Source organism: Rhodococcus sp. MS16, from assembly GCF_013277795.1.
Taxonomy (GTDB): Bacteria; Actinomycetota; Actinomycetes; order Mycobacteriales; family Mycobacteriaceae; genus Rhodococcus_F; species Rhodococcus_F globerula.
On sequence record NZ_VBTM01000012.1, the window covers coordinates 1 to 51,400 of the forward strand.

A 51,400-nucleotide genomic window follows, 5' to 3' on the forward strand; every position below is an offset into this window, starting at 1 on the left:
TCGACACCTGGTGGCAGACCGAGACCGGCGCCATCATGATCTCCCCGCTGCCCGGTATCACCGCCACCAAGCCCGGATCCGCGATGGCGCCGCTACCGGGTATTTCCGCGAAGATCGTCGACGACGACGCCAAGCCCCTCGGCCCCGGCGGCAACGGCTACCTCGTCCTCGACGAGCCGTGGCCGGCGATGCTCCGCGGCATCTGGGGCGACATGGAGCGTTACCGCGACACCTACTGGTCCCGCTACGCCGAAGAAGGCTGGTACTTCGCCGGTGACGGCGCCAAGTACGACGAGGACGGCGCTCTCTGGGTCCTCGGCCGCGTCGACGACGTCATGAACGTCTCCGGTCACCGCATCTCCACCTCCGAAGTGGAATCGGCACTGGTCAACCATCACGGCGTCGCCGAAGCCGCCGTCGTCGGCGCCGCCGACGAGACCACCGGACAGGGCATCGTCGCGTTCGTCATCCTGCGCGAAGGCGTCGAGAACACCGGCGACATCCTGATCGCCGAGCTGAAGGCTCAGGTCTCCACCGACATCAGCCCCATCGCCAAACCCCGTCAGATCACCATCGTGCCGGAACTGCCGAAAACCCGATCCGGCAAGATCATGCGCCGCCTCCTACGCGACGTCGCCGAAGGCCGCGACCTCGGAGACACCTCAACCCTGGTCGACCCCAAGGTATTCGACGTGCTCGGAATTGCATTCCCGACGTAACTACTCAATGCCCACCCGGCGTAGCAGCAAATCGGGTCGAATAACGAGGGCACGCGCCGCCAATGTCCCGTCCTCGGCCGGAGGAGACGAGGCGACGCATGGCGAGTCCGCGGGGAAGGATGGAAATCTTAGTAACTGGCAAGAAGGAACACAGGATACTCCGCACACCGGTGAATTTGTCCCTGTAGCGAAATATCTGAATCATTCAGGACGGTACGAGCAATGAACGCAACGATCGCCTGGCATCAGAGTTTATCGACCGACTCTCCTGCAAAAAGCTTGACCCTACTCAAACTGACGAGACTTACCCCGCCACAACGACACCACACGAAAGGAATAAGCGGCGATGCCCCTGCGACTAACCGTCTTCGAGCTGGCTCAATTGGGAGCACATGACCTTGGTACCACTGAATGGCTATCGATCCGCCAGGGCCGCGTCACAACTTTTGCCGACGCAACCGATGACCACCAATGGATCCACGTAGACCCCGAACGCGCCGCGTCAGGTCCATTCGGGACCACGATTGCTCACGGATATCTCACTTTATCCTTGCTTCCCCGCATGCTTGACAAATTGCTGGAGGTGACCGACCAAGTGAGGGGAACGAACTACGGTCTCGATCGAGTTAGATTCACTAATCCAGTACCGGTTGACTCGGAAATACGTCTCGCAGCCGAACTCATGGAAACGCGCCGGCGCGAAGACGGAGGTGTGCGATACACAGTCTCGTTTCGGGTGGAACTCAACGGCCAGGACAGGCCGGCGATGATCGGCCAATCCATTTACCTTACATACGCAGAGTGACTGCGCCGAAGAAAATACAACACGCAGCCCTCAGATATCTCGGGAGTGAGAAAATGCAAGCTTTCCAATTGCGCGACTACACCGGACCGGACGGGCTGTCACGGGTAGATGTCGAATTGCCTCTAGCCGCCCACGGCGAAATCATCCTTCGGGTCCATGCGATTGGTGTCAACTTTCCCGATCTACTCATGATCAAAGGTCAATATCAGCACAAACCTGAACTTCCGACGATTCCCGGTTGCGAAGTTGCCGGCACTGTCATCAACGCCCCGGCGGGGTCTGGATGGAAGAGTGGCGATAGAGCAGCCGCTTTCGTTTGGCAGGGAGGCTACGCAGAGCAAGTCGCGGTTCCACTCAACTCCATTGTCCATGTGCCTGATTCCGTTGAATTCGCCGCTGCAGCAGCGATGGTCGTCAACTATCACACGGTTCTTTTCGCGTTATCCCACCGCGGCGCAGTCAAACCCGGAGAGACGGTACTCGTCATGGGTGCCGCGGGCGGAATAGGTACTGCCGCTGTCCAAGTCGCCAAGGGCCTCGGCGCACGTGTCATCGCGGGTGTCACCGACTCAGGACAAGCCGAAACTGCCACCGTCGCAGGCGCAACCGAAACCATACTTCTCCGACCAGGCTTCTCCAACGAAATCCGGAAGATGACAAATGACCGTGGTGTCAACGCAGTACTCGATCCGTTAGGAGATTGGTTGTCTGGTGAAGCGATCCGTGGTCTTGCCACCGAAGGGCGGTTGCTCGTGATCGGATTCGCGGCCGGGCAGATACCCGAAATCAAGCTCAACCGCCTGCTGCTTCGCAATGTCAGCGTCACCGGAGTGGCATTCGGCGCCTTCCTCGTGGGCGACCACCAGCTGATAGGACGACAAGCGGAGGCACTCGACAAGATGGTGGCCTCCGGCACGGTGGCGCCGCACATCGGTAATAGATTTCGATTCGACGAACTACCCACCGCTCTACACGCTCTAGATCGAGGCGAGGTAAAGGGCAAGGCAGTCGTAATCGTCGTCCCAGACCCATAAATTTGTCATGCCTTCGCTAGTAGGAATGCGGGCCATGTCGGCTTGGTCGTAGGAACGAGGGACAGGCTACGAATCCTTGCCTCACGATCACGATGGGCTGTTCGAGCGCGCCGAATCCAACCTGGAGCGCGGATCTCTGAAACTTACCTATGCGTTCTTCGGCTGAATCACCCACATATCCCGGCTCGTTCTGCCTCCAGACGCCGGATATTTATGTAGGCTTCCTAATTGTAATGACTCTTACACATATCGTGTCTACACAGTTAGGTAGGAAACCAACATGCCGTGGACGCCTGCAATAATACGAAAACGGTGCTGTTCCCTCACTTCACGTGCGGGCCAACGGGCCGAATGAGCACAACATTTCGTGCCCTCGCCAACCCGAACTACCGGCTCTACTCGGCAGGTGGAATCGTCTCCAATGTCGGGATCTGGATGCAGCGGGTCGCCCAAGACTGGCTCGTCTTACAGCTCACGGACAACAGCAGCATCGCAATCGGCATCACCATTGGTCTTCAGTTCCTGCCGACCTTGCTCTTCGGGCCGTATGCAGGTGTGGTCATCGACCGCTTCCGAAAACTCCGCGTCCTCCAATTGGCGAATCTTTTACTCGCGCTGGTGTCCGCAGTCACGGGAACCTTGGCGGTCACAGGGATGGCAGAGCCCTGGCACGTCTACGTACTGGTTTTCACGTTCGGCATCGTCGCCGCCGTCGAAGGACCGGCACGGCAATCGTTCATTCCTGAGCTTGTCGATCCAGACGAACTCGTCAATGCCGTAGGACTCAACTCGGTTTCGTTCAATATCGCGAGACTGCTCGGCCCGGCTCTGGCTGGACTTTTGATCGCGGCCCTTGGATCGGGCGTCGCTGCCGCCGGTTGGGTCATAATTGTGAACGCTTTCACCTACGCTGCCGTCATCATTGCGCTCTTCAGGTTGAACGCCAACGCCATCACCGCACCCCCACCCACGCCACGGCAACCAAAAATGCTTCGCGACGGCGTACGCTACGTCCGCGATCGCTCCGATATTATGGTCGTGCTTGTGGTGGTTTGGTTCTGCGGCGCCTTTGGTCTGAACTTCCAACTGTCGGCCGCGTTGATGGCTACCCAGGTCTACGGCAGAGGGGCTGGCGCGTTCGGCCTTCTCGGGTCCTGCCTGGCGGTCGGATCCCTCACCGGCGCCCTGCTGGCCGCACGTCGCGAACACGTCACCAGCCGATTCGTGGTCAAGGCTGCGTACGGGTTCGCCCTAGCCCTAGTCATCGCAGGCCTTTTGCCGACTTACCTGAGCTTCGCTCTCTGGGCGCCGATCCTCGGCGTCTTGGCGCTGACGGTCCTGACGGCCGCTAATGTCACGGTGCAGATGGCGACCGACCCCCAGTACAGAGGCAGGGTCATGGCGCTCTATATGGCTGTACTGCTGGGCGGGGCTCCGTTTGGGTCGCCTCTGCTGGGTGCTGCCGGCGAGTATTTTGGAGCGCGCTGGGTCTTGATCGGAGGGGGTTGCATGGTCTTCGTCGGGGCCAGCTTGGCACTCACGATCTTTGGAACCCGCTCTGGTACCGCGTCACTTGATACTGCTGTCCCGAAACGGCACTGAGGCAGTCAGAGTCAGGCGCGCTGTTCATCCGCCCCTTCTCGCGTGCGCCTAGTTGTTCCGGATATGCATCTCATCAGAGGAATTGCTGGACCCGCGCGGACCTCTGATGCGCGGTGCCAGAAATCAGCACGCGGAGTGTTCGTTCCCGACGATGCACCTAATGAAATCTGTCTTCGCTCAACAGTTTTAGGATCGATTCGCCGCGACATGATAGCCGCAACGTCGATGGCAATATTGATTCGATGTTGCGCGAGACCCGCTCGAAGTCCGAAACTGATGCATTTGACTACCACCACCACGTCGGGATGGGTCCGCCTCTTGGTTGGCGAAGGCTGAGCAATACTCGAACCTGGTCATCTAAGCCTGAATGCACCGATGCGCTGATTCTGAATTCTCTTGTGCAACATGGGAAGTGGACGGGAATAGTTGATCAGCCGACCTCAGATGTCGCGACGGTACTGGGCATTCGCATTGCCGACGGGCAATAGTCGGATCAGTCAGGCGGTGATCGGCACATTCCGACGGAACATGCCCTCGAACAACGTCATCCACGGTTTCTCCCACGGCCAGCCGGTCGGGAAATGCAGCGTCAGCTTGCGAGCGGAGCCAGCAATCCGTGTGGCAACCGAAATCAACTTGTTTCGGGTGGGCGGCGGTCGATTTCACCAGTGTAGGGTCACCGGTCAGTGTCGCTGCAGCGCAGGAGAGTGAATGCCATGACAGCGCAGACCAGCCAGGCAGCGTGGGCGCAAAAATGCGCTGATGGCATGCGCACGAGGGCAGAGTTCTTCAGATCCGCATGCACTTGCCCAATGACTGTGTGCCTGCGATGAGCAAGGATCCCGTCTTCCCGTCTCGGCGATAAGTTTGGTCAGCAGCAACAGTGTCGAACCCGGCCGGGGCTTGGTAGTGAAAACGCATGGAACCGCCACACGTCGAACAGTTGACGTTATCCCTGGTCGTTCTTCGCCGATAGATCCAGGATGCGTTGGATAATCAACCGACCGTGAATGTGGTGGGCTTTCTTCTGCGAGGCGAACGCAATGAACAGGATTCGGCGACTTCAGCGACCGAGATCCACCGCTGCGTTTCTTCGTCGAAGACAGCGTGGGTGTATTCGATCGGTGCCGCGGTATCGTCTGCGATGGCGCCGATCGCGGATCTCATCACCGAGTTCAGTCCAGCGGTGACCGAAACGTCCGAGTCGCCGCGAACTACCGCGCCGATGGTGGGATACTCGATGAACGCCAAATCTGCGCGTAACAGGGGTTTCGGTACTAATTGCGACTCAGCGTCATTGCCTGATGTAGCGCAGGGATGGCTGCTGTTGCGCGCATGTGGCCGACGGCGGTGAGTGTATCGGCGATAATCCAGGTTACTCCGCGGGAGTAGTCGCAGCTACCTTTCCGCAGTCGTTGTCCGACGATCACGGGTGCGGTGGCAACTGGTGGACAGGAGGGTGATCAGGGAGTTCAAGCCTCTGACACCGGAAGCCGTAACCGGATCCCTGTTGGCCGTGCCGGTGAACTTCGATGATCGAATCGTCGATGTCGATCATCACCCGGCCGTCAACTTCAGCGACGATCGGAGCGGCTTCTGCGAGCCCGCAGAAAAACCGTGACACCACGGCGTCAAGTTGGCGCAGGTGACCGAAGGCGTATTCACGCAGGAACGAACCCAAGGTCGAAGGTGCGTAGGGGCGATCGAAAACGGCGCCCATTGCGAGATTCCCTTCGTTGCGACTGAATGTGATCGTCAAGAAATCTCATTCTCTCACTACGACAAGGCATTTCGTGTCTACGACTTGCGGCCGGCCGCTAGTGAATCGGTGCATCCAGGTTAATGTTACGCGTGACAGGACGTAAAGACCCCAGGACGTGATCACGCACCGCCAGCTCGATGGGCACCGAACCCTGATACGGCGGAGTGGTCAATCACCAAGAGCAGCAACACAAACGGGTCTACCAACGGCAGAGTACGCACAGCCACGATTCGCCTGTGGTAGCCAGGTCTGGGACGGGTTGCTCCTCGTCAGCAGGCGCTAATGCACAATGCCCACCAGAACTGACAACCATCCCGGTCCATCGTTGTTGCCTCAGCTGGCGAGAAACCCTCCGCAACCGCTGGCGTTATCGCAATGATCCAGCACTGCGATGCACTTTTCGAGTCCCGACCGGAAATGGGAAACAGTTTCAGCGGCAGGCTCGTTCGACCGCTGCCCGCCAAGCTGTTTTTCGAGCGCACTCGCCGCAAGCACGGCGGAACTGCGCGCTCGATCAGCCGATCACCAACCAATCGCCCTGACACACAGCTGAGGCTGGCGAACCATGGGGAGACGCCGACCGTCAGCTCCGGCGCACCCGGTGAAGCGCACGAACCAGCAGCGGTTCAACCATCTCCCCCATCCCGCTATGACCCTCGCCGACGGTTTGTCCCTGTAGATGCCGGACATGTATCTGCTCGAAGATCACGGCGAGCTTCAGGTCAGCCAGCGAGACGTACCAGTCGATCACGTCCATGTCGTCTAGACCAACGGACTCCGCATAGCGAATAGCCAACTCTGCACGGGATCCGAAGCCTGGCAAGGCAGTCATCCCGGCGCTGAGTGGGTGAAAGGGCTGCCCCTCCTCGTCCCAGTAGCTCAACAACAAGCCAAGATCGGTGAGCGGGTCGCCGAGCGTGGACATCTCCCAGTCCAGCAGCCCCACTACTTGACCCGGATCACTGTGTCCCACCATGAGGTTGTCGATCTTGAAGTCCCCGTGAACCAATCCGGCTCGGGACTGCGTCGGCATGCTCTGAGCAAGCTCTGTAATTAGCGCATCGACCTCGGGTCGGTCCACCGTGTGGGCGGCGTTCCATTGGGTGCGCCAACGCCGGAGCTGACGCTCCAAGAACCCGTCCGCCCGGCCGAACTCCTCGAGCCCGACGTCCGCGGGGTCCACCTTATGCAGGGCCACCATCGTGGATAACACTGCCTCGGTCAGTCGGTGCCGCTCCGCCTCGGACAGCTCTTCGGTTTGCTCACGATTCTGAATGGTGCGGCCGTCGAGCTGTTCCATCAGATAGAACGAAGCTCCGATCACTGAGGGATCCTCGCAGGTCAACACGACTCTTGGAACCGGAACCGCGGTACCGGCCAAGGCCTGGATGACTCGGTACTCGCGCTGCATGCTGTGCGCAGACTCGAGCACCAGTCCGTGGGGCGGACGCCGAAGAATCCATTGGTTGTCACCGTCTGTCACCTGATACGTGGGATTCGAGCGCCCCCCTGCAATCAGTGTCGCGTGCAGTTCTCCGACTTCGGGAATCTGCTGGGCAATGTGCACACGCAAGCCGACGACGTCGAGGCCGAAGTCCGCCGCGACCGCGGCGCTGTGGTCCATGCTTGTCACAATCCCATCTCCCTGCCGATGATCAGTTTCATGATTTCGTTCGATCCCGCGTAGATGCGGCTGGGCCGGGCATCTCGCCACGCCCTCGCGACTCGATACTCGTTCATGTATCCATACCCGCCGTACAACTGGACGCAATTGTCGAGGACCTGGTTCTGCACCTCGGAGGTCCACAGTTTCACTTTGGCTGCATCGACGACAGAGAGTTCCTGCCGGTTGTGCGCCATTACGCAATGATCGACGAAATGCTGGGAGACCTCGACCTTCGTGACAAGATCAGCCAGCAGGAATGCGTTGTGCTGAAAGCTGGAGATCGATTGTCCGAACGCGCGGCGTTCCTTGGTGTAGGCGATCGTCTCCTCTAGGATTTGCGCAACATGAGCCATGTTGATCACTGACACGCTGAGTCTCTCCTGGGGCAGCAGATTCATCATGTGGACAAAGCCCTGCCCCACCTCGCCGACAAGATTCTCGGCGGGGATCCGTACATTCTCGAAGAAGAGTTCGGCGGTGTCCGCTTCTTCCTGCCCGACCTTGTCCAGCTTGCGTCCTCTGGAGAAGCCCTCCATCGAACTCTCCACAGCGAACAGGCTGATCCCCCTCGCGCCCTTACCCGGGCCCGTCCGGGCGGCGACCAGGATCAGGTCGGCAGAATACCCATTGGTGATGAAGGTCTTGGCTCCGTTGAGTATCCAACCTTCTCCGTCGGGCACCGCCGTCGTGCGCAACGCGGCTAAGTCCGAACCGGAGCCCGGTTCCGTCATCCCGATCGCCGTAGTCATCTCCCCAGTCACGAAGCCAGGCAGCCACCGCTCCCGCTGCTCGACTGTCGTCAACTTGACCAGATAAGGGGCCACGATGTCGGCATGGATGCCGATACAACTTGGCAGCGCCATGTTCACCTTGGCCAATTCCTCCATGAGGACCGCATTGAACCGGTAGTCACCGGCCTCTGAGCCACCGAACTTCTCAGGAACCTCCAGTCCGAGCAGCCCCTGACGTCCGGCTGCCAACCAAAGGTCTCGGGGAAAACCCTTGTCGGCTACATGGGAGTCGAGGTTCGGCGTGACTTCACGCTGTACGAAGGCACGAACGGAGTCGCGGAACGCATCGTGGTCCTCCGTGTAAATGTGACGTTTCATGACCGGCTTCCGATCTCAGCACGGGCGATGGCGCGCAGGTGGACCTCGTCCGGTCCATCGAACAGTCGCATCGCGCGATGCCAGCCGTACATTGCAGCGAGCGGGATATCATCGCTGACGCCAGCACCACCGTGAATCTGGATCGCGCGGTCGATGACGTCCAACGCGGCACGCGGAACTGCAACCTTGGCCATCGCGACATAGGGTGCAGCCGCTTGGTTTCCCGCAGTATCGATCACTCGTGCCGCCTGACGACACAAAAGCCGGGCCTGCTCGATAGCGATGCGGGATTCGGCAATCTGTAGCTGAACCATCCCCTGTTCAGCTAGAGGCTTACCGAACGCAATACGGTCCCGCGCGCGGTGCGCCATCAAGTCGAATGCCCGCTCCGCTGCGCCGAGGGCACGCATGCAGTGATGGATCCGTCCGGGACCGAGCCGTGCTTGGGCAATCGCGAATCCGGCTCCCTCCTCACCGATCAGGTTGCTCGCCGGAACCCGCACGTTTTCGTAGTTGATCTCGACATGACCATGCTGGTCATGGCGACCGAACACAGGAATGTCCCGAACCACGGTCACACCCGGAGTATCGATCGGCACGATGATCATCGACTGCTGACGGTGCCGCACCGCAGCAGGATCCGTCTTGCCCATCACGATCAGGAAGCGACAACGCGGGTCGGCTGCGCCGCTGGTCCACCACTTGCGCCCGTTGATCACGTACTCATCGCCATCACGCTGGATGAGCGTCTCGATATTCGTAGCGTCTGAACTCGCCACCGCCGGCTCAGTCATGGAAAATGCCGAACGGAATTTTCCCTCCAACAGCGGACGGAGCCAGGTCGCCTTCTGCTCGTCACTGCCGAACAAGTGAAGCAGCTCCATGTTGCCAGTATCCGGGGCACTGCAGTTCATCGACTCAGGGGCGATGTCCAGGCTCCAGCCACTGAGCTCGGCGAGGCCTGCGTACTCCAGTTGGGTCAAACCGGAGACAGACGGAAGGAACAGGTTCCACAGACCACGCGCACGCGCCTTTACCTTGAGTTCCTCGACCACCTGGGGCACGACATGCTCGTGAGGTCCGCCCCCGTTACGTTGCTCGTGGTACGTCGGTTCGGCTGGAAAGACCTCGTTATGCATGAAGTCAAGAAGGTCGTCAGTGAGCCGCTTGGCACGGTCTGACGGGCTCAGATCTAGATTTTCTGGGTCCAAGGGGGCCGGAATGGAGGTCATGTCAGGTCATCGTCCTTGAAACTTGGGCGCACGCTTCTCGCGGAACGCAGTGAGTGCCTCGGCCATGTCGGCCGTGTGGCTGCTGAGGACCTGGTTGCGGTTCTCCAGCGCCAACGCAGCCTCAAGGCTCGGAGCATCCACGTTCTGCTGGACGACGTGCTTTGTGAGTTCCATGCCGATCGGACTGTTCCCAACCAATACCTCGGCGAGCGCAAGTGCCCTCGGCATCAGGTCCTCTGCTTCCACTACTTCTGTGACCATTCCGATACGTAGCGCTTCATTGGCGTCGACGAACCTTCCGGTCAGGAGAATTTCGTAGGCGCGACCCAGCCCGACCAGGCGCGGAAGCAACCACGAAGTACCTACATCGCCACCGGACAATCCGATCTTGACGAAGGCCGCGTTGAACCGAGCCGCGGGGGATGCGATCCGGATGTCTGCTGCCAAAGCGAGGCCCATGCCCGCCCCAGCTGCAGCACCGTTGACAGCGGCGATGACCGGCTTCTTCATCGTTCGGAAGCCGGCAATAGAGGTGGCCCACTTCTCTTGCTCGGCCAACATGTGCATCGGCACCATACCGGGCAGCAACGCAGCCTCGTCGAGGTCCAACCCGGCGCAGAACGCTCGGCCTTCGCCGGTCAGCACGAGCACCCGTACCTCGGGATCTCCGTCGACCTCCGATTGCAAGGTCACGAACTCGTCGAACATCTCGAACGTAATCGCGTTGAGTCTCGCCGGACGCGCCAGCTCGGCCACCACAACAGTCGGGTTAGGCCGGTGAACTGAGAGGTGCTGATATGAAGGCATTTGATTCCTTTCAGGACGCTGCGGCAAGGACACCGAACCACGAGCGCTGTAGAAACTGGGTGGGATCTATCGGGTCATCTGGCGCGAAGTTCGCGACGAAGCAACTTGCCCGAGGCATTGCGCGGCAGTTCGTCCATGAACTCCACCAGCCGTGGATACTTGTAGGCGGCCATCCGCTCACGACAGAAGGCAATCAGTTCCTCACTGCTGACCTGCACTCCCCCGATCACCGAGACATAGGCCTTCACCGTCTCGCCGCGATACTCGTCGGGAATTCCCACGACGGATACTTCCTTCACCGCGGGGTGTTCTTGGAGGATGTCCTCCACATCACGCGGATAGATCTTGAATCCGCCGGCCACAATGATGTCCTTGAGCCGGTCGACCACGAAGAGCCAACCGTTCTCATCAACGCGACCGAGGTCACCGCTGAAGTGCCAGCCGTCACGAATCGCGTGCGCAGTTTCCTCGGGGAGCTCCCAATAGCCAGGAATGATGCCCGGCCCGCGAATCACGATCTCCCCTAGTTCTCCGACCGACAAATCGCTACCTGAAACGACGTCCACGATCCGGGTCTCGAAGCCAGGGACGGTGACACCAACCGAGAGTGCACCACTCTCGGGGTCAATCGGCACCTCGGCGCCGTCGGGCACCAGGTGGGTCGGCCCATGCGCCTCGGTCATTCCGTAGACACTGTGAAGGTTCCACCCTGTCGCGTCGAAGACTCGTCGGGCTAGGGCGGCTGAGAGCGGTGCGCCTCCGGACAGGGTCTTGGTCAACGAGGAAACGTCGTACGAAGCCCGGTTGTCGCTACTGGAAAGTGCCGAATATGCCGTACTGACTGCGACGACGAAGGTGGCTCGCCAGCGCTCAGTGAGCGCCAGGACAGTCTCGGGGTCCATCCGGTGCATCAGCACCATCGGTGCGCCGGAAACCAAAGTCAAAGCCGCGCCTGCCACTGAACCGGTTATGTGAGTGATCGGAGCAACGCAGAGCACTACGTCCTGTCCCCGACGGATGTCCCACCAATCGATATATACCTGAGCAGCGCCCACCATCGACCGGTGCACGTTGATCGCCCCCTTGGCTGGACCGGTCGTACCCGATGTGTAGGTCAACAGCGCGACCGCCTCAGGGCACTTGCCCGCCGCCTCGACCGACCGGCCAACGTGCGTGGCCATGACATCGCTCCATCTGAGGACCCCGTCGCTGTGCACCGGCGCCGGGATGTTGCGCCCGATCGCCTCTGGGACCGTTGCTCGCGGAGTCATGTCCAACGGATGAGTGGTGACTACCACCCGAGCAGGAATCTTGTCGCGGATAGCGTGAAGTTCACGCGCGTAAAGTGCGTCCTGCGCGACAACCGCAGTGGCTGCCGAGTCCGTGAACAGGTGCAGTAACTCCTTGCCTCGCGCCATCGGATTAACAGCCACGGCTACCAAGCCGATCTTCCAGGCAGCGACGAGGCTAACTAGCCATTGCGGGTCGTTCTGCAAGAAGATCGCCAGACGGTCCCCGGCCTGCACGCCTTCGTCCAGCAAGGCACTGGCAAGCGCATCCGCGGCCCGGTCCAATTCTCCGAATGAGAGTGAGACGTCAAAGTAGTGGATCGCCGAAGCGGTGGGATCGTTCGCCAACTGGCGCCGCCATGCGTCGAGTAGGTCGCTCGGGACCTCCTCGGCATTCATGGACTTCTCTGGCAAGAATTCTTCCGGCGTGACTGAAATATGCATAGGTTCACCTTTCTGTGCGCCGATGTCTGAGCTGGGTCGTGTGAAGGAATGGGCGCACACTCACTCGGTTCAGACGCTGAGCACCACAGCAGAACCGTGGCCGAAGAGTCCCTGATTGGCAGTTACGCCGACGGTGGCACCCTCGACCTGGCGGCCTGTGGCCTGGCCACGCAGCTGCCAGGTCAACTCGCAAACCTGGGCCAGTGCTTGAGCCGGAACGGCTTCGCCGAAGCAGGCAAGACCACCCGACGGATTGATCGGGATGCGACCGCCGATGGTTGTCTCGCCGGCCCTCAACAAAGACTCTGCCTCGCCCTGCTCACAGAGACCGAGGTCCTCCATCCAGTCCAGTTCGAGCGCCGTTGAGAGGTCATAGACCTCGGCCAGGCTGACATCCTCGGGCCCGATGCCCGCCTGGTTGTACGCCGCCCGCAGAAGGTTCTGCTTAAACGTATGTTCTGGGCCGATCCCACCTGTCCCACCGATCGCGGAATCGGTGGACAGGTTCGGCATGTCCAGCACGACATCCGGGTATGTAGGGGTCACGGTGGCGACCGACCGCACCTTGACCTGGGTCTTGAGACCGATCTTGCGCGCATATGAGGCACTGACCAAGACCACGGCCGCGGCCCCGTCCGAGGTCGCGCAGATGTCCAGCAAGTGCAGCGGGTCACAAACGATTGCGGACGCCATCACCTCGTCGACCTCAACCACCTTGCGGTAGCGAGCATTGGGGTTACTGATGCCGTGCCGAGAGTTTTTGGCCTTCACCGCAGCGAAGTCCTCGCTCGCGGCTCCGTACAGGTCCATTCGGCGTCTGGCGTACATGCCGAAGTACGCGGGGTTGGTCATCCCGAAAAGCCGGAACCGGAGCCAATCCGGGTCGTTCCACCGCTCACCCGCATTGGGAGCCAGGAAGCCCTTGGGCGTTGTATCTGCACCGACCACCAGGGCGACGTCGGAAAGACCTGCCATGATTCTGGCCCTGGCAGTGTCGAGCGCCTGGGCCCCAGTGGCGCAAGCTGCGTAGGAGGTGGCGATCGTGGCGCCGTTCCAGCCCAGCGCCGAAGCGAATGTGGAACCGGCCACGTAACCCGCGTAGCCGTTGCGCACCGTCTCCCCGCCGACCACGAGGTCGACCTCCGGCCACGGGACACCTGCGTCCGTCAGAGCTGCACGCGCAGCGTGTACGCCGTACTCGACGAAGTTACGGCCCCACTTGCCCCAGGGGTGCATGCCGACGCCTGCTACGACAACTTGATCCCCGGCGATGCTCATGCGTTCACCTGCGAGCCCGTCAGCGCAACCGGTACCGGTTTCCACCGCCAGATCACGAGATCATCGGAGTCCACTCGGTTCAGCGTTTCGACGATCAACTCCACTTCGGTGCCGACGGTGACATCGTCCACGCCGTACCCGTCGGCGAGTTGACCGAGGACCACAAGCCCCTCGGGGAGTTCGACCGCCGCCAGACCGAACGGGACGTATTCCCCCTCCGGCGCAATATACGGGGCAGGCGGCTGGTACTGCGCATCGGTGTATGACCAGACAGTGCCTCGGCGCGAAAGCTCTACGCGTTCCAGCGCATTCGATCCACAGATCGGATTGCCGCAGAACTCTCGAAGCGGCGGAAAGAAGACTGAGAAACATTCGCGACACTGTTTTGCCAACAGTGCGGGCTCCTCAGTCAGGGTGAACCATCCGTCGATCACTGCCGACCGTGCCATGCGTCAGTCCTCTCCTCGCGCTATGTACACCGCTATTTCATCATTATTTCGGACCCTTTGCAATGAGGCATCCTAATAATTATCAGCGGAAACATTCGGGCGGTAACAGGCCGCCAACAAAGTGCCCCCCGCTATCAACCCGACCGCCGCACCGGCCAGACCCCAGGCAAGGCCGCCGCCCGGCAATCCCAGTAGGCGATCCAGCGAATACCGGCCAGGCCCGACAAGGCCCACCGTCACCGCGCAGACCAGGATCATTGCCGTGTACTCCCAACCTCCTTGGAATACGAAGGGGCCTTTACCTCGATGATCGGTCCGAGTGGCCACCCACATCAGCCCTACGAGTCCGGCAGTCGCGGCCGGCGTGAGCAGACCCACGACAAGCAGCACACCGACCCCGATCTCGGTCGCCGCGGCCAACCGAGCATGCAGACCGGCGGGCTGCAGACCAAGCGCGGCAAACCAATGCGCAGTCCCCGACAGACCACCTGCACCGAAGATCTTGTTGTAACCGTGCGCCAGGATCATCAGACCGAGCGCGACCCTCAGTAGGAGAATGGCCTCGTCTACAGCCGTCATCGCTGCACCTCGCGCAACTCTAGGGAACCGAACACCGAGGAGCTCACAATCGCCCGCCTTTCATCGTGAAGACATCAACCATCTGAACGTCCGAATCGCACCGGCGACCGGATTCGAACACAGCAAACGTGCGCGACCCCAAGAGAGGCCGCGCACGCGGGTATCACCGACGAACGGTGGCTACGGATACCTCAGACCGAGGCGCCTGCTGAATCGGCCAGCACGTCGCGCAACGGACGTGACGGCGTCTTGTCGAGAACGACCTGCAATCGGGCGATTTTCAAAGCTCCCTCATCGAGCCTCATCACACCCGAAACCAGCCCCGAACTCATCATCACGATCCCGGACTCACCGACCTTGGAAACGAGAAGGGTAGACCGGAACTCTGCCTCGGACGCACCCGCCGTGACCAGGTAGAAATTCGTCACCTGATGCCGAAGCGGAAACGGGCCCGCCTTCCTGTGGTCCACCTGCCAGGCGAGCACCGCCGTCCGACCTGCGGCTTTGCCGGCTAACTGCGCTTCATTAGGCGCTTTCCCCGAGTCGCTGCGGGACTCGAAGGTGACGTCCGGATGCAGCATCGACTCGAACTGGTCGAACTCTGCCTCGTCGTAAGTAATCCACCACTGTGAAAGCAGCGCCCGCGCCGCACCGACCTCGATCACAGCAGCGGGTCCCCGGTGCGAGCGAAAAGATCCAAGATGTTCTTGGAGAAGAAGTTCTCCTGCATCTGCAAGTCGCCCTGCTCCGCGAACAGCTTTTCGTAATGTTGTGTAGGACGGTCGCTACCTTCGAAGTGGGGATAGTCCGACGAATAGCACGCGACCTCGGGAAGCTGTTCGAGCAGTGGCACCGGGTTGAAACCGAGAGTAGGCAGCGGCGAAACACGGACCTGACGACGGATGTACTCACTGGGCTTGAGCTTGCCCTCGTAGCCGCCGGCGACGATCGCTTTGGAGACTCCGGGGACGGTGATCTGGTCGAGTCGGTTGGCCAGAGGCGCAACCCAGTCGATACCCTGCTCGGCCATCACCACATTAAAATTGGGGTGCCGGTCGAAGTGTCCGCTGATGATCCACGCGGTCAACCAGGTTTCGACGGCCTGCGATGGGTGACTGGTCGACAACACACGGATCACGGCGGGGTTCTTGTGGTTGGCCCACCCAGGGTGGAACATCCTAGGAGCAAGACCCACATGAATGACGCCGGTCATTCCCAGATCTGCGGCGGCGTCCCAGACCTTGTCGTACATCGGATCAATCGGCGGCTTGTTGCCGACAGGCTCGGCATTCAGCATGAAGAAGCGGCTGCCCTTTGCACGCATACGGGTGAGCTCGGCGACGCACCAGTCCGGATCCTCGTAACGCAGCGTGGTGGCCGGGATGATCCGATCCAGCCAGTCCGCCGAGCGGTCGGCCATCCAGGTGTTGATCGCAGTCAAGGTCTCCATACCCAGCGCCGGATCCTCTATCACCCGCGCCAGTGTGTAGGCCGTGCCGGAGATCACGTTCTGCTTGGTAATACCCTGTTCATCAAGCCATCCGATCCGCACAGCAGGATCGACGAACTCCGGGTTCATCGTGGCATTCTTGTATCCCACCTCCTCGGCATCCGACTTGGTGACGTCGAACATCAGGTTGCAGTGCGGAGTGACCAGCTGATCGATCGGCATCCGCTCCTGCGGGGGGAGGTGACGAAGGATGTCGTGACTCAGGAAGAAGGCGAACTGCTCGGCCGCCTGCAGCGCGAACCGCGGATCCGACTCAGGGTACTTCTGCGGCAGACGCTCCTTCAGGCTCGGAAACTCGTCCAACCAGTCCTCGGTCGGCTCGTAGTGTGCGTCGACATCGATGATTCCCATCGTGTCCCTCCATTCAGATTGTGGTGATCCGGCGCGCCGTTCCCTTGAAAGAACACCGGGATTGTTCTTGAGTTGTGTTGCCGACACCGCGCCCGCTGAGCGTGACTTTGAAGGTCATCGAGGTGCCCTGCACTGGGGAACCATCTCGATTCCACCTAAGGAGTCGCAAGTGCGATGGACACTCTGCGTTCCACTGCGACGTTCTGCCGGGAACGCATCAACGCACACACGTCAGAGACTGCGAGAAGGCTTCGGCGCAGACCTTGGGTGATGAATCCGTGACCAACTCCCGGATACCGGGCTATCACCACCTGATTGCCAGCATGTCGGAGCCGCTCGGCATATCTCTCGCAACCGTCACGGATAAGGTCGTACTCGGCTGTGACCACGATCGCGTCCGGAAGGTTCGACAGGTCGTCGGCCAGCACCGGAACCGCATACGGGCTCAACTCCTTGGGGCCCCGCCCGGCGAAATACTGCGCCTTCATCCACTCGGCCGACGACCGAAGCAGAATCGGCCCCTCCGCGTAGATATCGGCTGAGGGGAAGTCCCAGTCGAAGTCCACCCCGGGGTAGAACAACAACTGGGCCAACAAAGCCGGACCACCGCAGTCACGGGCCTGCAGGGCAACACCAGCGGCCAACTGGCCGCCGGCACTGTCTCCAGCAACGCTGATCCGACCCAGATCAATCCCCAGCTCCGCAGCGTGCTCAGCGACCCAACACAACGCTTCGTAGGCTTGGTCCGTAGCAACGGGATACGCGTGTTCCGGAGCCAGGTAGTAATCGACGTTGATCACTACTGCGCGGCAGCCAACCGCCAGGGAACGAGCTAAGCCGTCGAAACTGTCGATGCTACCGACGACCAACCCGCCACCATGGAAATAGACGATCGCCGGAAGTTCGACGTCGAGTACCGGTCGTAGGACTCGCACCCGGAACACTCCGTGCACACCGATGACTTCGAGGTCACTGGACGAAGCAACGTCCTCCCCCGCAGCCCGCGGACGCCTCTCGACGGCCTTGCGAGCCTCGAGGATGTCCAGGTTTCGGTAGTCGAGAGGGGCGCCGCGCTGGTCCAGCAGTGCGCGAGCATCCGGGTCCAACCCCTGCAGCAAGCGTTCGGGGATCACTTGAGCACGAGGTCCTCACGCTTGGGCGCGACGTGGTCGTGCCAGTTGTCTACCAGCTTCCACGGGTTAGGCAGTGTCATTCGGCCCGAGGAATTCCTGTAGTACGTGTGCGCGGTGGTCTGCAAACCCCAGATGGTCTTCTCAAGGTCCTTGTCCAGACGCGTCAGGTAGGCATCCATCACCGCCTCATCGGGCTCGATCGTGGAGGCGCCTTCTTCGAACATCAAGCGCAGGCACTCGACGATGTACTGCGTGCCGGTTTCGCTGATGAAGTTGTGCGAGCCGCCATGGTTCGGGGCACCGTTGGGACGTGAGGTATTGAACAGGTTGGGGAACCCCGGTACCAGGCCGCCCAGGTAGGCCCGCGGATTGTCACCCCACACCTCGGCCAACTTGCGCCCGCCGCGACCGGTGATGTCCAGATCGGTCATGTAGTGCAGTTTGAATCCGGTGGCGTACACGATCACATCGACCTCGAGCACCGAACCGTCGGCTAACTCGATGCCCTCGGGCCGGATTCGGCTGATCGGGTCGTCGACCAACTGGATGCGCCCATCAGCGATCGCGGGGTAGTAACCGCCGGGGTCGCGGACATTTCGCTTGGCATTCGGGGGGAAGTCCGGAGTCAACTTCTTCGCCAACTCTGAACTCTCGCCGAAGTTCTCCGCAATGTGTTCCATGCACATTTCGAGCGTTGCATGGTTGGAGTCGGAAATCGACATCCGGTCGTGGGCCTCGTACCACTCGTGGTCGACCATCACCCGGGGATACTGGATGACGTCCGAGGAGTACCAGAACGTTTTGCCACGTAGCCACTCGTTGTAGAAGGGGACGTTCCGGATGAGCCAACGCTCTCCCTCCGGGACGTCGGCCTTGCCGATGATGTCGGGCAGAATCCAGGACGGCTGCCTCTGGAGTAGATGGAATGACTTGACCTTGCCGGCCAGAGCGTCGGCCACCTGGACTGCGGTAGCGCCGGTACCGATCATCGCGACCCGCTTGTCGGAGAGGTCGACATCATGGTTCCATCGAGCGGTGTGCCAGCTGTCTCCGGCGAATTGATCGACGCCATCCACGGTGGGGAACTTCGGCTCATTGAGATAACCCAAGCCTCCGACAACAGCATTGGCGAACATGCTCTGCGGAGTTGCTGCAGCGTCAGTGACGTCGACGTAGCTGATCTCCCAGAGGGAGCGGTCCTCGTGCCAGTGCAGACCGGTAACCTTCTTGCCGAACTGGACGTTGTCCATGATCCCTTGATTGGTGGCCAGCGAGACGAGGTAGTCCTTGTATTCCGCACCGGGCGGGTAGAACCGGGTCCAATCCTGCAGTTGGTAGGAAAGCGAGTAATAGATGCTCGGCGTGTCCACCGCGACTCCGGGGTAAGTATTGATGTTCCAGACGCCGCCGACCTCACTCTCCTTCTCGAGGATTGTGTAGTCGACGCCATCACGCTCGAGACGCGTGGCCATGGCGATGCCGGACATACCGGCACCCAAGACAGCTACCTTGTAGCCAGCCGGGACCGGCTGGGTCCGCGGGGAACGCTGCGGGGCGGGGTGCAGACCGGACTGGTCGCGTAACGGTTCGGCATACTCGCCTGGCACTTCATACCCGGTGGCAATCTCGAGCATCCGAACGATCGCGGCGTCGTCAAGACTGATACGCGGTTCCGTGACCGGGTTGCCGAGGGCCTCGACGAGCATGACCACCAGTCGGTCGAGGTCAGCTTGTGGTAATTCGCCGGAGGGGATGCGGCCACGGACCTTTGTCTTCGGAGGGTGCGTCATCAGCGCCCCGAACTCCTCCAGAAGGCTGAGATCCCCGGTAAGTTCGACGAGAACCAGCAGCAAGACCGCTGGGTCTGCAAAGCTTGCATTCGCCTTGAGGTCCTCGATGGACACTGAAGTCTCGCTCATTCGCCCGCTCCTAATGTAACAAAGATCATAGTGTAACTATAAAGTATGCACTCCGAATAATTCAAGGCCTGAAATACTTACGTTTTACTCCTCCGGCCATGACTCATAGGCACCTAGCCCCTCGAGCGCCAGGCCGAAGCCCAACGAGCGGCTCAGCACCTGCTTCATCTCGTGTGTCAGCGCAGCCCGGGCATAGCGCAACGCCGTGTCCGGTTGCCGGGCCAGGTCGCGTGCCAGCGCCCACGCTCGGTCCATGAGCTCGACGCGCGGAATCACTTCGTTGACCACTCCCCATTCCTTGGCCTCCACGGCCGTGAGTCGCTGACCGGTTAGCAGAAAGTAACGTCCCCGGTTCGGGCCCAGCAGCGCCGGCCAGATCAGATGCACACCGTCGCTCGGGACAGTTCCCTTCCGAAAGTGCGGAGCATCCTGAAAATCTGCAGTGTCCGACGCAAGCACGATGTCGCTCATCACGGCTAGTTCTGCATGCACTCGCGCCGGCCCGTTAACCGCAGCGATCACCGGCACCTCGATCTCCAGCAGGTTCATCAACAGACGTCGCCCGTGCTGATAGATCTTGTCCCATTTGGCCGGGTGCATCTTGCCCACCCAGCTGCTGTCGAGGGCGCCCAGGAACCGTTCACCGGCCCCGGTCAGAATGACCACCCGATTACCCGGATCGGACCCGATATCCGCGAACGCGTAACCCAGTTCGGTGTGCGGGCCATCGCCCCAGATCATCGAGTCTCCGTCGCTGTGCAAGGTGACCTCGAGAATCCCGTCTTCCCTGCGCATTGCAACATGCTGATATGCCGAGGAGTACTGCTCGAACGATGCCTTCATCAGCTTCCCTTCGTCAAAGTGTGTGGAGCGTCGGCAGTGACGCCTTCCATGCGCAACGCGGCGGTCTGTTTCGGATCGAGGTCTAGCCAATCCCGCAGCACCTCGTCGGTGTGCTCACCCAGCACCGGAGCAGGAGTGCCCAGCCAGCCATGTGTCCGGGTCGACGAGCGGATCGGGGGCCCCGGAACGGGGTGAGTGCCGGCAATCCGGTGCTCGATGGTCTCGAAGAACTTCCGATGCACGAACTGCTCATGAGCGGGCACCTCACCGGCGCCTAGCACGACAGCAGCTGGAATGCCCACCCGGCACAATGCGTCGCGCACGTTCTCGGCGGATTCCTGACCAATCCATTTGGTCATTGCCCTCTCGATTTCCTCCCGGTGCGCTTCCCGACGGTTCTGGTCACCCCAATCACCGTCGATCAACGCAGTCAGATCGACCAAACGCACCATCTCTCTCCAGTGGTCAGCCTCGACCGCGCTGAGAGCGACCCAGGCGTCTGCACCCGAAGCGCGGTACACGTTCTGAAGGATTCCTCCGGCTGCTCCGTTTCCGAGTCGCTGCGGAGCTTCACCGGTACGTCGGTGCGAAAGCACCTGCCCGATCGTCGCGTGCACGGCGGTCTCGAGCATCGACAATTCGACGGTGCCGCCTTTGCCCGTGCTTTCGCGATGCAGCACCGCTGCGGTCGCGGCGAAAGCTGCGTGAAGTCCCGCAAGCGGATCGCAAACGCCACGCGGCGAGAGAGGAGGACCGTCCGGGTGGCCGGTAGTCCACGCCAAACCGCTGGCTTGTTCGATCGTTTGGGCAAAGCCAGTGCGGTCTCGCCACGGCCCGTCATGTCCGAATGCCGCCATGCGCACCGTAACGAGGCCAGGGTTCTGCGCATGGATCCGGTCCCAGTCCAACCCCAAGGACTCCAGAACCCGCGGTGTAAAATTCTCCACCAGCAGGTCGGCCTGGAGGACCATTTCAGTCAGCAGTTCCTTGCCACGTTCAGTCGTCAGATCGATAGCGACGCCGCGCTTGTCGGTGTTCACCGCGTAGTAGACCGGGCCGAACTCCCACCACCGCTCTCGTGTGGGATCGTCGACGAACGACAGGCGCATGCCATCCGGTTTCGCGCCGGACTCGACCTTGACGACGTCGGCACCCAGCATGGCCAATACCTGTGTGGAAACGGGGCCGGCCCACCAGGCGGTGAGGTCTACGACTTTCCACCCGTCCAGCGGTCGATTGGCGGTCGGCGTCCCGACGACGCCGGCTTTGGCCTGCACCGGTGCGGCGCGGAACCGAAAGGCGGGAGCGACGCCGAGTGCACCGTCAGCTTCGAGGTGGAAGAACTCACGAGACTTCAACTGCTCGTTCTCGATCAGGGTGGCACCGGTGCCGATCGGTGAGACCGGCACCCTGATTGCTGAGGCCAGATCGGCGACCGTCTCGGTGGTCATATCCGCGGCCCATTCCTGGAGCGCTTCCCGCATAGCACCGGTGTTCGGTGCGGCAGCACCTGAGTAGGCGATCTCCTCAGCATCCGCCAGGTCAGGGCGTCCGATGATGCACATCAGGTCCTGGCGTTGGCGCGCAGAGATCGCACAGAGCCCCACCCACCCGTCAGAAGTCTGCTCGACCGCAGGAACCTGGACCGATCGGCTCGGAAATTTCGTTCCCAACGCACCCGACAGGCTCGCATGAGTGGCACCGAACGTGGTCAACCCCAGGTTGGCGGCCTCGGTGACAGAGACATCCAGATGGTCCCCGACTCCGATCTCCCGAGCCCGACGCAATGAGGCCAGGGCAACCGCCATGGCATAGGTACCTGCAAAGAACTGCTCGACCTCCCCGCCTGCCATCACGGGCGCAGCGTCCGGCATTCCGCGCCAGTACGTCGACCCACTGATCGCCTGACGCAACGCACTGCCGCTGCGTTGCCCACCGAGGGGCCCAGTCAAACCGAAGTCCGTGATCGTGACCAGCACAAGGTCGGGGCGACGGGCCAGGAGGCTGCTGCGGTCCAGGTCCATCGCGTCGCTCTCGATCACCAGGTCGACAATGTCCAACATCCCCTCGAGATCATCGAGCGCAACCTTGTGGACACCCCGCTGCATCAACGCGAGCAAATCCAGCTCGACGGCCGGATTGCGCCCGGTTCCGGGATCACCCAACTCCACGAGGAGGTCGGCAGGACGGCTGACCTCGGCTCCGCTGTCCACCAGGAGTCGGCCGGCATAAATACCTGCCAGGTTGCCGCTGAGGTCCAGGACTCGCAAACCCGGCAAGAGCAGTTTCGCCTCCGGTACAGACCCAGCATTCATCAGGACTCCTCAACGTCGGTAGGTACGAACCGTGCGACAAGCGCATTGGGCAGAAACGGCTCTTGGCCTTCGATCACTCGCGAGACCCTTACTGGCACACCAAAATTCACAGACTCGGCTTCACCATCCAGATGGGCCATCATCCGGACGCCTTCGTCCAACTCCACGAGCACGGTGACGTAGGGCGTCCGTCCCTTGGCCCAGGTATTCATGGGGACGTGGGTAACGGTCCAGGAATAGACGGTGCCTCGCCCGGAAAGTTCGACACGGGCCAGGTGGTGGTCGGCTCCCGCAGCGCAGCGCAGTCGCGCTGCGGCGTGCACGGCACCGCAAGTAGTACAGATCTGGAGATGCACTGCCTCGGTGACCAGCGCAGAAAGTGCGATCGCGTCGTTCATCGGGATTCCGTTCCAGACAGCACCAGCAGGCTACCGTCGCCCAGGTCGCCCCAGCCGGTCACGGCGCCATGCCTAGCAGAGTCGACCTGGCGGGCTTCTGCCTCGCCTCGGAGCTGGACGACAGCTTCAACCACATGGTTCATGCCCAGAGCATGGGCCTGAGATAGCAAGCCGCCGTGGGTGTTGACCGGCACATGTCCGCCTCGATCCGTCGCACCACCGAGAACGAAGGCATCTGCTTCGCCACGTCCGCAGAACCCCGCTTCCTCCAACTGCTGAAGCACCTCAAAGGTGAAGCAGTCGTAGACCTGGGCGAACGACATGTCCTCCGGTCCCAAGCCCGCCATCTCCCATGCTCGGGGCGCCGCTCGTGTCAGTCCGATCTCGAAGAAGTCAGAGCGATTGAACATGTCAGTGGGATCGGTCGGGCGCGCCTCCGCACAACCGTCGATGACGACCGATGTTCGGCCGTGCCGAGCGGCGAGCGCCTTGGCCCGTTCCAAGGAGGTGACCACCACCGCGGCTCCGGCGTCGGTGTCCAGGCAGCAGTCGAAGAGCCGGTACGGGTCAACAATAAGTTTGGAATTCAGGTAGTCGTCCAGCGTCATCGGCTTGGACATCACCGCTTTCGGATGGAGCAATGCGTTGGCACGGGTGTTGACCGCGATCCGTCCGAGCGCCTCGACGCTCGTGCCGAACTCGTACATGTGGCGGCGCGCCATCTGGGCATACACCTGCATCGGTGACGTGGCACCGTTCGGTGCATAACGCTCATGGACCGCGCGCCGGTAGGGCGTGCTCAGATCGACCGAGGCCAGGTCACGTGCCTTTTGCCCCGAGTATCCGGCCCAGCCGACGGGGACGATGACAACCTCTGCTTGCCCTGCTGCCACGGCAGCTGCCGCATATCCGACCGCCGCGACCGGACTTGCCCCGCCAAGTCGAATCTGACTGGAGTAGGTCACGCCGCTCAACCCGAGATTGACAATCAATTCCTCGGTGTCCGGGCCCATGTAGGGCGCGACCACCCCGTCTACCTCGGACGTCGTGAGTCCGGCATCGGCAATCGCGGCAATCGCAGCATCGACGGCCAGTGACAGATCCGTGACCGATGGGTCGGACCGGCGGGAGTATTCAGACTCGCCGACTCCAGCAATGGCGGTAGCTCCTGCGAAGCTGGGGCGCGAAGTGGACACGTCACCGCCCCTTGTAGTCGGGCGCGCGCTTCTCTGCGAAGGCTCGCGGGCCTTCCTTGGCGTCCTCGGTCCTGAGAACTTCGTTGGAGATGTAGTACTCCAACTCGAACGGCGACTCCAGTGCCATGGCCCGAACGGCAATCTCCTTGGCTGCCTTCACAGCCAGCGGGCCGTTGCGGCCAATGATTTCAGCGAGCTTGAGAGCCTCGTCCATCAAGTCTTCCGGCTCCACCACCCGGTTGATCAGACCAACTTCGTAAGCGCGTTGGGCGGAGATCGGCTGTCCGGTCAGCAGGATCTCCATGGCCACAGCCCACGGAATCTGCCGCGGGAGCCGAACGTGCGAGCCACCGCCAGGAGTGATACCCCAGCGGACCTCCCCCAGACCGAAAGTCGCATTCGGGACAGCCAGTCGCAGGTCTGTGCCCTGCATCATCTCCAAGCCGCCAGCAGTGCAGATGCCGTTGACCGCAGTGATGATCGGCTTGTAGATGTCACTGAAGAAGCGTTTGGTGATGTCTTTCGCAGCGTGCCGTTCGCCGCCATCTGTGAGCTTGGTGATCGTCTTGCTCAAGTCGGCCCCCGCGCAGAACGCACGGTCGCCGGTACCGGTCAGGATTGCGGCGCGCAAGTCCTTGTCATCCTTGAACTGGGCGAATGCCTGAATCAGTAGCTCGTACATCTCTGGGCTGTACGCATTCAACTTCTGTGGGCGATCCAGCGTGATGATCGCGACCGTTCCCACGCGCTCGAAGCGCACGGTTCCTTCTGCGGTGCTCATAAACCCCTCCTTGACCGATCGGTATCCTAAATGTACAGTACCCTTACTACTTGTCAATCCCTCCAGGAGGCCCTGTGCTCAGGAGCTTGCTCGATGCCGCTGCAGGAGTTGATCCGGATCGGATCGTCCTGACCCTCAACGGCCGCCCGATCACGATGAACGACGTACAACGGCGCGCAGACGCGCTCGCCCGAAAGCTCGTGGACCATGGAGCCGACGCATGCGTATTGCTGGCTGTGAACGGCCCTGTGCTACCCCTGACACTGATGGCGTGCGCCACGGCCGGCATTCCGGTGGCACCGCTCAACTACCGACTCCCGGACAACGACATCGCGGCTCTACTGCGCCAATTCACCAAGCCACTGACCGTGGTCGACAGCGACCAGCTCGGCCGAATTCCCGCGGATCTCACCACCGACGAGTGGGTGAGACTGTCCGAGAGCCCAGCTGAGCCTCTCGACCTTTTCCCGGACCCCGAGAGCACTGCTGTCGTACTGTTCACCAGCGGCACTACGTCCGCACCCAAACCGGTCCCGTTAACCCAGTCGAACCTCGGCACCTACGCCCTGAACACCATCGACCTGTGCAGCGCCGATGCGGAAGAGTGCAGCCTGGTCAGCGTCCCGCCTTACCACGTCGCCGGCGTCGGTTCCGCAATCTCCAACCTCCTCACCGGGAGGCGGGCGGCATACCTCCCGCGATTCACGCCACGCGGCTGGCTCGACGTGGTCACCGAGCAAGCAGTCACCTCGGCAATGGTCGTTCCGACCATGCTGGCCCGAATCGTCGAAGAACTGGGAGGCAACGTCTTCACCGGCAACCTCAAGCAACTCTCGTACGGCGGAGCCCCCACCGCGCCTTCCGTCCTACACAAAGCACTCGAACTCTTCCCGGGAACCGGCTTCACCAACGCCTACGGCCTGACCGAGACGAGTTCCACACTCGCCCTACTCACTCCCGACGATCACCGGGCTGCGATCTCCAGTAACGATGCGGACATCCAGGCACGCATCGGTAGCGTCGGACGCCCTGTGCCGGGCGTCGAAGCGCAGATCCGTCATGACGACGGCAAAGTTCTCGACAGCGGCGAAATCGGCGTGCTGTGGGTGCGCGGACAGCAGATCAGCGGGCGCTACCTAGGTCGTGCCAGCGCGCTGGACGAGCACGGATGGTTCTGCACTCGCGACGGCGCCCACATGGACGCCGACGGGTACTTGTTCATCGTGGGGCGAGTCGACGACACGATCATTCGTGGCGGCGAGAACGTCGCCCCGGCCGAGATCGAGAAGGTCCTCTCCGATCACCCGACGGTCCGCGATGTCGGCGTGGTCGGGCTGCCCGATGCCGAGTGGGGCCAACGCATCGCTGCCGGTGTCGTACCCGTCGGCGACGACTTCGACATCGACACCTTCTTGACCTGGGCCCGGCCTCTACTGCGCTCATCGCGCACTCCGGACGTGGTGATCGTCCTGGATGAGTTGCCCTACGGACCGACAGGCAAGTTGCTTCGCCGCCAACTCGAGAACCGATTCCTCGAGCCCACCCCAGCCAGCAGTGACAGGAGTTCCCAGTGAAGATTGGTCAGCGACTCAGGAGCCAAGTGTGTGGCGGAGAGGTCATCGTGATTCGCGCCGATGGCATCACTGCCGACCTCGAGACCGGCGGTCAGCCGCTGGTCGATGCGGCGAGCGGGGGGTCGCCCCAGCCCACTGTCCAAGCTGACGCCGGTTTCCTTATCGGCAAGCGCTACGAGCTGGGCAACGACTCAGGAACGCGCCTGGAAGTCATGGTTACCAGGGCAGGTGGCGGTCCCCTGATCTATGGTGGGCAGCCGCTCACCACTAGCCAGGCCAAGACCCTCCCAGCCAGCGACTGACCGTCGTGGAGATCGAACTCAGCCGCGAGCGACTTATCCGGGTGGAAGAAGCACGTACCTGGCTTCGCGCCGAGGTGCCCACCGAACCACTCGGATCCATCGACACTCCTGACGGCAAGCAACGCCATCAAGAGTGGGAACGCAAACTCTCCGATGCACGCTGGTCAGTGGTCCATTGGCCCGAGCGATACGGCGGCCGTGATTACGACCTGCTCGACTGGCTGCTCTTCGAGGAGGAGTACTTCGCCGCCTCCGCCCCGGTCCGAATCAACCAGAACGGGATCACACTTCTCGGCGGCACCCTCCTGCGCCACGGCAGCACCGATCAGCAGGACCGCATCCTGCCGACAATCTCCACTGCGGAGCAAATCTGGGCTCAGGCCTGGTCCGAACCAGAAGCCGGCAGCGACCTGGCGTCGGTTCGATCGACCGCTGCCCCTGTCGAGGGAGGATTCGTTCTCAACGGACAAAAGACGTGGAGTTCCCGTGCCGCGATCGCTGACCGGGGATTCGGATTGTTCCGGTCAGGTGAACAGAACCAGGGCCATCGCGGTCTGACCTACGTCATGTTCGACCTCCGCGCTCCCGGTGTGACGGTTCGCCCGATCCGGCGGATAGACGGAGACCCCGTCTTCGCGGAAGTTTTCTTCGATGACGTCTTCGTCCCGGACGCCGACGTCATCGGTGTGGTCAACGAAGGTTGGCGGATCGCGATGGCTACTGCGGGCGCAGAGCGGGGTGTCGCGCTGCGCAGCCCGGGACGATTCCTGGCAGCCACGCGAGACTTGATCGCGCTGTGGCGGTGCTTGCCTCTGAGGCAAGCGGCCCGGCACCAGGAGTCTGTCGTGGAGTGTTGGTCGCGCAGCCAGCAGTACAGGTTGCACGGCTTCGCCTCGGCGGCCGGTTCGGAAACGGCCGCGGCCAGTCTGGGAAAGACGTTCTGGTCGGAACTCGACCTCAGCATCCACCTCACCGCACTGGCAGTCCTCAACGATCTGAGCTTGGTCGAGCCGATGCACGACCTGCCCGAACCTTACGAGCGTCTACATGCCCGCTGGACCGACGGCTATCTGTTTGCCCTTGCCGGGCCGATCTACGCAGGCACCAACCAGATCCAGCGCAATGTCGTGGCAGAACGCCTACTAGGGCTTCCGAGGGGATGACCATGGACTTGACTCCTACACCCGAATCGTTGGACATCCGCGACACCGTCGGCGCTCTGGTCTCCGAGATGGGTACCGAATCCATCGACGCCGGTGACACAATGCTGCGCGAACGGGCCGACGAACTAGGCCTCTCACTGCTCTTGGTCCCCGAATCGCTGGGCGGCCTCGAACTCGACCTGAGTACCGCGGTCCTGGTCCTCGAAATGCTGGGGCGCCGACCGACTCGGCTGCCCTGGATTACTGACATCGTTGCTGTGCCAACACTATTCAGCAATATCGGACATCTATCGTCCGTCCACCCTCTGGCCGAGGCATCTGCCTCCAGCTCGCAGCGATTCGCGCTGGCCCGCCCGATCCAGCACCGTGGCTGCAGAACTCAGCGGGTCGACCTCGCGGACGCTGTACTCGATATCCGCGAAGACCAGTTGTCCACGTGGACGGCCCACAGTTGGCATCCGACGACCGAGCGAAGCCTCACCGGACACGTGGACCTGTGGACCACCGATGCAGACTCCACCTCCGTTGGCCCGTTACCCAGGGGCGAGACCACCCGCGTCATCAACGCGGCGCGAACCGCTGCCGCCGCCTTCGTCCTGGGCGCCGCCCGCGCAGCACTTGACCTTGCCGTGGAACACGCCAAGAACCGTGAACAGTTCGGGCGCACGATCGGCTCATTCCAGGCGGTCAAGCATCTATTGGCCTCCGCTATGGAGTCCATCACCATGGCCGCTCCTCTGATCCCGGCCGCCGCACACGCCTCAACTACGAACCAGGCCTGTGCGGCCATCGACGCTGCCCTTGCGCTCCGACAATGCAGCAAGGCAGCAGTCGAGTCCGTTCACACTGCGATCCAAGTCCACGGCGCGATCGGTTACACGGACGAGACGGCGCTAGGCGGATTACTCGCCCAAGTCGAGGCAACCCGCGACTATTGGGGCCCTGCGGGTCTGATCTCCGACGAGATTGCCGAATCATTGTTAAACGGAAGCATGCCTCGATGACCCTGATCCCACTCCCCCCTGAATTCGCCCATCGGACCGTGCCTTCACTCCTGGCCCGGCGCGCCCACGAAAACCCTGATGCACCTGCGGTGTCGGGCCGCGAGGGCAACACCTTTCGCACTCTGACATTTGCCGAGCTGGACCACCGGAGCACCAAACTCGGCCAGATTCTTCTCGAACGCGGACTCGCTGTCACCGGCCACCCTGTGGCCTGGGCTGTCGACAATTCAGAAGGCCTGGCGGCGATCGTGCTATACCACGCGGTACTCAAAACCGGAGCATTCAACGTCCCCGTGAACACCCGCCTGACACCCGTCGAGGTAAGCAATCTGCTCGCCCACTGCCGGGCGGAAGGTGTCCTGGACCTGTCAGCGCTGCAACAACTACTCGCTCAGTCCCCCCAAGATCCGACGGCCCCACTGTGGATCGGTGAGGAGTCGGACCTCGCTTCGGTGCTCTACACCTCGGGAACGACCGGCCTGCCGAAGGGCGTCGAGCACACCCATTCGAGCTCGATCGCGGCTGGGGCTGCGTGGTCCGATTGCTTCGAGCTCACCTCAGCAGACGTCCTGCAAAGCCCCTTCCCAGTCACGTCAGGCGCTGGGCTGCACTTCAACGCGTTGTCTTGTCTGTGGGCCGGCGCCCATGTCGTGATCGACGAGGCCGACCTTCCCGGTACGTTCGCCCGAATCGAGCGCTACGCCAGCACGATCTACGTGGCCGTACCCTCGATCTACCAGTTCTGGTTGGATCATGCGGCACTCCACGAACATGATCTCTCGAACCTGCGAATTCTTGACTACGGCGGCTCCTCCATGGCGCCGGATGTCATCCGGCGCCTGCGCGCAGTCCTCCATGGTGTCGGTCTGATGCAAACCTACGGATTCACTGAGGGCGGACCGGGAGGAACCTACCTGCCACCGGCCTATGCGGAGCTTCGTCCGGGGTCGATCGGCAGCCGGCCAGCCGGCAGGTTCACACAGTTCAAGGTGCTGGACGCCGCTGGTGTCGAGGTCGGGCCGGACCAACCTGGCGAACTGTTCCTTCGTGGCCCCAGCGGAATGCGCGGCTATCACCGGGACCCCGCAGCAACGACACTGGTGAAGGGGGACGACGGTTGGATCGCCTCGGGGGACGTGGTCCGCTACGACGCCGAAGGGTTCCTCTACTTCGTTGACCGACGCCGCGAGCTGATTGTCCGGGGAGGCTACAACATCGCCCCCGTTGAAATCGAAGCTGCATTGTTGGCGTATGCCGGCGTGCGTGAGGCTGCGGTCTTCGGCATCCCCCATGCCAGTCTCGGCGAGGTCCCCTGTGCAGCGATCGTGCCCAGCAACTCGAGTCAGGCCGACACGCTGATCGACGGCCTGCGTAGCCACCTACTGATCCATTTAGCCGACTTCAAGAGGCCTCGGGAGATCCACATCGTGGGCGAACTTCCGAAAAATGCAGCGGGGAAAGTCGTCAAGCAGCACCTGCGCGAGATGTACTCCGCTCCCCCCATCACCACCAACTCCGTGAGGGAGAACTGATGAACATCGACGTGTGCCGTCAACTTGACATCAAATACCCGATCTTCGCATTCAGCCACTGCCGAGACGTTGTGGCTGCGGTCAGCAAAACCGGCGGGATGGGCGTGTTGGGCGTCTCTCGCCACTCGGCCGAGGAACTGGCGATCGACCTGAAGTGGATTGTTGAGCAAACTGGCGGCAAGCCGTTCGGTGTTGACTTGATCTTCCCTGCCAAGGGTCTCTCTCGCGAGGATGCCGTTGACGAGGCGTTGCCCGAGGAGCACCGCGCTTTTGTGGCAGCGTTGATCGACCAATTCGATGTGCCGCCGCCGACCGATGGTGAGAGCGCCCGATTGTACTCAGCACACATGCTGACCTCCGAGCACTTCACCGAGCTAGCCCACGTCGCCCTGGAATTTCCGGAGGTCAAGTTCCTGGTCAGCGCGCTCGGTGCCCCGCCAACCGAAGTCGCTGATCGCGCTCGGGCGCAGGGTGTCAAGCTGGGTGCACTGGTTGGCAGCCCGCGTCATGCCACGCGTCAGATCGAGGCAGGCATGGACATCCTGATCGCGCAGGGTCATGAGGCAGGTGGTCACATCGGCAACATCTCTTCGATGGTGTTGACTCCTCAGATCGTTGATATTGCTGAGGGCCGCCCGGTACTCACCGCCGGTGGCATCGGCGACGGACGGCAGATGGCTGCCGCCTTTGCCCTCGGCGCCCAGGGCGTCTGGCTCGGCTCGGTCTGGCTCGCCACCGTCGAGGGCGAACTGCCGCCCAAGCTGCTCAAGCGGGTCCTGGGTGCCACTTCAGAGGGAACTCTCGTCTCCCGCGCATACTCGGGCAAGTCGGTCCGTCTGCTGCGCACCCCCTGGTTCGATGCGTGGGAGGGCGAAGACGCCCCGAAGCCCCTGCCGACACCGCTGCAAGGCATGCTGGTCCGCGACGCGATGACCAGTGCGGTGGAGCACCAGGTGGATGCAGTGCTCACCACTCCGATCGGCCAGATCGTCGGGATGATGAACAAGCAGGAGACCTGCGCAGGAGTGGTCAGCCGTCTAGTGGAACAGTTCATCGAGGCCACCGGCAACCTCATCGACATCCTCGAGGACTGACCGCCATGTTCAGCAACCGATTCACACAGACTTTCGGTATCGACACACCCATAGTCTGTGGCGGAATGACGGGGGTCGGTACCGCCGACCTCATCGCCCCGGTGGCCGAAGCCGGCGCCCTTGGCTTCCTGACAGCTCTCACACAACCGACGCCGCAGGCGTTGGCCGACGAGATCAGCCGGTGCAAGGAGATGACCGACCGACCATTCGGGGTAAACCTGACCATCCTGCCGACGGTCCAGCCCGTCCCGTACGACGAGTACCTGTCGGCGATAGTGGACAGCGGCGTCAAGGTGGTGGAGACCGCAGGTGCGAACCCAGCCCCCTACCTTCCCGCCCTGAAGGCAGCCGGGATCAAGGTGATCCACAAGGCGGTATCCGTGCGCCATGCGGTGAAAGCGCAGAGTGTGGGGGTTGACGCAGTGAGCGTCGACGGCTTCGAGTGTGCGGGCCACCCAGGTGAGGACGACGTGCCCGGTCTGATCCTGATCGCCGCCGCTGCCCGGGAGCTCACCGTCCCGATCATTGCTTCGGGCGGCTTCGCGACCGGCTCCGGACTGGTAGCGGCACTGGCCCTTGGTGCCGACGCGATCAACATGGGAACCCGGTTCGTAGCCACACAAGAAGCACCTGTCCACCAGTCGGTCAAGGACCAGATCGTCGCCAACACCGAGCGCGACACGGTGCTCGTATTCCGTAAATTCGGCAACACTGCTCGGGTGGCTCGCAACAGCGTCTCCGAGGAGATTCTCGAAATTTCCTCACGGCCTGACACGACCTTCGACGACATTGCCCATCTCGCCTCTGGCGAACGTGGCCGTCACGGTGTTCTACGCCAAGGCGATATGGAAGCCGGAATGTGGTGGGCCGGACAGTCACAGGGATTGATCCACGAGGTGCTCACTTGCCGCGAGGTCGTGGAGACGATCATGGCCGAAGCTCGGTCTGTCGTCTCTGCACGCCTTGACGCATTCGCCTTCGTCGAGGCCTGAGAACAATGTCCCACGCAGACCAGGCAACTTGTTTGATGGCCACCGCGGATTTGCTCGGATTGATGGGTCTACCGACTTCGACGGGTCGCGTCCGGATCACCGGTTCCGAGCAACGAAGCATCGCCCGCCGCCGGATCAGTACGGCGTCCGCGGCTGCTCTGGCGGCGACCGGGGCAGCGACCGCTGAGTACTGGCGACGAATCGGCGGTGACGAGCAGACCGTGACCGTGAATATGCACCGTGCGACACAAGCGCTCTATGTCGGTGCGCACACCAAACGCTCGGACGGCTGGAGACCGACCGCCGGGTACGGCGCGATACAGACCCTCGAACCGATGAACCCGTATTTTCGTACCCACGACGGTCGTTGGATTGATCTGGTCCTCGGGAGCGCGAGGCCCAATCAGGTCGATCGGGTCCTTCAGGTACTCGATTGCGAACGCGACAGCATCGCCAAGGCTGTTGCCAGCCGTGACGGACTGGAGCTCGAAGGAGCAATCCACGCCACCGGGGCGACTGCCGGATTGGTCCGTACCGCCGAGGAATGGCGTGCCACACCACAGGGGCAGCATCTTGACCGGCAGCCGGTGATCCGTGTGGAGCGGATCGGTGACGCACCGCCTCGCCGCAGGACCGCAGCGGATAACGAAAGTGACTGTGCTGGAGTGCTTTCTGGCCTGCGTGTACTGGATGCGACCCATGTAATTGCGGGTCCGATGGTGGCCCGAACGCTCGCCGAGCAGGGCGCCGATGTACTACATGTCACCAGGCCGGTGAATCATGACACCGAGATGTTCCTGCTCGATCTGGGCGTGGGCAAGCGCAATATCGTGATCGACCTGGACGCTGAGGCGGGGCGGGCCGACTTCGGTGACATGGCCGCAACGGCCGACGTCCTGGTTCAGTCGTACCGGCCCGGCGCGCTTGCTGCGCGTGGGTTCTCGCCCGTTGCACTGGCAGAGAGCAATCCCGGAATTGTGGTGGTCCAGGTCAGCTGCTTCGGCGAGACCGGTCCCGACGGACACCGCCGCGGTGTCGACCCCGTGGCGCAAGCCGTGACCGGTCTGGCAGTGGACGAGGCTGATGCAGACGGGCGGCCAATGATGAACCCGATGGTCACCCTCACCGACCCGTTGGTGGGATACCTCGGTGCGTCCGGAGTGATGGCGGCACTGGCCCGTCAGGTCACCGAGGGTGGAAGTTGGCTGGTCAGGGTGAGCCTGGCAGGTAGCGCGATGTGGTTGCAGGATCTCGGATGGTCCGATGCGACCGTCGTGCACGGGCAGTCGCTTTCCCTGGAACATCTGGTCGCTCCTCGCACGGTCCAGTTCGAGTCTCCGCACTTCTCGACAGTCATCTACCTGGCACCGGTGGTCGAGTACTCGGCTACCCCCAGCGGCTGGAGTCGCCCACCGGAACCGGCGACTGTCGGCAAGCCTGAATGGTTATCCGGCGGCGCTGACCGGCCCGAGATGGCGCCGGTCTGAGCACGGTTCGCTCACTGTGAAGCCCCAGCCCTGAGATTTCAGGAGCTGGGGCTTTCTTGGTCAGGAGTCGCCGTACTGCTGGGTTACTGCCCCAGAGCCGCACGTACCTTGGGCAGTACCACCGAGCCCAGCAGGGACTGTGACTGCTCGACCAATGCCTGGCCAACGTCTGGCGACTCCACCGAGATCGTGAAGCGGCGATAACCGAGTTCAGCGATCTCAATCAGACGCTCGGTGACGTAGCTGGCCGGTCCGGCGATCGCGAAGTTGTCGATCACTTCATCGGAGATGACCGAACTCTGCTTGGCGCCGCTGGAGGCATGGCGGTTCATGTCGTAGTTACGACGCAAGTCCTGCAAGTCCTTGGCCAGCTCGGCCGAGGCCGGACCGATCACCTTGTTGTGCATCGCTGCGAAGCGGGCCTGCACGGTCACGATCGGACGTACCATCTGACGCGCCAACTCGCGGTTCTCGTTGACCACCACCACGCAGGACGTGCCCAGAACCGGAACGGCGTCCGGGCGGCGAGTTTCGTCGACTGCGGCGAGAATCAGGTCGCGGGCCCAGGTAAGGCGCTCGGGCGAGGGTCCGACGACTGCCGTGATCTTGTCGGCGGTTCGCGCGGCGATCTGCATCACCTTGGGTCCGCTTGCCGCTACCACGACAGGCACGGGCGTGTATTCGTCCGGCAGCCAACCCAACTTGCTGGTGGTCGGTTTGGTGCCCATCTCCATCTCGTCCAAACCTTTGAGGCCCGAACCGTCCGGCTCGGTGTGCAACGGAACCTCGGCCCCGTTGAGGTATCCGTGCAAATCACGCATATAGCGCTCGAAGTGGCCCAGCGGAGCTGGAGCCAGACCGATGTAGGCCAGGGCCGAGTCGCCGCGTCCGATTCCAACCTCGATGCGGCCGCCCGACTCAAGTTGCAGTGTGGCCAGCGCGCCTGCGGCAACGGCGGCATGTCGGGTGACCGGGTTGGTCACCCAGGTCCCGAGCTTGATTGTGGAGGTGACCTCAGCTGCCCGGGTGAGAAAGATGTAGGGGTCGGGGGCCAGACTCTGGGAGTCGCCCGCGGTCATCCCGTCCCAGCCTTCGGCCTCCAACTGCGCAGCAAGCGTCCCTGCCGTGTAGAGCCGGGGCGGTGAGACTCTCCAAAACTGCAGAGGTTGGTCGTTCTTGGCGTCAGTCAACTTGCTTGCTCCCTATCGCGATGTGTCGAGCCGGTCATTGCTCAATGTGGGGCCGGCATCACCAACGGCCTCAACGAAGGTCCGGGAAGCTGTCTTGTCGAGCACAGTCTCAAGTCGCCGGAGCCGCAGACCACCCTCGAACATCGTGGCCTCCCCAGCGATCCGGGCGGAAACGAGCGGCTGGGCTCCCCGCTGCTCGTCGACTTTGCTGTGCACGGTGTTACCCGCGAAGGTCACCGACGTCCGGTCAGCCGAGATCACCCAGAAGTTGGTGAGGTGATGGCGAATCGGAAAGGGTCCGTCCATCCGATGGTGGCCCCACCAGTCACGCACCAGATCCAGACCCTGTACATCGGAGGCGATGGCCGACTCGTTGACAGCACGCCCCGAGTCACTTCGGGAGATGACCCTGAAGTCTGGATGCAGAACAGCAAGGAGAGGCTCCAGCTCGGCCTCGTCGTAGTGGATCCACCACTGCGAGAGCAGCGCTCTGACCGAGGATTCGGTGATCATTGCAGTGGGTCGCCGATCCGCTCGAAGACGTCCAGGATGTTCGAGCGGTAGAACATCTCCTTACCTTCCTGCGTGCCGCGGGTCGCGAACATTTCTTCGTAATGCTCAGTGGGGCGATCACTGCCCTCGAAGTGTGGGTAGTCCGAGGAGTAGACGCCCACTTCGGGGAACTCGGCAAGCATCTCCATGGGGTCGAACGCCGGTGTGGGTAGCGGAGAGACCCGGACCTGACGTCGGATGTATTCACTCGGCTTGAGATCGGCCGTGTATCCACCGGCCACGATGGCCTTGGAGACTCCCGGCACCGTGATCTGGTCGAGACGCTTGCCGAGCGGCGCTACCCAGTCGATGCCTTGCTCTGCCATCACCACGTTGAAGTTCGGGTGCCGGTCGAAGTGGCCACTCATGATCCACGCAATTAGCCAGGTCTCGGCGGTCTGGGATGGGAAGCTAGTGGACAACACGCGCAGCACCATCGGATCCTTGATGCGCGCCCACCCAGGATGGAATGTGCGCTGAGCGAGTCCCACGTGGATCAGTCCCGCCATACCAAGATCCGCCGCCGCATCCCACACACGGTCGTACATGGGGTCGATCGGGGCGACGTCGTTCACCGGCTCGGCATTGAGAAGGAAGAAACGGCTTCCCCGCTCCCGCATCCTGGTGAGTTCCTTGACGCACCAGTCCGGGTCCTCGTACCGCAGTGTGGTGGTCGGGATCATTCGATCCAGCTGGTCTGCGCAACGATCCGCCATCCAACCGTTGAGCGCCTCGAGCGTCTCCATGCCGAGCTCGGCATCCTCGATTGCACGCGAGAGCGTCATCACCATCCCCGAGATGACGTTCATCAGGCTGATGCCCTGCTCATCCATCCACGCAATGCGGACAGCAGGGTCCACGAACTCGGGATTCTGGGTGGCGCCGCGGTATCCGGCTGCTTCAGCATCTGACTTGGTGACGTCGAAGACGAGGTTGCAGTGCGGGGTGACTAGCTCGGAGATCGGCATCCGATGCTCCGGGGCCACGTGGCGGAGCAGGTCATCGCTCAACATGAACGCGAAGTGTTCGGCCGCTGCCAGTGCGAATCGCGGGTCGGACTCCGGGTACTTTTGGGGCAGCCGTACCTTGAGTCGCGGAAACTCGTCTAGCCAGTCGACGGTGGGCTCGAAGTGCGCGTCCACATCAATGATCGTCATCGAGTTTGACCTTCCAGGGCCACCGGCCCAGTTCATCCGAGCGCCCATTTCGCCGCCGGCCTGTTTGGATTGAGTTACTTCGGCGCTGTGGGAAGCTCCACTCGTACGCCGGTGGTGATCGCATCGGCGCGTTCCTGCACCCGACGCAATGACGACTCAGCGTTCGTGTGGATCCACAAATCGTCGGAGGCAAGTCCGGCGAAAAGAATCGCTGCCGCCTCCTCCGGCTCCAAACCGTCACGGACGTTGCGTCTTTGCATCGCCTCACGCTGACGCGCTCCGGGACCGTCGCAGTCCGAGGCGTCGGCCGACAGGAATATTTGGGAGCGCACAGTGAGCGGAATGAAGGCCGCCGCTTTGAGATGCGGTGCAAACTCACGGAACTCCATGTCAAGGGATTCCACCAGACCGAGCAGCGCATGCTTGCTAGCCATGTACGGTGCCATCAAGCCTCGCGCGCCAAGGCCTCCGGTCGAGGAGACGACGACGACGTGGGCCTCCTTGGTTCCGGCAACGAGCCGCGGTACGAATGCACGGATCCCGTGGAACACTCCCACGACGTTGATATCCATCAGCCGTTGAAATGTCGCGGGTGTGTGCTCCCAAAGCAGCCCGTGTGATTCGATGCCAGCGTTGTTCACCAGCACGTCGACGTGCCCATAATCCTCGAAGACCTTTCGTGCCAGCTCCTCCATCGCGGGGTAGGAACACACGTCGACTTCGTGTGCCTCCGCCGACCCACCACTCGCCACGATGCTCTCGGCTGCTGCGTCCGCCGCGGCGCCATCGACATCTGCGATCACGACGTGAGCTCGCCGACCAGCGGCGTAGCCGACCAGACCGCGACCGATTCCCGCTGCAGCACCAGTGACGACCACGACCTTGCCCGCAAGCTGGTCAGATGCAATATTGTTCATGCGCTGACCTCGACTCCGATGGCCACCGCTTCGGGCCTCCGGTGCGACCCCGTAGGCACAGTGGGGAAATGGCAGGCGACTTGGTGGGTCTCACCCAAACTCGCCATGGCCGGTTCCTGGCTGGAGCAGATGTCCTGGACGAGAGGACACCGCGTGCGGAACCGGCAGCCGCTCGGCGGGTTCAGGGGCGACGGCGGGTCGCCGTCGATCGACAAGGGCTCGAGCCGTTGCTCCGGGTCCGCCTGGGGTATCGAGGCGAGCAATGCCTGGGTGTAGGGATGGGCCGGGGCTGAAAACAACTCATCCGACGTGCCGATCTCTACCACCTTGCCCAGGTACATCACCATGATCCGGTCTGCCACGCTCTTGACCACAGCAAGGTCATGGGCGATGAACAGCACACCGATGCCGAGCTCAGCCCGTAGGTCCTCAATCAGGTTGAGCACCGTAGCTCGTAGCGAGACATCCAGCGACGACACCGGTTCATCGCAGACAAGTAACCGCGCACCCGCCACGAGCGCCCGGGCAATCGCCACCCGTTGGCATTGGCCCCCAGATAGCTCGGAAGGACGTCGATGCGCGTAGTCGGCCGGGTTGAGACCAACAGCGCCGAGCATCTCATCGGCCTTAGCTTTGCGTTCGGCCTTGCTGCCGATTCGCCAAATGTTCAGCGGTTCCATGACGATGTGCCGCACGGTGTGGCGGGGATTCAGCGATGAGATCGGGTCCTGAAAGACCATCTGCATCTCCGGGCGCAGGCGGCGGACCGCTTCGCGGCTCATCGCAGTGAGCTCACGGCCGGCAAAATCAACGGTTCCCGAATTCGGCGGTGGCGACTGGAGGATTGCCCGTGACATCGTTGACTTTCCGCAGCCGGACTCGCCGACGATGCCGATAATCTCGCCCTCGGCCTGCTCGAAGCTGACGCCGGAAACAGCCTGCACCACACCCCCGCGGGCGGGGTATGTGACATGCAGGTCATCGACTGTTAGCAACGTTCCCATATTCAAGACTCCGAACTGGCGCTCAGGCTGCCGGCGGCTGCCTCGGGTGTGGCTTGCGCCGCGACTGCGGCGGTGTACTCGGGTGATCCGACCGGATACCAGCATCGGACGAGATGCTCAGGGTCCTCCGTCAGAGGAAGCAAGGGCGGCTCGACTTCGCGACACTTGTCAGCGGCAGCAACACACCGGCTGGCGAACCGGCACCCACTGCCTGGATTGGCCAGGTTGGGTGGGTATCCGGGAATGGACTTGAGCCGGGTGTGACTGGGCCGGTCCACGGCAGGAAGCGCATCAAGAAGTCCGCGCGTGTACGGCATCTTCACGTCGGCAAACAGCTTCGCTGTAGGTGCAGATTCGACCACTCTCCCGGCGTACATCACCATGATGTGGTCTGTGCGAGTGGCCACTACACCCATGTCATGGGTAACCAGCACCATTCCCATGTCCAACTCGGTTTGAAGCTTGCTGAGCAGGTCGAGAATCTGGCGCTGGACTGTGACGTCCAGAGCTGTGGTCGGTTCGTCCGCGAAGAGCAGGCTGGGGTTTCCTGCCAGGGCGATGGCAATTCCGACGCGCTGGCGCATGCCCCCGGACAGATGGTGCGGGTAGGCATTTCTACGGCTCTCGGGGTCTGAGATTCCCACGTTCCGTAGAAGTTCAAGGGCGCGCGCCTTGGCGTCGGTCCGGGAAATCTGGGAATCGTGTCGCCGGATCGTCTCCTCCAACTGGCGGCCGATCTTGGTTACGGGATTGAGGCTGGTGAGAGGATCCTGGAGCACCATTGCCATCTCGGATCCCCAAAGCCGCTGGCTCTCCTTCCGCGGCAAGTTGACCAGGTCCCGACCCTTGTATTTCACGACGCCCGTGCGTCGGAGGGTCAGTCCTTGGTACAGGATGCCCATGATCGAACGGGAAAGCACGGACTTTCCCGAACCGGACTCCCCTACCACTCCCAAGCTTTGCCCACGGCGTAAGGACAGGCTGACTCCAGCGCACGCTGTCACCTCACCCGACGAGGTGAGGAATGTCGTAGTGAGATTCTCGACCCGAAGAAGGTCATCGGTGTCGACATCATCAGAGTCGGACTGAGGCACGTTCAGCTCCACCGTCAGTTGGCTCGTCGTCACAAGACGACCTCCGTCCTCTTAGGACCACGCGACCGCAAGTGATCGCCGATCAGGTTGAAAGCTGCAACAGTGATGAACAGCGTGATCGCAGGAATTGCGACCATCATGGGGTCGGTCGTCAAACGACTGCGACTCTGGGCGATCATGCTTCCCCAACTGGGCGTGGGCGCCGGAACTCCGAAGCCGAGGAAACTGAGGGCGCCCTCACCTACGATCACCACTGAGATCACGACGACCGCATACGAAAGCACGGAAGGAAGCACGTTGGGGGCGATATCGCGCATCAGTACCCGGAACGGACGGGCTCCCGCCATCTCAGCGGCCCTCACGAAGTCGCGCCGTGACCAGGCCATCGCGTTGGCCCTGGCCAGTCGTGTGAAGGTTGGAATCATCGTGAGACCGAGTCCGAGAACCAAGGTGGTCAGGCCCGGTCCGCGCACTGCGACGAGCACCATCAGCAGGACAATGCTCGGGAAGGCGAGGACCAGATCGGTAATCGCGCTGATCACGCTGTCGGCCCAGCCCTTGAAGTAGCCGGCGATCAGGCCGAAGAGCAGCCCGATCGTCATTCCCAGTAAGACCGCAGCGAATCCCACGGTCAACGAAGACCGTGCCCCATAGATAAGGCGCGCAAGCACGTCGCGGCCGTAGGTGTCGGTGCCGAGCCAATGGGCCGCACTCGGGCCTGCGGCGATCGCGTCGGTGTCGGGGACGATCGGCGACTGTATCGGCAGCAACGGTGCCGCGTAGGCGAGGACGGTAAGTCCCACGATCCAGGCCACAGCGACGACGAGTCCGATGCGACGACCGAGGTCCTCAGTACGCCACTTTGGACGTACTTTTGTTGAAGGAGCAGTCGTACCCGAAGGAGCAGCGACCGAGGGGGGAGCCGTCTTGGTCAGGATCGTCATCAGGCACGCACCCTTGGGTCGAGGAATAAGTAGATGAGGTCGATCAACGCGTTAACCACGACATAGATCACCGCAATGACAGCAACCAGTGCTTGGATCATTACGAAGTCGCGGGCCGTCACTGAGTCGACCAGGAGGCGGCCCAACCCAGGCAGCGCGAAGATGGTTTCGATCACGACAGCGCTACCAATGAGGCGAGCGGTGTTGATGCCAGCCAAAGTGACCATGGAGAAGGATGAGGGTCGGAGCATCTGGCGGACCAGGATGTTGAAGGAACTCATCCCCTTCGCCTGAACTGCGAGCACGTACTCTTCACCCAGCGATGTTCGAAGGTCGTTACGAAGTAGTCGTAAGTAGACCGCAGCAGGCTCCATCGCGAGCGCCAAAGCTGGGAGCGCCATGTACTTGAGATTTTCGCTCGGGCTTTCCGCGAACGGGACGAAGCCCGAGGCCGGCAGCCAGCCGAGGCTGACCGAGAAAAAGTAGATCAGGCCCAGCGCGAGCACAAAATGTGGGATCGAGATCCCTCCGAAGGCCCATAGAGACGTGATCTTGTCCAGCCAGCCGTCGGGTCGGTAGGTGACCCAGAGTGCCAGCACGATAGCGACCCCGAGGGCGAACACCTGGACCAGAACCATCAGCTCGATCGATACGGGCAGGCGTTCCATCAACGCGTCCCAGACTGGCTCACCGGTCCGATACGAAGTGCCTAGGTCACCATGGAGTGCGGCCGCGAGCCAGTCCCAGTACCGCGCGAGTACGGACTTGTCGAGTCCAAGATCAGCACGAACCACCGCGACCTGTTCGTCGCTGGCCGTGTCGCCCAAGATCGCTCGTGCGGCATCGCCCGGCAAGAAGCTGAGCATCACAGACACCAGGAAGGTCACACCGAGCAGGACGCCCGTCAGGTGAAAGACCTTTTTGAGGGTGAAGGTGACCCACAGTGGCAGTGCAAGCCGGGGCCACACCATCGCAGGTCTCACGCGTGTCACCGCTGACTTCGTTTGGACAACCATTGTCCACTGCTCCGTTCATGCTCGTTGCGCCATTGCGGGGGCCGCGCTCACGTACTCCGATGGCCACAGGCCCGGGTCACTTGTATGGCGCGCACAGGCGTTCGCCTGAAGGTGAAAGGCCCGGATGGTGGCCGCCGAAGACGGCCACCATCGAGACGTTGTTCAGCCCTGAAGCTTGGTCGAATCCAGATAGATCAGGGAACTACCCTTGTAATCACTCCCACCGGCGCCCACGAAACGAGCTTTCTGAGTGGCGTAGACGGGGTTGTACGCGCTGACCCACAGCAGCAGAGACTCATCGGCAACGATCTGCTGGACGTCCTGCCATGCCGCCGACCGAACCTGCGGGTCGATCGCCGCACGAACCTCGGCCAGCTTCTCGTCCAGGCCCGGCACCGTGGTGCGGTACGCGTTGTTCGGCGACTTCGAGTTCAGGCGGTTCCAGTAAGCCGGGAACGGTCCTTGCGCGGTGCCGTTCACCTGGATGTCGAAGTCGCCTCCGACAGTCTTGGTGGCAAGCGTCGAGACGTCGACAGACTCGGATGTGGCCTTCAGGCCGATCGAGTTCAAGCGATCGAGGAAGTAATCGGTCCCGACGTAGCCGGAGATGACCGTCACAGTCACGTTCGGATCCCCGCCGTCCGCAAGGTACTCGGCAACCAACTTCTTGGCACCTTCCTCGTCGTACTTCGGATAGACACCCTTGAGGCAGTCAGGCGAGGAGATGGCGAACGGCAAGCACTCCAGGTTGCCGTTCCACTCGCCGTTGTACAGCACTTTCGCAGTGACCTTCGGATCGAAAGCCTTCCACAGCGCCTCGCGCACCCTTTTGTCCTTGGTGGGACCACGGTCATTGTTCAAGAACAAGGCCATACCACCGACGACCTCCTTGTCGAAGACCGTGATCGCCCCGTTGTCCAGCTGCGGGATCGCAGCCCGTTCAACAGGCGAGAAGTTGAGATTTCCACTGAGCATCGCATTGCTACGGGCGTCGGCGTCCGGCAGCGGTCGCCACACAACCTTGTCCAGATAGGGTTTGCCCGCGTCCCAGTAGCCGCGGTTGGCGTCCATGAGGGTTTCATTGTCCCGCGCCCACTTCGTGAGAACGAACGGGCCTGCGCCCACCGGTGCGTTTCCGAACGTCTTGGGATCCTGGAGCGCCTTCGGCGACCCGATGACGCCGGCGGCTCCAGCCAGGGTGATCGGCAGAGAACCGTCCGGGGTTGGCGAGATGATCTCCAAGGTCGACGCGTCGACAACCCTAAGAGTCATACCGGCGAGGTACGGCTTGGCGACGGAGACACTGTCGGCAGCGAGATGGCGTTCGAGATTGAACTTCACCGCCTCGGCATCGAATGGCTCACCGTCGGTGAAGGTGACGCCGTCCCGGAGCTTGAGCGTCCAGGTTTTGCCGTCGCCGGATTCAAAAGACTGCGCCATGTACGGGTAGACCTCGCCGGTCCGGTCGTCGATGGACATCAGGCTGCCCATTACCGCGACCGCACGCTCCAGGCCCACGCCTGGGTAGGTCACCTTGACCGGGTCGTAGCTGGCCATTTCGCCGTAGACTGCCGCTGTCAGGGTCCCGCCGTCGACATCGGCGCCCGCTCCGGCGTCAGATCCCGACACACCTCCGCAGGCAGCAGCACCGAGCATGACCACCGCGAGGGCTGCCGCGATTTTCAAGCGGCCCCACCTTGCACTGTTTACAAGCATCTGTTCCATCCTCATTCGGCGTGATTGCCATCACACGAATACTGACTGACATGACCTTAATAGTCAAGGCCCCTAAACAATCTGCATGCGTTATTTCATTGGACCCTGAATGCTCAACCCAAGCGCTCAGACAGTGTGGTTAGCGCCCAAGATTGCACCCAAAAACTCAAGCGGCAGGTAGGGAAACAAAGCGCGCAGCTGTTCGTTGCATTGGGCGTGGCGCATCCACCGACGTTCGTTATCAAACCTCAGCAGGATCTGGCCTTATGGCCAATGTCAGAAGTTCAGCGTCACTGAGTACGATCGCGGCCTCGTCTCGAACGGGACTACACAACATGATCCTCGCTGAGGACTTATCCGTTCGGTCTGGAGGAGTTCTTTGGTCACATATTGATCGTGAAACCCTCCGCTTGCTCCTCTTCGCCGACGCATTTCAAAGAGTCAAAAGACGTTGGAAGCGCCCAGAACTGCGCCCAACAACTCACGTGCAGACGCCGATCCGTCTAGGACGTCGATGCTCCGGTCCTGGACCTTCCAGGCACCATCCACGCGTCTGAGCATCCAACGATTGGCGGAGACGCGACGCGGCTCCCATAGTTCCGTCTCGGTCGAGTGGATGGCCAGTACGGTGTAGTTGACGGCGACCGCGCGGTCACCATCGACCTCGATATGCGGTGGCGTCATCAGATGGGCGCAACCGGCCGCCATGTACTCCAGATGACGACCTTCGGCCACCACTTTGCGCACCTGATCGCTGCCCACGAATGCGCGGGCGCCGACGTTGTACACACCATCAGGAAGGAAGCGGTTGGCAAAGGCATCGGCAGCGCCGGAGTCGCAAGCCGGGCCGATGAAGGCGATCAGCTGGGTGATGTCTCGGTGGTCCTCGAGTTCACCGACACGGCCCTCGAGTAGTTCCAGGCGAGCCAGCAGTGCGTGGTCAGACATCAGGGTCGTCCTCCAGATAGTAGTAGGGTCGCGCCGCTCACCCAGGTGGCGGCGTCAGAGGCCAGAAACAGCGCGCAGTGCGCTGCATCGTCTGGCAAACCGAATCGCTTGAGCGGCACGGTGGCTAGAAAATTGGTCCGTAGTGTCTCGTCATCGAGAATGCGGTCCATGTTGGAAGTTGCGACACCTCCGGGAGCGATCGCGTTGACCCGGATCCCGTGCTCGCCGAGTTCCATGGCCCACGCCGTCGTCAGCGTCTGAATGGCCGACTTCGAGGCACAGTAAATTCCCAGCGAGGGGTTCGGGCTGGCGGCGAGACGCGACGACATGTTGATGATGACACCGCCACCTTGTTCACGCATGGACTCGGCTGCAACCTTGGCGAGCACGGTCGGTCCGATCACATTGAGTTCGAAGATTTCACGCGCAGCCTTGGCCGAGGTGTTGAGCAGCGTCTCGCTGCCCCCCTCGATATACGTTCCACCGCCACCGGCGTTGTTGACCAAGATGCCGATCGGTCCCAATGCCTTGTCAGCATCCGCAAAAAGCCGCTCATTGCCCTCTGGCGTAGAGGTGTCCGCCTGTATCACGTGGGCACGTACGCCATGTGACGCGATCTCGGCTTCGACTTCACGCAGTAAATCAATCGAACGGGCAGCGATTGCCACATCCGCGCCAGCCTTGGCAAACGTCACGGCAATGGAACGACCGATACCTTTGCTGGCACCTGTGACCAAAGCTGTTTTTCCTCTGAGATTGAGTTCCATGGACTCTCCTGTTCAGTGCGCGCGATCAGCGGGCAGGGTTTCTTGTCGCGTGCACAGCACGCGGGACGAACGCAACTCCACAGCATGCGGGCAAACCCGCTCGCACCCATTGAATCGGTGCCGTGCAACCGGGCAGCCATGCATGGGCTGCGGTCACCGACGTCCGCGCATGACCGAGCGGCGAAGCAACTTATGTAGCAACCAGAAACTGATCATGCCGTCGCCCCACTGGGTAACGATTCGGCCGTCCGGGCCCTTCATGTAGTTGTTGGACGTCGCCCAGGCTGTCTTGCTCAGTCGTTGCTGGAGCACCTGGTTGTACTTGCGGACCACGGACTCGCGGACCTCCAGGGAACGCCAACCATGTTTCGCCAGGCGCCGCACGTCGGCAACGATGTGGTCGGCCTGCAATTCGTGATGCACAAGGATCGGACCGCCATTGGTGTTGGGGCCGTAGAGCATATAGAAGTTGGGGAACTCGTCCACGGTCATACCGAGGAAGGCGTACGCCGAGTCGCGCCATTTGTCAGCAAGCTGTCGGCCACCGCGGCCGATCACTCGAAGCGTCGACAAGTACTCAGAGGCCTTAAATCCGGTGGCCATGATTATTACGTCTGCTTCATACTCATCCCCGCGCGCACTGACCACGCCACCACGAAGGATTTTGTTTACCGACGAGTCGACCAAGTCGACATTGTCGCGCAACAAGGTGGGATAGTAGGTGCTCTGCAGAATACGACGCTTTCCGGAGTACGGATACTTCGGTGTCACCTTCTCCCGTAGGTCGGGGCGATCCTTGAAGGTGGTGTTGATGTAGTCGCGCGCTCTGGCCTCTGCGCGTACGTTCCGCTTACTGCCGGTCTCATGCACTGCACCGCCGACATACGCCCACTGAGTGCGAGCGAGGATTCTGAGGCGGCTCAGTCGATAGTTCCAGGGCTTGGCATTGTTGATCCGCTCTGCCTCGGTGAAGTCGCGCTCCCCCTTGGGCAAAATCCAGCCAGGCTCGCGAATGAAAATGGTCAGATTTTCCGCCACAGCCGCAACTTCCGGCGCGATTTGGGTCGCTGTAGAACCGTTGCCAACCAGTGCGACCTTCTTGCCTGTCAGATCCAAGTCGTGGCGCCACCACAGCGTGTGAAACGCTTCGCCGTCGAACTCGTCCAACCCGGGCCACGCAGGAATATTCGGGTCGCCGAGAAATCCGACTGCACTGACCACGAAGTTGAATTGTTCGACAGTGCCGGCATCTGTAGTCACCTGATAGGTACCGTCGGCGTCGTTCCACTCCACCTGTTCGACTCGGGTCGAGAACTGGATGTGGGGACGCAGACCGAAATCGTCAACCAACTCTTCGATGTACTCGAGCAGTTCACCTTGCGTGGCGTGTGTACGCGACCAACTGCGCGGATAAAACGAAAGGGAGTACAGCACCGAGGCGACATCCACCTCGCACCCCGGATAGGTGTTGCGCCACCAAGTTCCGCCAGGACCAGGCTCGGCCTCGAAGACTACGAACTCAACACCCGCCCGTTTGAGCTTCACCGCCGTGACCAGTCCGCCGAAACCGGCACCGATCACCGCCACTCGTACGGGTCGACTCCGCTTGCTCTGACGCACGATCTTCATTCGACCATATTAATCACATTTAGTTCGGATAGTAAATAGTTTGGTACCTTCACTTTAAATACTTCCGCTTTCATTCCCCGAATGCGATACCGACAACCGCTGAAGGTTGCGACTAGCAGGGTTCACACAGAAGCAGTGGCATGACAAGACCTGTCGTACGAGGCGCTGGCGAGCGGTTGATCGACCGAGCGCAACTCGGGACCAACTCTTGTGGGCGCCCACAAGAGAACATCTGCACGATCATTCAAACGGTGAAGGTATCCAAACCCGCCTCGATATTGCCGTTCGCGAGTTAGGAATCGGTAGCGAGAAAATTCCTCGCAGCCCACGTGATCGTTCAAGACGAACTCGCTGATCACGTCGAAATCAAGATCAGACCCGATCAAGGAGTCGCGGGCGAATACCTTCGGCGGCAGTCATGGAACTGCGGTAGCAGACTGCAGATCTGCTTGGGATGGGCGTTCTCGCAATCGATGAATTTCTGTGTGCAAAAGTTCCGGGTTGTTAGCTGGCAATGCAACAACTTTGCGCACTGCAATCTCCTTCAAATGGATACTGGGAGCCCGACCGTATCCCGACCGGCGAGACGTCAGCCGACGCCTCCCGCCCATCGGGAGGCGTCGGTACCGATGCACACCGACCAGTTATGATCGGCTCGCCGGTCCAGCACCAAGTACGATCCGCAGGTCGCGTGCAGTTTAGATCCGGTCCACCTAGGCACCGCAACCTCATGTCACCTTCACGGAACAGTCAATAGATGCGATGGAGAATCAGATGCGAGGTGAACATGAGCATCGAACCGACCACGTTTACACCAATCACATGAGGTGCCCTAGGGCAGTCGGCCGAGGTCGGCCACAGTTGTTACACGCGATCGGCATATCCTCCGGGTGTCAACAAATCCGGCCAACCTATCTGGATTCTCCGCGCGAACACCGACTCCGACGAGCATCCACTCTGGCTTGCCGCACCGCTGCTAGTCGACTATAAAATCAGATTCTGGCCTGACACAACCCTGGCTACACCACTCGAAAACCGTTTAGGACGGCACCTACCGGCTGCCGGGGAACTAATATTGCAGCGGATTGGCCTGCCGGACTCACCAACAGCTCAATCACACGCGTTGGTGCTACGCAAGAGCCGCAAGTAACACCACAACGCTCGGCGTCGGCAGGATCGACCGTGGACTGGCCTCGGCACCTGAGCGGCCAAGCGGTTCCAATTCAGTAAAGAACCCGACTCAGGGTGCTCCGTCATCGCCACCCTGAACACGTTGGTTAATCAGGCTGTTGTATGCCGGATAATAGAGCACTTCAAGAATTTCCTCAAACGCGCCACGTTGCACATCACTCAGCGGAGACAGCAACTCCTCAGCTACCTGGATGCGGATTCGCTCACCTTCTTCCACCATCTCCTTGCCCAATGTGGTGAGAACCAACTTCACCGTCCTACGATCCCGCTCATTCGGCGCACGCTCCAGCAGAGATCTTTTGACAAGCGCCTCAACCGTTTCCGAAATCGCCGGAGCCGTCACACCGAAGACTCGACCGAGTTCGGTTGCCGACGTCATTCCAGAGTGCACGTGCCGCAAGGTCCGCATCTGCCTATAGCTCAGGGACAGACTCTGGAGCGCGCGACCTTCATGACGCACTGCGACCTGGGAAAGCAACAAGAACCGACGCCCCGCATCCAGTTCATCGAACTGCGCGCCATCGCGCGGCACCCCCGACATATCGTCCGTCATTTTATCTCGCACCCCATCATCTCGGTCAGCCCCTTAACAGTAAGGTCACTGACCTTACTCGGATACAAGCATCGGCGTAAGAACAGTCCGAATCGATCTCAGGTCGACTGGGCTCGCTCAAGCCCACCACACCCTGAACGACAACTATTCGAAGCATCCTGACGTCGACCGATGGCCAAACTAGCGTCACCGCAACCTCAAACAAAGCGATCTCAAAGATCACCGAACCGGCGTGGAAGAAATTCTGGAATGACAGAAGCCACCTCGGGCCGAGCCTCCATCTCGGCGCGATCCTGATCAGATCAGGCCCGACCAGCACTTCGGCAACCGGACATTCCGCAGCATCGAAGACAATGGGGCATTGTCAACTTAAGTGGGCTTGATTAAAAGAAACAGCGGCGTTGGCCGTTTTGGGAGTATGCGGTGATGTAACCCATTAAGGGTCGTTCACGTCTCGGGAAGCAACACCGCTCGCGGTGACTCCTGCGAGACCGCGAATCGGTCGGCTGGCTCGGTGCGCCGCTCAGGCGCGGTCAGTCAATGCCGGCAGCCGGAATCGCGGCGAAATACCCCAAAAAGCGGAGAGGCTGAGACTCGAGGCCAGATCACAATCGGTTTGGTCGCCACCACCGAGACACTCACCACAGAGATCGTCCCGATCGAGGCACAGATCCGAAAGCTATTCGACGCACATCCCGATCAGAAGCTCTTCGCGAGCCTGCCGCGGTCCGGGATGGTGTGAACGACGGTCGAAAACTAGTCCACCCCGACCCGCCAGGTAATCCAAGACTGCACTCCCACAGAACTATTCGAGTCGCCGCTAACCTCAAGCCACGTCACCTGTTGCTGCAACAATGACTAGAACCCGTCCCGTCGTTTCTAGACTAGTTTCCAACCGTCTCAACAGATGGTCCGTGCAGCAACCTTCTGGCCGAGATCGGGGACTGCCGCGAACGGTCCCCGCCCGATGACACCTTGGCGGCGCTCGCCGGCGCCTCACCCTCGACTTCGGCTATCCGACAAGCAAACACGAACAAATAGTGTACCGATGGTCGTGCAATAAGAAGTTTCGCAGAGCGGTCAGGGATTTCGCTAGCGGCAGCTGCCTCGCCGATGAGTGGGCGATGCAAGTGGACCGGCGGGCCATCGCCCGAGGATGCCATAGCACCCTCACGCCATCCGAATCCTTGCACATGCCTGGATCCGCACCATCTGGCGCTGCCGGCACGACGAAATCCCTTTCAGCCCGCAACCACACGAGAGCCGAAGGCTCTCAGCTGCTTGACATATCTGTCAAGACACCAAGATTGAATATTCAGTGGCGAGTGTCCGGAACAGCGCTTCCAGTCTCGAGAGCCGGTCTGTTCGTCTCTGGTTCACCACCCGCCGGATCGTGTCCCCGGCGGCGGGTGCAGGGCGCCCGGCTGCGCCGTGGCGAACAGCTTAGGGTGACGAACCCTGCGAGTATGAAATGTCCACCGAGCCGGGTGACGAGAGTTTCGTCTTAGCCGGCGGCGGTAGCGCGTCGGCGGATCGATGCCCCGAACAATGTTGTGGTGGAGAGGATTCCCTTCTTGGCGATCGACCGGAACAACGGTGAGTCAGGCGAGGCGGGCGGGACTGCGCCGCGGGAAGGATACGAGTCGAATGCCGGGGCTGTGCGCAGCAATCGGATCAATTCGGTCCGACCGCCATACGCCGTGGCGAACGGCAGTGTTTTGACCGCGCCGGTACCGTTCTGGTCAGTCTTCGACCAACGCACACGAACGGGCGGCCCGTCGAGACGGTGCACAGATACGTCACCGCGGTTGAGGCCGACGAGTTCGCTGCGCCGGAATGCGCCCGCGAATCCCATCTACAACAGAGCTGCGTCGCGGCGTTCGAGGACTTCGCTGGCCCAGCCGATAACAGCTTCTCGGGCTTGCGCCACGATGGTAACGAGGTCGGAGGTCAGCAGCGGAGAGAACTGTTGACGCGGCCGATCGCCCACCGCGGCGTAGCTTCGGCGGATCCCGGACAGGGTCGCTTTGACGATCGGATCCGCTATCGGCATCGGGTATCTGGCCACCTGGTGCCGCTGGTCATCGCAGCCACCCACCGCGAGACCGTTCCCAGCGCATACGCCCGGTGCCCGGTGTCGGCGAGTGGGCCGGCGGCATTGGTCGGGTAAGCCGCGATGACCAGCGGATCCGCCAGCTACTCCTGGTGCCCGTGAAGCGTGCACCAGATATCGAATAGTCGCCAATCCGTCGCGTACGCCCGCACGGTGCTCGGGGACTTCGACTCCGCCACTGACCGCGCGATACGGGCCCGAACATCTTCCGACACCACAGGTTCCGGATGTCGGGAATTC

Annotated in this window: 44 protein-coding genes and 1 pseudogene; 12 read left to right on the plus strand and 33 right to left on the minus strand. The window is 61.6% G+C overall.

What is annotated here, in order from left to right; translation table 11 throughout:
• From FEZ60_RS24635 to FEZ60_RS24650, 4 genes are all read left to right on the plus strand, one after another.
• Positions 1-719 (plus strand): AMP-binding protein (locus FEZ60_RS24635; RefSeq protein WP_172937243.1); only part of this gene is annotated, 719 nt, incomplete at its 5' end.
• A gap of 346 nt (positions 720-1,065) precedes the next feature.
• Positions 1,066-1,524 carry a MaoC family dehydratase gene (locus FEZ60_RS24640; RefSeq protein WP_172937244.1) on the plus strand — a complete coding sequence of 153 codons (459 nt, stop codon included), beginning with the start codon at positions 1,066-1,068 and terminating at the stop codon, positions 1,522-1,524.
• Positions 1,525-1,577: 53 nt separating this feature from the next.
• On the plus strand, positions 1,578-2,558 hold the full coding sequence (locus tag FEZ60_RS24645; protein ID WP_172937245.1) for an NADPH:quinone oxidoreductase family protein: 981 nt from the start codon (positions 1,578-1,580) through the stop codon (positions 2,556-2,558).
• Positions 2,559-2,843: 285 nt separating this feature from the next.
• Entirely contained in the window at positions 2,844-4,160 is a 1,317-nt protein-coding gene (locus FEZ60_RS24650; protein ID WP_172937246.1) for an MFS transporter, read from the plus strand.
• 497 nt (positions 4,161-4,657) lie between these two features.
• On the opposite strand, the pseudogene FEZ60_RS32660 reads toward FEZ60_RS24650, so the two are convergent.
• The 18 genes and pseudogenes from FEZ60_RS32660 to FEZ60_RS24745 all read right to left on the minus strand — a co-directional run.
• Positions 4,658-5,889, minus strand: a pseudogene (locus tag FEZ60_RS32660) (IS1380 family transposase); the annotation flags it as partial.
• A 616-nt stretch (positions 5,890-6,505) separates the two neighbouring features.
• Positions 6,506-7,546, minus strand: a complete 1,041-nt coding sequence (locus FEZ60_RS24665) for a phosphotransferase family protein (RefSeq protein WP_172937285.1) — start codon at positions 7,544-7,546, stop codon at positions 6,506-6,508.
• A 5-nt stretch (positions 7,547-7,551) separates the two neighbouring features.
• Positions 7,552-8,697, minus strand: coding sequence for an acyl-CoA dehydrogenase family protein (locus tag FEZ60_RS24670; protein ID WP_172937249.1), 1,146 nt, complete (start codon positions 8,695-8,697; stop codon positions 7,552-7,554).
• Complete coding sequence (locus FEZ60_RS24675) at positions 8,694-9,929, minus strand: acyl-CoA dehydrogenase family protein (RefSeq protein ID WP_172937250.1); 1,236 nt, start codon at positions 9,927-9,929, stop codon at positions 8,694-8,696. The genes FEZ60_RS24670 and FEZ60_RS24675 overlap by 4 nt, the downstream gene beginning before the upstream one ends.
• 6 nt (positions 9,930-9,935) lie before the next feature.
• The gene (locus tag FEZ60_RS24680; protein ID WP_172937251.1) at positions 9,936-10,736 is read right to left on the minus strand and encodes an enoyl-CoA hydratase-related protein; all 801 of its coding nucleotides are present in this window, start codon (positions 10,734-10,736) and stop codon (positions 9,936-9,938) included.
• A 74-nt stretch (positions 10,737-10,810) separates the two neighbouring features.
• Positions 10,811-12,469 (minus strand): AMP-binding protein, encoded by a 1,659-nt coding sequence (locus FEZ60_RS24685; protein ID WP_172937252.1) that lies wholly within the window; start codon positions 12,467-12,469, stop codon positions 10,811-10,813.
• Positions 12,470-12,538: 69 nt separating this feature from the next.
• Positions 12,539-13,747, minus strand: coding sequence for a lipid-transfer protein (locus tag FEZ60_RS24690; RefSeq protein ID WP_172937253.1), 1,209 nt, complete (start codon positions 13,745-13,747; stop codon positions 12,539-12,541).
• Positions 13,744-14,196 carry an OB-fold domain-containing protein gene (locus tag FEZ60_RS24695; RefSeq protein WP_172937254.1) on the minus strand — a complete coding sequence of 151 codons (453 nt, stop codon included), beginning with the start codon at positions 14,194-14,196 and terminating at the stop codon, positions 13,744-13,746. The genes FEZ60_RS24690 and FEZ60_RS24695 overlap by 4 nt, the downstream gene beginning before the upstream one ends.
• 72 nt (positions 14,197-14,268) lie before the next feature.
• Positions 14,269-14,775, minus strand: a complete 507-nt coding sequence (locus FEZ60_RS24700; protein WP_172937255.1) for a DoxX family protein — start codon at positions 14,773-14,775, stop codon at positions 14,269-14,271.
• Positions 14,776-14,966: 191 nt separating this feature from the next.
• Positions 14,967-15,440 (minus strand): nuclear transport factor 2 family protein, encoded by a 474-nt coding sequence (locus FEZ60_RS24705; RefSeq protein WP_172937256.1) that lies wholly within the window; start codon positions 15,438-15,440, stop codon positions 14,967-14,969.
• Positions 15,437-16,636, minus strand: a complete 1,200-nt coding sequence (locus tag FEZ60_RS24710) for an amidohydrolase family protein (RefSeq protein WP_172937257.1) — start codon at positions 16,634-16,636, stop codon at positions 15,437-15,439. Before FEZ60_RS24710 ends, FEZ60_RS24705 begins: the two co-directional genes overlap by 4 nt.
• Positions 16,637-16,791: 155 nt before the next feature.
• Positions 16,792-17,769, minus strand: a complete 978-nt coding sequence (locus FEZ60_RS24715) for an alpha/beta hydrolase (RefSeq protein WP_172937258.1) — start codon at positions 17,767-17,769, stop codon at positions 16,792-16,794.
• On the minus strand, positions 17,766-19,688 hold the full coding sequence (locus FEZ60_RS24720; RefSeq protein ID WP_172937259.1) for an NAD(P)/FAD-dependent oxidoreductase: 1,923 nt from the start codon (positions 19,686-19,688) through the stop codon (positions 17,766-17,768). The genes FEZ60_RS24715 and FEZ60_RS24720 overlap by 4 nt, the downstream gene beginning before the upstream one ends.
• Positions 19,689-19,772: 84 nt before the next feature.
• Entirely contained in the window at positions 19,773-20,531 is a 759-nt protein-coding gene (locus tag FEZ60_RS24725; RefSeq protein ID WP_172937260.1) for an enoyl-CoA hydratase/isomerase family protein, read from the minus strand.
• A complete protein-coding gene (locus FEZ60_RS24730) occupies positions 20,531-22,846 on the minus strand; it encodes a CoA transferase (protein WP_172937261.1) in 2,316 nt (771 codons plus the stop codon). The genes FEZ60_RS24725 and FEZ60_RS24730 overlap by 1 nt, the downstream gene beginning before the upstream one ends.
• The gene (locus FEZ60_RS24735; RefSeq protein ID WP_172937262.1) at positions 22,846-23,244 is read right to left on the minus strand and encodes an OB-fold domain-containing protein; all 399 of its coding nucleotides are present in this window, start codon (positions 23,242-23,244) and stop codon (positions 22,846-22,848) included. The genes FEZ60_RS24730 and FEZ60_RS24735 overlap by 1 nt, the downstream gene beginning before the upstream one ends.
• Positions 23,241-24,440: a thiolase family protein gene (locus FEZ60_RS24740; RefSeq protein WP_202026503.1), complete on the minus strand. Its 1,200-nt coding sequence runs from the start codon at positions 24,438-24,440 to the stop codon at positions 23,241-23,243. The genes FEZ60_RS24735 and FEZ60_RS24740 overlap by 4 nt, the downstream gene beginning before the upstream one ends.
• A gap of 1 nt (position 24,441) precedes the next feature.
• Positions 24,442-25,221: an enoyl-CoA hydratase-related protein gene (locus FEZ60_RS24745; RefSeq protein ID WP_172937263.1), complete on the minus strand. Its 780-nt coding sequence runs from the start codon at positions 25,219-25,221 to the stop codon at positions 24,442-24,444.
• A gap of 74 nt (positions 25,222-25,295) precedes the next feature.
• On the opposite strand from FEZ60_RS24745, the gene FEZ60_RS24750 reads away from it, so the two are divergent.
• Genes FEZ60_RS24750 through FEZ60_RS24785 form a run of 8 tightly spaced genes read left to right on the plus strand, consistent with a single transcriptional unit; the run spans position 25,296 to position 34,369 of the window.
• Positions 25,296-26,795 (plus strand): class I adenylate-forming enzyme family protein, encoded by a 1,500-nt coding sequence (locus FEZ60_RS24750; protein WP_233365657.1) that lies wholly within the window; start codon positions 25,296-25,298, stop codon positions 26,793-26,795.
• Between the two features lie 26 nt (positions 26,796-26,821).
• Positions 26,822-27,097: a hypothetical protein gene (locus FEZ60_RS24755; protein WP_242484811.1), complete on the plus strand. Its 276-nt coding sequence runs from the start codon at positions 26,822-26,824 to the stop codon at positions 27,095-27,097.
• 5 nt (positions 27,098-27,102) lie between these two features.
• Positions 27,103-28,260, plus strand: a complete 1,158-nt coding sequence (locus tag FEZ60_RS24760) for an acyl-CoA dehydrogenase family protein (RefSeq protein WP_172937265.1) — start codon at positions 27,103-27,105, stop codon at positions 28,258-28,260.
• 2 nt (positions 28,261-28,262) lie between these two features.
• Positions 28,263-29,264 (plus strand): acyl-CoA dehydrogenase, encoded by a 1,002-nt coding sequence (locus FEZ60_RS24765; RefSeq protein WP_172937266.1) that lies wholly within the window; start codon positions 28,263-28,265, stop codon positions 29,262-29,264.
• On the plus strand, positions 29,261-30,796 hold the full coding sequence (locus tag FEZ60_RS24770; protein ID WP_172937267.1) for an AMP-binding protein: 1,536 nt from the start codon (positions 29,261-29,263) through the stop codon (positions 30,794-30,796). Before FEZ60_RS24765 ends, FEZ60_RS24770 begins: the two co-directional genes overlap by 4 nt.
• Complete coding sequence (locus tag FEZ60_RS24775; RefSeq protein ID WP_172937268.1) at positions 30,796-31,890, plus strand: nitronate monooxygenase family protein; 1,095 nt, start codon at positions 30,796-30,798, stop codon at positions 31,888-31,890. Before FEZ60_RS24770 ends, FEZ60_RS24775 begins: the two co-directional genes overlap by 1 nt.
• Before the next feature lie 5 nt (positions 31,891-31,895).
• Positions 31,896-32,882, plus strand: a complete 987-nt coding sequence (locus FEZ60_RS24780; RefSeq protein ID WP_172937269.1) for a nitronate monooxygenase family protein — start codon at positions 31,896-31,898, stop codon at positions 32,880-32,882.
• Positions 32,883-32,917: 35 nt separating this feature from the next.
• A complete protein-coding gene (locus tag FEZ60_RS24785) occupies positions 32,918-34,369 on the plus strand; it encodes a CoA transferase (protein WP_172937270.1) in 1,452 nt (483 codons plus the stop codon).
• Positions 34,370-34,452: 83 nt separating this feature from the next.
• Here the strand turns inward: FEZ60_RS24785 and FEZ60_RS24790 are convergent, their stop codons facing one another.
• The 15 genes from FEZ60_RS24790 to FEZ60_RS24860 form a co-directional block, all read right to left on the minus strand.
• Complete coding sequence (locus FEZ60_RS24790) at positions 34,453-35,559, minus strand: LLM class flavin-dependent oxidoreductase (RefSeq protein WP_172937271.1); 1,107 nt, start codon at positions 35,557-35,559, stop codon at positions 34,453-34,455.
• Positions 35,560-35,571: 12 nt separating this feature from the next.
• Complete coding sequence (locus FEZ60_RS24795; RefSeq protein WP_172937272.1) at positions 35,572-36,072, minus strand: nuclear transport factor 2 family protein; 501 nt, start codon at positions 36,070-36,072, stop codon at positions 35,572-35,574.
• Positions 36,069-37,268 (minus strand): amidohydrolase family protein, encoded by a 1,200-nt coding sequence (locus FEZ60_RS24800; protein ID WP_172937273.1) that lies wholly within the window; start codon positions 37,266-37,268, stop codon positions 36,069-36,071. Before FEZ60_RS24800 ends, FEZ60_RS24795 begins: the two co-directional genes overlap by 4 nt.
• Before the next feature lie 74 nt (positions 37,269-37,342).
• Positions 37,343-38,185 (minus strand): SDR family NAD(P)-dependent oxidoreductase, encoded by an 843-nt coding sequence (locus tag FEZ60_RS24805; RefSeq protein WP_172937274.1) that lies wholly within the window; start codon positions 38,183-38,185, stop codon positions 37,343-37,345.
• Positions 38,182-39,189 carry an ABC transporter ATP-binding protein gene (locus FEZ60_RS24810; RefSeq protein ID WP_172937275.1) on the minus strand — a complete coding sequence of 336 codons (1,008 nt, stop codon included), beginning with the start codon at positions 39,187-39,189 and terminating at the stop codon, positions 38,182-38,184. Before FEZ60_RS24810 ends, FEZ60_RS24805 begins: the two co-directional genes overlap by 4 nt.
• Positions 39,190-39,191: 2 nt before the next feature.
• A complete protein-coding gene (locus FEZ60_RS24815) occupies positions 39,192-40,316 on the minus strand; it encodes an ABC transporter ATP-binding protein (RefSeq protein ID WP_346343407.1) in 1,125 nt (374 codons plus the stop codon).
• Positions 40,313-41,098, minus strand: coding sequence for an ABC transporter permease (locus FEZ60_RS24820; RefSeq protein WP_172937276.1), 786 nt, complete (start codon positions 41,096-41,098; stop codon positions 40,313-40,315). Before FEZ60_RS24820 ends, FEZ60_RS24815 begins: the two co-directional genes overlap by 4 nt.
• A 128-nt stretch (positions 41,099-41,226) precedes the next feature.
• Positions 41,227-42,210, minus strand: a complete 984-nt coding sequence (locus FEZ60_RS24825; RefSeq protein ID WP_172937277.1) for an ABC transporter permease — start codon at positions 42,208-42,210, stop codon at positions 41,227-41,229.
• Positions 42,211-42,405: 195 nt separating this feature from the next.
• The gene (locus tag FEZ60_RS24830; protein WP_172937278.1) at positions 42,406-43,929 is read right to left on the minus strand and encodes an ABC transporter substrate-binding protein; all 1,524 of its coding nucleotides are present in this window, start codon (positions 43,927-43,929) and stop codon (positions 42,406-42,408) included.
• Between the two features lie 471 nt (positions 43,930-44,400).
• On the minus strand, positions 44,401-44,907 hold the full coding sequence (locus FEZ60_RS24835) for a nuclear transport factor 2 family protein (protein ID WP_172937279.1): 507 nt from the start codon (positions 44,905-44,907) through the stop codon (positions 44,401-44,403).
• Positions 44,907-45,674: a glucose 1-dehydrogenase gene (locus tag FEZ60_RS24840; RefSeq protein WP_172937280.1), complete on the minus strand. Its 768-nt coding sequence runs from the start codon at positions 45,672-45,674 to the stop codon at positions 44,907-44,909. Before FEZ60_RS24840 ends, FEZ60_RS24835 begins: the two co-directional genes overlap by 1 nt.
• Positions 45,675-45,827: 153 nt before the next feature.
• Positions 45,828-47,303, minus strand: coding sequence for an NAD(P)/FAD-dependent oxidoreductase (locus tag FEZ60_RS24845; RefSeq protein ID WP_172937281.1), 1,476 nt, complete (start codon positions 47,301-47,303; stop codon positions 45,828-45,830).
• 1,240 nt (positions 47,304-48,543) lie between these two features.
• Positions 48,544-49,047: a MarR family transcriptional regulator gene (locus FEZ60_RS24850; protein ID WP_172937282.1), complete on the minus strand. Its 504-nt coding sequence runs from the start codon at positions 49,045-49,047 to the stop codon at positions 48,544-48,546.
• Between the two features lie 1,504 nt (positions 49,048-50,551).
• Entirely contained in the window at positions 50,552-50,902 is a 351-nt protein-coding gene (locus tag FEZ60_RS24855) for a hypothetical protein (RefSeq protein ID WP_172937283.1), read from the minus strand.
• Positions 50,903-51,100 (minus strand): hypothetical protein, encoded by a 198-nt coding sequence (locus FEZ60_RS24860; RefSeq protein WP_172937284.1) that lies wholly within the window; start codon positions 51,098-51,100, stop codon positions 50,903-50,905.
• Positions 51,101-51,400: the final 300 nt, after the last annotated feature.

Bases quoted from the DNA above. Each gene is read 5' to 3' on its own strand.
- FEZ60_RS24640 (WP_172937244.1), top strand. From the start codon at position 1,066: ATGCCCCTGCGACTAACCGTCTTCGAGCTGGCTCAATTGGGAGCACAT.
- FEZ60_RS24645 (WP_172937245.1), top strand. From the start codon at position 1,578: ATGCAAGCTTTCCAATTGCGCGACTACACCGGACCGGACGGGCTGTCA.
- FEZ60_RS24665 (WP_172937285.1), bottom strand. From the start codon at position 7,546: ATGGACCACAGCGCCGCGGTCGCGGCGGACTTCGGCCTCGACGTCGTC.
- FEZ60_RS24670 (WP_172937249.1), bottom strand. From the start codon at position 8,697: ATGAAACGTCACATTTACACGGAGGACCACGATGCGTTCCGCGACTCC.
- FEZ60_RS24675 (WP_172937250.1), bottom strand. From the start codon at position 9,929: ATGACCTCCATTCCGGCCCCCTTGGACCCAGAAAATCTAGATCTGAGC.
- FEZ60_RS24680 (WP_172937251.1), bottom strand. From the start codon at position 10,736: ATGCCTTCATATCAGCACCTCTCAGTTCACCGGCCTAACCCGACTGTT.
- FEZ60_RS24685 (WP_172937252.1), bottom strand. From the start codon at position 12,469: ATGCATATTTCAGTCACGCCGGAAGAATTCTTGCCAGAGAAGTCCATG.
- FEZ60_RS24690 (WP_172937253.1), bottom strand. From the start codon at position 13,747: ATGAGCATCGCCGGGGATCAAGTTGTCGTAGCAGGCGTCGGCATGCAC.
- FEZ60_RS24695 (WP_172937254.1), bottom strand. From the start codon at position 14,196: ATGGCACGGTCGGCAGTGATCGACGGATGGTTCACCCTGACTGAGGAG.
- FEZ60_RS24700 (WP_172937255.1), bottom strand. From the start codon at position 14,775: ATGACGGCTGTAGACGAGGCCATTCTCCTACTGAGGGTCGCGCTCGGT.
- FEZ60_RS24710 (WP_172937257.1), bottom strand. From the start codon at position 16,636: ATGGGAATCATCGATGTCGACGCACACTACGAGCCGACCGAGGACTGG.
- FEZ60_RS24720 (WP_172937259.1), bottom strand. From the start codon at position 19,688: ATGAGCGAGACTTCAGTGTCCATCGAGGACCTCAAGGCGAATGCAAGC.
- FEZ60_RS24725 (WP_172937260.1), bottom strand. From the start codon at position 20,531: ATGAAGGCATCGTTCGAGCAGTACTCCTCGGCATATCAGCATGTTGCA.
- FEZ60_RS24730 (WP_172937261.1), bottom strand. From the start codon at position 22,846: ATGAATGCTGGGTCTGTACCGGAGGCGAAACTGCTCTTGCCGGGTTTG.
- FEZ60_RS24735 (WP_172937262.1), bottom strand. From the start codon at position 23,244: ATGAACGACGCGATCGCACTTTCTGCGCTGGTCACCGAGGCAGTGCAT.
- FEZ60_RS24745 (WP_172937263.1), bottom strand. From the start codon at position 25,221: ATGAGCACCGCAGAAGGAACCGTGCGCTTCGAGCGCGTGGGAACGGTC.
- FEZ60_RS24765 (WP_172937266.1), top strand. From the start codon at position 28,263: ATGGACTTGACTCCTACACCCGAATCGTTGGACATCCGCGACACCGTC.
- FEZ60_RS24770 (WP_172937267.1), top strand. From the start codon at position 29,261: ATGACCCTGATCCCACTCCCCCCTGAATTCGCCCATCGGACCGTGCCT.
- FEZ60_RS24775 (WP_172937268.1), top strand. From the start codon at position 30,796: ATGAACATCGACGTGTGCCGTCAACTTGACATCAAATACCCGATCTTC.
- FEZ60_RS24780 (WP_172937269.1), top strand. From the start codon at position 31,896: ATGTTCAGCAACCGATTCACACAGACTTTCGGTATCGACACACCCATA.
- FEZ60_RS24785 (WP_172937270.1), top strand. From the start codon at position 32,918: ATGGCCACCGCGGATTTGCTCGGATTGATGGGTCTACCGACTTCGACG.
- FEZ60_RS24795 (WP_172937272.1), bottom strand. From the start codon at position 36,072: ATGATCACCGAATCCTCGGTCAGAGCGCTGCTCTCGCAGTGGTGGATC.
- FEZ60_RS24800 (WP_172937273.1), bottom strand. From the start codon at position 37,268: ATGACGATCATTGATGTGGACGCGCACTTCGAGCCCACCGTCGACTGG.
- FEZ60_RS24805 (WP_172937274.1), bottom strand. From the start codon at position 38,185: ATGAACAATATTGCATCTGACCAGCTTGCGGGCAAGGTCGTGGTCGTC.
- FEZ60_RS24810 (WP_172937275.1), bottom strand. From the start codon at position 39,189: ATGGGAACGTTGCTAACAGTCGATGACCTGCATGTCACATACCCCGCC.
- FEZ60_RS24835 (WP_172937279.1), bottom strand. From the start codon at position 44,907: ATGTCTGACCACGCACTGCTGGCTCGCCTGGAACTACTCGAGGGCCGT.
- FEZ60_RS24840 (WP_172937280.1), bottom strand. From the start codon at position 45,674: ATGGAACTCAATCTCAGAGGAAAAACAGCTTTGGTCACAGGTGCCAGC.
- FEZ60_RS24845 (WP_172937281.1), bottom strand. From the start codon at position 47,303: ATGAAGATCGTGCGTCAGAGCAAGCGGAGTCGACCCGTACGAGTGGCG.
- FEZ60_RS24850 (WP_172937282.1), bottom strand. From the start codon at position 49,047: ATGACGGACGATATGTCGGGGGTGCCGCGCGATGGCGCGCAGTTCGAT.
- FEZ60_RS24855 (WP_172937283.1), bottom strand. From the start codon at position 50,902: ATGGGATTCGCGGGCGCATTCCGGCGCAGCGAACTCGTCGGCCTCAAC.
- FEZ60_RS24860 (WP_172937284.1), bottom strand. From the start codon at position 51,100: ATGCCGATAGCGGATCCGATCGTCAAAGCGACCCTGTCCGGGATCCGC.